This window comes from Pseudoalteromonas denitrificans DSM 6059 (assembly GCF_900112265.1).
GTDB classification, from domain to species: Bacteria; Pseudomonadota; Gammaproteobacteria; order Enterobacterales; family Alteromonadaceae; genus Pseudoalteromonas; species Pseudoalteromonas denitrificans.
Window position 1 is genome coordinate 1 of record NZ_FOLO01000034.1, and the last position, 57,671, is coordinate 57,671.

45 protein-coding genes and 2 pseudogenes (1 of these 47 running past the window's edge) are annotated in these 57,671 nt (G+C 34.7%); 22 read left to right on the forward strand and 25 right to left on the reverse strand.

Going from position 1 to position 57,671, the window contains the following annotated elements; genetic code table 11:
• Positions 1 to 249, reverse strand: a 249-nt coding sequence (locus tag BM088_RS17585; protein ID WP_143085108.1) for a transposase, incomplete at its 3' end; no start/stop codon positions are given.
• Positions 250 to 340: 91 nt separating this feature from the next.
• Between BM088_RS17585 and BM088_RS17590 the strand changes: the two genes are divergently transcribed.
• Together BM088_RS17590 and BM088_RS17595 are read left to right on the forward strand one after the other, a co-directional pair.
• Entirely contained in the window at positions 341 to 1,492 is a 1,152-nt protein-coding gene (locus BM088_RS17590; RefSeq protein ID WP_091987473.1) for an ATP-binding response regulator, read from the forward strand.
• Positions 1,489 to 2,574: an HD domain-containing phosphohydrolase gene (locus BM088_RS17595; RefSeq protein ID WP_245763854.1), complete on the forward strand. Its 1,086-nt coding sequence runs from the start codon at positions 1,489 to 1,491 to the stop codon at positions 2,572 to 2,574. Before BM088_RS17590 ends, BM088_RS17595 begins: the two co-directional genes overlap by 4 nt.
• Positions 2,575 to 2,588: 14 nt before the next feature.
• On the opposite strand, the gene BM088_RS17600 is transcribed toward BM088_RS17595, so the two are convergent.
• The 13 genes from BM088_RS17600 to yjjX all read right to left on the reverse strand — a co-directional run bounded on the left by BM088_RS17600 (position 2,589) and on the right by yjjX (position 20,155).
• Positions 2,589 to 2,969 carry a response regulator gene (locus BM088_RS17600; RefSeq protein WP_218156536.1) on the reverse strand — a complete coding sequence of 127 codons (381 nt, stop codon included), beginning with the start codon at positions 2,967 to 2,969 and terminating at the stop codon, positions 2,589 to 2,591.
• Positions 2,970 to 3,001: 32 nt separating this feature from the next.
• Positions 3,002 to 3,736 (reverse strand): sensor histidine kinase, encoded by a 735-nt coding sequence (locus tag BM088_RS17605; RefSeq protein WP_091987479.1) that lies wholly within the window; start codon positions 3,734 to 3,736, stop codon positions 3,002 to 3,004.
• Positions 3,726 to 5,147: a CHASE domain-containing protein gene (locus BM088_RS17610; protein ID WP_091987482.1), complete on the reverse strand. Its 1,422-nt coding sequence runs from the start codon at positions 5,145 to 5,147 to the stop codon at positions 3,726 to 3,728. The genes BM088_RS17605 and BM088_RS17610 overlap by 11 nt, the downstream gene beginning before the upstream one ends.
• Before the next feature lie 406 nt (positions 5,148 to 5,553).
• Positions 5,554 to 5,940 carry a cupin domain-containing protein gene (locus BM088_RS17615; protein ID WP_091987486.1) on the reverse strand — a complete coding sequence of 129 codons (387 nt, stop codon included), beginning with the start codon at positions 5,938 to 5,940 and terminating at the stop codon, positions 5,554 to 5,556.
• A 272-nt stretch (positions 5,941 to 6,212) separates the two neighbouring features.
• A complete protein-coding gene (locus BM088_RS17620; protein WP_091987490.1) occupies positions 6,213 to 7,778 on the reverse strand; it encodes a glycogen synthase in 1,566 nt (521 codons plus the stop codon).
• Positions 7,779 to 7,792: 14 nt separating this feature from the next.
• Positions 7,793 to 9,103 (reverse strand): glucose-1-phosphate adenylyltransferase, encoded by a 1,311-nt coding sequence (gene glgC / locus BM088_RS17625; protein ID WP_091987494.1) that lies wholly within the window; start codon positions 9,101 to 9,103, stop codon positions 7,793 to 7,795.
• A complete protein-coding gene (locus BM088_RS17630; protein ID WP_091987498.1) occupies positions 9,104 to 11,602 on the reverse strand; it encodes a glycogen/starch/alpha-glucan phosphorylase in 2,499 nt (832 codons plus the stop codon). It lies immediately after the preceding gene.
• Positions 11,595 to 13,709 (reverse strand): glycogen debranching protein GlgX, encoded by a 2,115-nt coding sequence (gene glgX, locus BM088_RS17635; RefSeq protein ID WP_091987502.1) that lies wholly within the window; start codon positions 13,707 to 13,709, stop codon positions 11,595 to 11,597. Before glgX ends, BM088_RS17630 begins: the two co-directional genes overlap by 8 nt.
• Positions 13,706 to 15,958 (reverse strand): 1,4-alpha-glucan branching protein GlgB, encoded by a 2,253-nt coding sequence (glgB, locus tag BM088_RS17640; RefSeq protein ID WP_091987505.1) that lies wholly within the window; start codon positions 15,956 to 15,958, stop codon positions 13,706 to 13,708. The genes glgX and glgB overlap by 4 nt, the downstream gene beginning before the upstream one ends.
• Complete coding sequence (gene malQ / locus BM088_RS17645) at positions 15,951 to 18,020, reverse strand: 4-alpha-glucanotransferase (RefSeq protein WP_091987508.1); 2,070 nt, start codon at positions 18,018 to 18,020, stop codon at positions 15,951 to 15,953. Before malQ ends, glgB begins: the two co-directional genes overlap by 8 nt.
• A gap of 12 nt (positions 18,021 to 18,032) precedes the next feature.
• Entirely contained in the window at positions 18,033 to 18,332 is a 300-nt protein-coding gene (locus tag BM088_RS17650) for an isoamylase early set domain-containing protein (protein WP_091987512.1), read from the reverse strand.
• Positions 18,333 to 18,901: 569 nt separating this feature from the next.
• A complete protein-coding gene (gene yjjG / locus BM088_RS17655; RefSeq protein WP_091987516.1) occupies positions 18,902 to 19,588 on the reverse strand; it encodes a pyrimidine 5'-nucleotidase in 687 nt (228 codons plus the stop codon).
• A 9-nt stretch (positions 19,589 to 19,597) separates the two neighbouring features.
• Positions 19,598 to 20,155 carry an inosine/xanthosine triphosphatase gene (yjjX, locus tag BM088_RS17660; RefSeq protein ID WP_091987520.1) on the reverse strand — a complete coding sequence of 186 codons (558 nt, stop codon included), beginning with the start codon at positions 20,153 to 20,155 and terminating at the stop codon, positions 19,598 to 19,600.
• A gap of 223 nt (positions 20,156 to 20,378) precedes the next feature.
• Here yjjX and nrdG point away from each other — a divergent pair, with 223 nt between their 5' ends.
• The 3 genes from nrdG to BM088_RS17675 all read left to right on the forward strand — a co-directional run bounded on the left by nrdG (position 20,379) and on the right by BM088_RS17675 (position 24,993).
• On the forward strand, positions 20,379 to 20,831 hold the full coding sequence (gene nrdG / locus BM088_RS17665) for an anaerobic ribonucleoside-triphosphate reductase activating protein (protein ID WP_091987524.1): 453 nt from the start codon (positions 20,379 to 20,381) through the stop codon (positions 20,829 to 20,831).
• Between the two features lies 1 nt (position 20,832).
• Positions 20,833 to 22,608 (forward strand): anaerobic ribonucleoside-triphosphate reductase, encoded by a 1,776-nt coding sequence (nrdD, locus tag BM088_RS17670; protein ID WP_091987528.1) that lies wholly within the window; start codon positions 20,833 to 20,835, stop codon positions 22,606 to 22,608.
• Positions 22,609 to 22,698: 90 nt separating this feature from the next.
• Positions 22,699 to 24,993 (forward strand): TonB-dependent receptor, encoded by a 2,295-nt coding sequence (locus BM088_RS17675; RefSeq protein WP_245763855.1) that lies wholly within the window; start codon positions 22,699 to 22,701, stop codon positions 24,991 to 24,993.
• A gap of 74 nt (positions 24,994 to 25,067) precedes the next feature.
• On the opposite strand, the gene BM088_RS17680 is transcribed toward BM088_RS17675, so the two are convergent.
• Positions 25,068 to 26,300, reverse strand: coding sequence for an esterase/lipase family protein (locus BM088_RS17680; protein ID WP_091987532.1), 1,233 nt, complete (start codon positions 26,298 to 26,300; stop codon positions 25,068 to 25,070).
• Between the two features lie 238 nt (positions 26,301 to 26,538).
• Here BM088_RS17680 and BM088_RS17685 point away from each other — a divergent pair, with 238 nt between their 5' ends.
• A complete protein-coding gene (locus BM088_RS17685) occupies positions 26,539 to 28,809 on the forward strand; it encodes a response regulator (RefSeq protein WP_091987536.1) in 2,271 nt (756 codons plus the stop codon).
• A 53-nt stretch (positions 28,810 to 28,862) separates the two neighbouring features.
• Positions 28,863 to 29,567 carry a substrate-binding periplasmic protein gene (locus BM088_RS17690; RefSeq protein ID WP_177208092.1) on the forward strand — a complete coding sequence of 235 codons (705 nt, stop codon included), beginning with the start codon at positions 28,863 to 28,865 and terminating at the stop codon, positions 29,565 to 29,567.
• Positions 29,568 to 29,594: 27 nt separating this feature from the next.
• On the opposite strand, the gene BM088_RS17695 is transcribed toward BM088_RS17690, so the two are convergent.
• From BM088_RS17695 to BM088_RS17705, 3 genes are read right to left on the reverse strand one after another with little or no spacing between them, the layout of a single operon-like run.
• Complete coding sequence (locus tag BM088_RS17695; RefSeq protein ID WP_091987543.1) at positions 29,595 to 30,050, reverse strand: redoxin domain-containing protein; 456 nt, start codon at positions 30,048 to 30,050, stop codon at positions 29,595 to 29,597.
• Positions 30,047 to 31,279, reverse strand: coding sequence for a hypothetical protein (locus BM088_RS17700; protein ID WP_091987547.1), 1,233 nt, complete (start codon positions 31,277 to 31,279; stop codon positions 30,047 to 30,049). Before BM088_RS17700 ends, BM088_RS17695 begins: the two co-directional genes overlap by 4 nt.
• Positions 31,273 to 33,390, reverse strand: coding sequence for a TonB-dependent receptor (locus BM088_RS17705; protein ID WP_091987550.1), 2,118 nt, complete (start codon positions 33,388 to 33,390; stop codon positions 31,273 to 31,275). The genes BM088_RS17700 and BM088_RS17705 overlap by 7 nt, the downstream gene beginning before the upstream one ends.
• Positions 33,391 to 33,566: 176 nt before the next feature.
• Here BM088_RS17705 and BM088_RS17710 point away from each other — a divergent pair, with 176 nt between their 5' ends.
• The 7 genes from BM088_RS17710 (at position 33,567) to BM088_RS17740 (ending at position 40,146) form a co-directional block, all read left to right on the forward strand.
• The gene (locus tag BM088_RS17710) at positions 33,567 to 34,934 is read left to right on the forward strand and encodes an alanine/glycine:cation symporter family protein (protein WP_091987554.1); all 1,368 of its coding nucleotides are present in this window, start codon (positions 33,567 to 33,569) and stop codon (positions 34,932 to 34,934) included.
• Between the two features lie 200 nt (positions 34,935 to 35,134).
• Positions 35,135 to 35,743 (forward strand): PepSY-associated TM helix domain-containing protein, encoded by a 609-nt coding sequence (locus tag BM088_RS17715; RefSeq protein ID WP_091987558.1) that lies wholly within the window; start codon positions 35,135 to 35,137, stop codon positions 35,741 to 35,743.
• A gap of 20 nt (positions 35,744 to 35,763) precedes the next feature.
• Positions 35,764 to 36,264, forward strand: a complete 501-nt coding sequence (locus BM088_RS17720) for a DUF2271 domain-containing protein (protein ID WP_091987561.1) — start codon at positions 35,764 to 35,766, stop codon at positions 36,262 to 36,264.
• 22 nt (positions 36,265 to 36,286) lie between these two features.
• On the forward strand, positions 36,287 to 37,120 hold the full coding sequence (locus BM088_RS17725) for a DUF4198 domain-containing protein (protein ID WP_091987564.1): 834 nt from the start codon (positions 36,287 to 36,289) through the stop codon (positions 37,118 to 37,120).
• Positions 37,121 to 37,400: 280 nt separating this feature from the next.
• Entirely contained in the window at positions 37,401 to 39,032 is a 1,632-nt protein-coding gene (locus BM088_RS17730) for a hybrid sensor histidine kinase/response regulator (protein ID WP_091987568.1), read from the forward strand.
• On the forward strand, positions 39,029 to 39,790 hold the full coding sequence (locus BM088_RS17735; protein ID WP_091987571.1) for a response regulator: 762 nt from the start codon (positions 39,029 to 39,031) through the stop codon (positions 39,788 to 39,790). Before BM088_RS17730 ends, BM088_RS17735 begins: the two co-directional genes overlap by 4 nt.
• 47 nt (positions 39,791 to 39,837) lie before the next feature.
• On the forward strand, positions 39,838 to 40,146 hold the full coding sequence (locus BM088_RS17740) for a hypothetical protein (RefSeq protein WP_091987575.1): 309 nt from the start codon (positions 39,838 to 39,840) through the stop codon (positions 40,144 to 40,146).
• Positions 40,147 to 40,237: 91 nt separating this feature from the next.
• On the opposite strand, the gene BM088_RS17745 is transcribed toward BM088_RS17740, so the two are convergent.
• Positions 40,238 to 42,424: a TonB-dependent hemoglobin/transferrin/lactoferrin family receptor gene (locus tag BM088_RS17745; RefSeq protein WP_091987579.1), complete on the reverse strand. Its 2,187-nt coding sequence runs from the start codon at positions 42,422 to 42,424 to the stop codon at positions 40,238 to 40,240.
• Positions 42,425 to 42,608: 184 nt separating this feature from the next.
• Between BM088_RS17745 and BM088_RS17750 the strand changes: the two genes are divergently transcribed.
• From BM088_RS17750 to BM088_RS17770, 5 genes are all read left to right on the forward strand, one after another.
• Complete coding sequence (locus BM088_RS17750; protein WP_091987582.1) at positions 42,609 to 43,136, forward strand: MotA/TolQ/ExbB proton channel family protein; 528 nt, start codon at positions 42,609 to 42,611, stop codon at positions 43,134 to 43,136.
• Positions 43,137 to 43,138: 2 nt separating this feature from the next.
• Positions 43,139 to 43,477: a DUF2149 domain-containing protein gene (locus BM088_RS17755; protein ID WP_091987587.1), complete on the forward strand. Its 339-nt coding sequence runs from the start codon at positions 43,139 to 43,141 to the stop codon at positions 43,475 to 43,477.
• A complete protein-coding gene (cobN, locus tag BM088_RS17760; RefSeq protein WP_091987590.1) occupies positions 43,477 to 47,433 on the forward strand; it encodes a cobaltochelatase subunit CobN in 3,957 nt (1,318 codons plus the stop codon). The genes BM088_RS17755 and cobN overlap by 1 nt, the downstream gene beginning before the upstream one ends.
• Positions 47,434 to 47,651: 218 nt before the next feature.
• A complete protein-coding gene (locus tag BM088_RS17765) occupies positions 47,652 to 48,686 on the forward strand; it encodes a tetratricopeptide repeat protein (RefSeq protein ID WP_091987594.1) in 1,035 nt (344 codons plus the stop codon).
• Positions 48,687 to 48,827: 141 nt separating this feature from the next.
• Complete coding sequence (locus BM088_RS17770) at positions 48,828 to 49,856, forward strand: tetratricopeptide repeat protein (protein WP_091987597.1); 1,029 nt, start codon at positions 48,828 to 48,830, stop codon at positions 49,854 to 49,856.
• Between the two features lie 115 nt (positions 49,857 to 49,971).
• Here the strand turns inward: BM088_RS17770 and BM088_RS17775 are convergent, their stop codons facing one another.
• A complete protein-coding gene (locus tag BM088_RS17775; RefSeq protein ID WP_091987600.1) occupies positions 49,972 to 50,871 on the reverse strand; it encodes a LysR family transcriptional regulator in 900 nt (299 codons plus the stop codon).
• A gap of 103 nt (positions 50,872 to 50,974) precedes the next feature.
• Here BM088_RS17775 and BM088_RS17780 point away from each other — a divergent pair, with 103 nt between their 5' ends.
• The gene (locus BM088_RS17780; RefSeq protein WP_091987604.1) at positions 50,975 to 52,099 is read left to right on the forward strand and encodes an FAD-dependent monooxygenase; all 1,125 of its coding nucleotides are present in this window, start codon (positions 50,975 to 50,977) and stop codon (positions 52,097 to 52,099) included.
• A 442-nt stretch (positions 52,100 to 52,541) separates the two neighbouring features.
• Here the strand turns inward: BM088_RS17780 and BM088_RS27595 are convergent, their stop codons facing one another.
• On the reverse strand, positions 52,542 to 53,948 hold the full coding sequence (locus tag BM088_RS27595; RefSeq protein ID WP_218156537.1) for a hypothetical protein: 1,407 nt from the start codon (positions 53,946 to 53,948) through the stop codon (positions 52,542 to 52,544).
• Between the two features lie 864 nt (positions 53,949 to 54,812).
• Here BM088_RS27595 and BM088_RS28130 point away from each other — a divergent pair.
• Positions 54,813 to 54,981: pseudogene (locus BM088_RS28130) on the forward strand (IS91 family transposase); the annotation flags it as partial.
• An 82-nt stretch (positions 54,982 to 55,063) separates the two neighbouring features.
• Here BM088_RS28130 and BM088_RS17790 read toward each other — a convergent pair.
• The 3 genes from BM088_RS17790 to BM088_RS17800 all read right to left on the reverse strand — a co-directional run bounded on the left by BM088_RS17790 (position 55,064) and on the right by BM088_RS17800 (position 56,522).
• A complete protein-coding gene (locus BM088_RS17790; RefSeq protein WP_091987607.1) occupies positions 55,064 to 55,474 on the reverse strand; it encodes a DUF6196 family protein in 411 nt (136 codons plus the stop codon).
• Between the two features lie 149 nt (positions 55,475 to 55,623).
• Positions 55,624 to 56,031: a VOC family protein gene (locus tag BM088_RS17795; RefSeq protein WP_091987611.1), complete on the reverse strand. Its 408-nt coding sequence runs from the start codon at positions 56,029 to 56,031 to the stop codon at positions 55,624 to 55,626.
• Positions 56,032 to 56,102: 71 nt separating this feature from the next.
• A complete protein-coding gene (locus tag BM088_RS17800; RefSeq protein WP_091987615.1) occupies positions 56,103 to 56,522 on the reverse strand; it encodes a helix-turn-helix domain-containing protein in 420 nt (139 codons plus the stop codon).
• A 197-nt stretch (positions 56,523 to 56,719) separates the two neighbouring features.
• Here BM088_RS17800 and BM088_RS17805 point away from each other — a divergent pair.
• Positions 56,720 to 57,034 (forward strand): annotated as a pseudogene (locus BM088_RS17805) (IS110 family transposase); the annotation flags it as partial.
• 492 nt (positions 57,035 to 57,526) lie between these two features.
• On the opposite strand, the gene BM088_RS27050 reads toward BM088_RS17805, so the two are convergent.
• On the reverse strand, positions 57,527 to 57,671 hold the 3' portion of the coding sequence (locus BM088_RS27050) for a hypothetical protein (RefSeq protein ID WP_143085109.1). 65 nt of this gene lie beyond the right edge of the window; 145 of the gene's 210 nt are visible here — the last part of the coding sequence; its start codon lies beyond the right edge, outside the window — the gene reads right to left on this strand; it ends in the stop codon at positions 57,527 to 57,529.

Here is a 57,671-nt window from a genome sequence, read left to right on the forward strand (position 1 = left end):
ACTATTTTTTGCTAAAGTTTTGAACAGTCTCATTAATATGCCTTTTCTTGACCAAAGAAGAAAACGACGATAAATGGTATTCCACAACCCAAAACATTCAGGTAAATCACGCCACGGACAGCCAACACGTAAGCGATAAAGTATTCCTTCTAGTGTTTGTCGATGTTCAAGCTTGTTATAAACTCTATCTTCAAGCAATATAGCTTTTAGTTTCGACCACAGCTCATCAGTGAGCATTAATCGGGGCATGACAATCTCGTTTAGTTTGGTTTTGGCGAAGTGAATTATACGAGATTGTCACTTACGCACAAAATTCAAACAAAGATCAACAGCCCCTAGTATGAGCCATGAGTTACGAACCCCCCTTAATGCAATCATTGGATTTAGTCAGTTAATGAAATTAGATATTACTGAACCCTTGAGCCTCTCTCAAACGGAAAATGTTGATGAAATTTTAAATGCTGGTAAACACTTATTAGAGCTCATTAATGATATTTTAGATCTCTCCAAAATAGAAGCTGGTCAAATAAACCTTTTCATTGAACCTATTGCGATTGAAAGTACACTTAATGATGCCTTGCAACTTATATTTCCTTTGGCACAAAAAAAAGACATCGCGATTGAATTACTGTTAAATAATAAAACTATCTCTTTTGAAGCATTATCGTCTCATCAAACTGTCGCTAACCTTGATAGCGTTCGACTTAAACAAATATTGTTAAACTTACTCAGTAATGCGATAAAATATAACTGTGACCAAGGTAAAGTAATTGTTCATTTATACGCTAAAACTCACAAAACAATTTGCATTAGCATATCGGATACAGGTAGGGGTTTAACAGCAGACCAGCAGCAGAAATTATTCAAACCATTTCAACGTCTAGGGCAAGAATTAAATAATGAAATTGAAGGCACTGGTATAGGTTTAGTGATCACAAAAAAAATTACAGAACTCATGAAAGGCGCAATTTATGTGAAAAGTAAGCTCGGAAAAGGAAGCTGTTTTACCGTGGAATTTCCAACCCATAATTTAGAATCTCATCAAGAACTCAAAAAAGTAACCAATGAATTAAGTACGTTACCCTGTGATATTGATTATTCAAAAGAACAATCTGTATTGTATATAGAAGATAACCCTGCGAACCTCAGACTCGTCACTGTTTTAATCAAACAGCTGCCCAATGTTAAATTATGGAGTTCACCGGATCCTAAGCTTGGAATTGAATTGGCTTTTGAGTATCAACCTGACTTAATCTTGTTAGATATTAATTTACCCGGTATGAATGGATATAAAGTATTAGAAAATATACGAAAAAATTCATCCATGAACAATACGCCAATTATCGCAATAACTGCTAATGCAATGGCATCAGATAAGCAAAAAGGGTTAGCTGCGGGTTTTGATAACTATATTACGAAACCTTTTGATATCAATGCGCTACTCCATACGATTAAACAAACGTTACTACTCAAGGATAGCAGTGGAATATGAATAACATTAACGAGATAATGGATTTAAATCCCAAAAAAGCAAGTATTTTAATCGTAGATGACGAATATGCTAATGTGAGAGTATTAGAAAAATTACTAACAAACCAAGGCTATATTAATGTCATTTCGACTCAAGATCCGACTCAAACGGTTAGCTTATATCAAGAATATAAAAGTGATCTTATTTTACTTGACTTAAATATGCCTACACTCGATGGCTATGGTGTAATGGAACAACTTAATCAAGTAACGGATAATAACCTGCCAGCAATTCTAATATTAACAGCGCAACATGAGCAAAACTTCCGACAAAAAGCACTTGATAATGGTGCCAGAGACTATGTAACAAAACCTTTTGATGCATGTGAATTATTATCTCGAGTCAGAAATCTTTTAGCAGTCCAAGTTGCTCAAAAATTTATGCGCTCACAAAACGAAATCCTTGAATATAAAGTGAAAGAACGTACTCAAGAGTTGATAGCCACTCGACTTCAAATAGTACATCATCTTGGGCGTGCAGCTGAATATAGAGATAACGAAACAGGTTTACATATTATTCGTATGAGTAAAATTGCTGTAGTACTTGCTCAAGCTTACGGGTTAAATGAACAAGAATGTGACCTTCTTTTAAACGCAGCCCCGATGCATGACATTGGAAAAATTGGTATTCCAGATCGCATATTATTAAAACAAGGCAAACTCAATGATGAAGAATGGCCCATTATGCAAACTCATGCTCAGATTGGAGCTGATGTACTAGGTGATGATGATTCTCAACTCATTGTTATGGCACAACAGATAGCCATTAGTCATCATGAAAAATGGGATGGCACAGGCTACCCTAAAGGATTAAAAGGAGATGAAATTCCTTTAATGGGCAGAATTTGTGCTTTAGCTGATGTATTTGATGCATTAAGTTCAAAACGACCCTATAAAGAAGCTTGGCCTTTAGATAAGAGCTTAAGTTTAATAAAACAAGAAAGCGGAAAGCACTTTGAGCCAAAACTAGTGGCGTTATTTTTGCAAAATTTAGATGAAATTTTAGAAATAAGACAGAAGTTTTCTGAGCCAGAATCAAAATAATATTCAAATATCGGTTACTGGCTATTATACAAGGCAATTATTTCATCAGCTAAGCTCATTGGATCAAAAGGTTTACTTATCACACCAATCGCTCCCATTTCTAAATACTCATTTAATTCGGAAGGTTGAATTTTAGCAGTCATAAAAATCACAGGTATATTTATTAGATGGGGATAATGCCTTAATTTTTTCAATGTTGACGGACCATCCAAATCAGGCATCATCACATCAAATAGAAATAAATCAGGCTTTAAACTTTGTGCTTCTAGTAAAGCCAACTTTCCTGACTCATACATAAGCAATTCGAAATTTTCATTGTCCAATGCAATTTGAGTTATAGTGCGTATATCTTGATCATCTTCAATATATAAAATTTTAATAGTATCACCCATCATAAAGCTCCAATCAATTGATTATACTTGATGTCTTATATTTCATGTTTATCAATAACCAACTCTGTTTTGATGTTTGTTAACATTGGCTTCGCTTCTAAATCAAAATAAAACACCGTCGCACCTTGAGGGGATGTCATATATCCTATAATTCCTTGATGAAGCTCAATGATGCTCTTGCTTATACTTAATCCAAGCCCAGTTCCCCCCTTTTTTCGAGTTGATGAGCTATCAGCCTGCGCAAATCGTTGAAATATTCTACGATTGAATTCTGTTGGCACACCTGATCCCAAATCATGTATCTCTGTACGATATTGATTATCATTTAATTCTAATGATATTTTTACTTGGGTATTAATAGGTGCAAATTTGCAAGCATTTGAAATCAAATTAGCAAAAACCTGCAATAACAATCGAGTATCTCCCAATATATAAGCACTTCTAAGCGTCGTCTCAAAAATGAGTTCAACGCTATATTGCTCAGAGAATGCTTCATTTTCTTCTAAAGCATTACGAGCAAGTATTACAAGATCTATTAATTGTGGTTTAAATTCATTTTTTTCTTTTTCTAATTTTTCAAAACTTAGTAAATCATTAATTAGCAAAGTCAGTCTTTGACTATTTCTATATGCAACCTCTAACAGTGTGCTTATTTTATTGGGTAACTGAGTAGTCGTCCCTTTACCGATTATTAAGCCTAATGCCCCTACAATAGATGTTAAGGGGGTTCTAAGCTCATGGCTCACTGTAGAAACAAATTCATTCTTCAATTGTTCGTTCGCTTATATCGCGAACTATCACAGTATATATTTCTTCATCACAATCTATTAACTCCCCTACAGATATCTCCATTGGAAACGAGATATTAGGTTTTTTATGACCTAATACTTCATGCTCTATTTTTAGATTAGAGTTTTGTTTTGGTAAAAACACTTTTAAATTATTTATTGGAACGTGTGAGTTTATTACGCAAATAAATAAGTTGATGTCTTTCCCTATGATATCTTCAGAATCAAGACCAAATATATTTTCAGCCATTTTATTAACACTTAAAATTATATTATTATTAGCTACAGTTAATAAACCATCCATCATACTATTAATTGTGAGATGTAATCTTTGTTCGCTTAACTTAAAATCTAATGACATTTGTTGTGCAAGTCGTATCGCCTGCTTATTTGAACGCGCTAAAACCAAGAATAACCCGAGTAACATAGAGTCTATGATCACGCCCCCTATTAATATTAAAATAGGTTGATTATTTTGATATTGCTCTCTAAATAATTGTGTTGTTTGGATCGTAAAAAGCCACTTTCTACCATACATATCCACAGAAGTTTGATTGCTAAATAATGGCTTCGCATCATATCCTTCAGAACCGAGATATAACTCATTGTAGAGTTCACTATTTTCATCACTAATTTTAAAGTTAACTAATCTATTTTGATTTAATAAAGTCCCTTCCATAAGTTTTTCCATAATAAATGGGGCGTAAACATTACCTATAAACTTATTTTTCCTAGCCAATACAGATTTTGGTACTAAAACTTCTTGATAATAAGGCGCATAAAATAAAAAGCCGGGCGTTCTTTTTTCATCCTGAACTAAAATAATCGGGGCTGTAATTTGTGTAGTGCCAGTGTCTCTTGCTTTTTTTGCAGCGGTTAATCGGTTATTTTCATGGGCCATATCTAAACCAACTGCTTTTTTATTTACCGAAACGGGCTCAATATAAGTAATAGGCCAGAATTCATTTTTATTATGAGCTGGGTGAATGTGATAATTAGGCCTATCAAGCTTTTCTTTTGTTAAATAGTCATCGAGTTTATCTGGTGCTACATAATGGATAACACCTATTCCATTAATACCTGGATACCTTTGTGCGATAGACAATGAACTACTGAAAATACGCCAATGATGTATATTAGTACCATTATCTAAACCGTGAATAGCCGCAACACCGCCTAATAATCCATCTTCATATTTAGCCATTCTTTCTTTAACTAACTGAATAATTTGTTTAGCTTCGGCGTTAAATTGTAACTGTGTTTTTTGTTTTATTTGAGCTGAAGTGACATACCAAGCAGTAATCGTTAACGCTAATGAAGCAATTACAATCAACCAGTGATACCAGTGAAGTCGCGTTAAACTATTAGTATTTGATTTTTGTTTTTCACCCATTATCCTTCCGTTAATATCTACTCATCAACACAGTACTCAGCCAAAAAACTATTTTAATCGTGTTTAATAAAGTGGCCTTTCTTTTAGGTTATGTGTATTAAATAAAAGATTAAAAATAAAACTGATTGTTTCCGTTCTATAAAAGTAGCAGAAAATGGAAGAAATGTATGATGAGCCATACGCATGAGTTTATTGTGTGGTTTAGCTTAGTGCATACGAAATAAGTTCTTTATATAAAATAACTGAATAACTTAAATCGCCAGTTTAAGCGAACGCCCCCCTATTTTCACCCACATAAAATAAAAGAAGCTAAATAGAGGTCATTAAAAATAGATTTTATGGAGGGATAAACAAAAACTGCCAACTGAAATGTTTGTATTATTAGACTTGTATACTACGTATTTCGTTAGACTGTTGGCTGCCATTTACCGCCCTCTACGTATGAGGCTTCAGAGTCATTTGGCCATGGTGGCATAGTAATGCATATAAACTTTAAATCATCACCTGATACATTACGATATTGAAAAGCCGTACCTTGAGGGATATCAATTGATGTACCAGGGACTAAGGTTGTTACTTTATTCTCTAAACCATTATCTCTCCAGATTTCACCATGACCTTCTAAAACGTACCAAAATTCACTGACCGTTGCATGAACAACAGGCTTATTTATTTGATATGGGGGAACTGTACTATGGATCATGCCACCAGTTGTTCCATCCATAATAAAACGGACATCAGCACCCGCAGGCGATTTTTTGTCGGGCATTTTAGGCAGAGTCGTCGTTTTCATTTTTATCCTTGATGGTGTGAAGATTTAACGCTGCGATTATAGCCTAATGCCCAAACAATAAGTTAACTAAGGGAATTAGTAATTTTTTTAGTTATTATGCCTATCGAGTTTCACACCATGCTTTTGCAACATGTTGTCATATGTACCTTAATATACAACTTTTGTTTTTTAGGAACAAGGTAATCTCTCAATACAAACGGGTAAAAATAGACTGATTTAAGCTTTAGTCCTTATCAAGAATTTAATTCAAACTAAAGCTCAAGTTACTCTAATTACTTCCTGTGCTGATATAGCTCACTAACATATAAGTTTGCACTTCTGTGCCAACTAAACCTCTCTTCTTTAGCCTGTTTGGTTAATTTACACCATTTATCTTCTTGGTTATTGAAAACATCTAACGCCACTTTAAGAACATGTATTAAATTGTATTGTTGCTCAGTTATTGACTCACCATCAAAACAAAAACCATTTTCTAAATGTTTTACCGTATCTTTCAATCCGCCAACAGAATGGACTAAACAAGGTTGCCCAGCTTTTAACGCAAGCATTTGACTTATGCCACAAGGTTCAAAAGAACTTGGCATTAAAAATAAATCCCCAAGATGATATAAATATTCACTTAATGCCTGATCATAGCCATTCAAAAACAAAAAGTTGTCATGTTTTGCCATGAGTTGCATAAACTCAAATTCTATTTGCACATCACCTGAGCCTAATAAAATCATTTTGCCACCCGCATTGGCTAAACTTTGAAGTAAATCTGAAAATACATCAGTGTCATTCATTTTTTTTCGTAGCAATAATACTTTCTGATCTGTTAATCTGCCTATGCTTGTAACAAGCGGACCTTTAAAATCACTCTTTTTTAACCAATTTTTAATTTGCTCACTCGCTAAATAATGAACCGTTTTAAGTTCACTACTTTGTGCCATCCAAGCTTTTACGGCTTGCTTAGATTGATTAAGCAGTGCACTTAATGTTATTGGGGCTACAGTTTCATCATCATAATCACAGCCATTTAAAATTCCACTAAGTTTGTTTTGCTCCTGAGCTTGTTTTAAATCTCGCTCAAGTCCTTCGCCACCAAAAAATCCATTTTCATGCTCACTTGTATGCAAGACCTCCAAAGCATATGTTGGCGATACTAAGTGAACTTTATCTGCTAAATTGATTGCTGCGCGCATCGGGTTTAAGCAATGAAAGTAACGCGGATCGCAAATAACCTGACCATCATAACTTAAGCTTGGAAACCAATGCTCTAAACTCGACTCATCATTATGAAATGGTCGAATGCCTTGCAAGGCTAGATTATGCACAGTATAAACCATATGTATCGTTTTTAATGATTCATAACGTCTAGAATACTCAGATAAAATAGTAATTAAAGCACTATGCCAATCATGCAAATGTAATACATCAGGGCGAATTAAATGTTTTGCTTGCAATGCTTCCGATACAGCAGCACAAAACAAAGCATATTTTGTTGCATCGGAGGCAAAGGGCCTGTCACTAGGATCATCTAAATACACACGCCCTATTCCACCGGAAGTAAACAAAGGGTGGCTTAAAACAAATTGCCTCACTTTTTGAGCGCCTGACTGAATAAAGAGTTGTGCTAAAACGACTTCCTCATGATGTCCACAAAAAGGCACCTGAAATGTTGCAATCACATTTGATTCGTAATTTTGTGCATAGTTACCGTAATCTGGGATGATCACATCCACATCATGACCTAATTGCGCCAATGCAGTGGGTACATCACGTACCACATCTGCCACGCCACCCACTTTTGCACCTTTAATCGCATCGTTTTCAGCTGCGACCATTAATATTTGCATAACTTCTTTAATCCTTAAGCAGGCTCTGCGATTTGATTCGTATCGAGTGTATTTTTTGATTGCTTTGCCTCAAGTGCTTCAAGCATAGATCGAGTCACTAAAACAATGCCCTTATTTGACACTCTAAAACCATTAGCAATATCTTGCTCTGTGTTATAACCAATTTCCAGGTTATCCGGAATAATGCAGGTGCGATCTATAATTGCTTTATTAATTTTGCAGTTACGACCAACAACAACGCCAGGTAATATGACACTTTGATCAATTTCACAATAGGAATGCACATGTACATTTGAAAATAATAAAGACTGCCTAACCGTTGAACCAGAAATAATGCAACCTCCTGATACAGTAGAATCAACCGCCATGCCACGGCGTTCATTATTATCAAATACAAATTTAGCAGGTGCTAACTGCTCCTGATAAGTCCAGATAGGCCAACTTGAGTCATATAAATCAAGTTGTGGCTCAGGCGATACCAACTCCATATTTGCTTCCCAGAATGAGTCTAAAGTACCTACGTCACGCCAATAAGGCTGTCCTTCAAAGCTAGGATCTCTAAAGGGATAAGCAAATACATTATGCTCTTCAATAATGGCAGGAATAATATCATGACCAAAATCACGACCAGACCCTTCACGTTCTGCATCTTTTTGTAATTGTTCGAATAAAAACTCGGTATTAAACACATAATTACCCATAGATGCTAAACAGGTTCCTTTTTTACCTGGAATTGAAGTCGGTTCCGCTGGCTTTTCATCAAAACGTTTTACACGGTTTTCATTATCAACTGTCATAACGCCAAACGTATTTGCAGCTTCCTCTACGTCAGTTTCAATACAACATACGGTCATATCTGCACCTGTTTCTAAATGTTTGGCAAGTAAGGCACCGTAGTCCATTCTATAAACATGATCACCGGACAAAATCATCACATATTTAGGTAATTCATGGCGTATAATATCCATGTTCTGAAATACCGCATCTGCCGTACCACAATACCATTCGTCACCATAGCGCTGAGACGCAGGTAAAATTTCAACTGACTCACCTAACTCTTTTTTAAAATGTCCCCAGGCACGGTTTACATGACGAATAAGAGAATGTGATTTGTATTGTGTTGCAATTCCTACACGACGAATACCTGAATTAATACAGTTCGACAATGGAAAATCTATGATCCTAAACTTACCACCAAAATAAACGGCAGGTTTTGCACGCCACTCAGTTAATTCATGCAATCGAGAACCACGCCCCCCCGCTAAAATTAATGCATAAGTTTCTCTGGTTAAATTACTAATATAACGATTTGCATAATTTGGCATCTAAACTTCTCCGTAAGTACTTTCATTTTGAGTCAACTGCCAGATATCCTGGCTATATTCGGTAATTGTTCTATCGCTTGAGAATGCGCCACTTGCAGCAGTATTTAATATACTGAGTCGTGTCCAATGTGTTTGATCGTGATAAGCAAGTGAAACACGGTTTTGTGCCTTGATATAACTTTCAAAATCATAAGCTATCAACCATTCATCGTTTTGACATTTGATTGAATCAAGTAAAGGTTGAAATAATCCCGGCTCAAATAAATTAAAGTGCCCTGATTCAATTAAGCTGATCACATCTTTTAATTCTTTATTATTTTCAATAATGCACAAGGGATCATAATGTGCTCGAATGTCATCTAATTGTTCAGATTTAGCGCCAAATAAGAAAAAGTTATCATCGCCAACTGCTTCTTTTATTTCAATATTGGCGCCATCTAAAGTACCTATTGTGATGGCGCCATTCATCATAAACTTCATATTGCCAGTACCAGAAGCCTCTTTACCTGTTGTTGAAATTTGTTCAGATAGATCTGTGGCTGGACATATGGTTTCCATTGCTGTGACATTATAATTTGGCAAAAATGCCACCCGTAAATAAGGCTTTGCTAAAGGATCTGCATTGATCGTCTGCGCGACATTATTGATAAGTTTAATAATTAACTTGGCAATAAAGTATCCAGGTGCTGCTTTTCCGCCAAATAAAACACACCTAGGTGTTAAATTTTTTGTATCTCCAGTGCGAATACGTTCGTATAAATGAATAACATGTAAAACATTTAATAATTGGCGTTTATACTCATGAATACGTTTAACTTGTACGTCAAACATCATATTAATATCAAATTCAATACCACAATCACGTTTTACGAGATCAACGAGTTTTTGCTTATTACAATTTTTGACCGCTTGCCACTGCTGTTGAAACTTTTTATCATCATAAAAACGGCGTATCTTACTGATTTTTGCAAAGTCAAATACCCAATCACGTCCGATTTTTTGTGAAATCAGATCAGCTAATTTAGGATTGCAATGAGATAACCAACGTCTGGGAGTAACACCATTGGTTTTGTTATTAAATTTATGCGGCCAAAGTTGGTAAAAGTCATTAAACAGCCCTTGAGTTAATAATTGAGTATGCAAAGCCGCAACACCATTAACTGAAAAGCTACCCACTATTGCTAAATATGCCATGCGCACTTGTGGCACATCTCCCTCTTCAATGAGTGACATATTACGTTGTTTTTCAACATTCCCGGGCCATTTACAAGCAACTTCAACTAAAAATCGCGCATTAATTTCATAAATAATTTCAAGTAATCTGGGCAGCAAATTCTCAAATAATGGTACTGACCACTTTTCAAGCGCTTCAGGTAATAAGGTATGATTGGTATAAGCCATCGTTTGAGTTGTAATTAACCAAGCAACTTGCCAATCTTGTTCATAATCGTCCATTAATAAACGCATTAGCTCAGCCACGGCAATACTCGGATGCGTATCATTTAATTGAAATACATTAAATTTGGCAAAATCAGTAAAATCTTCACCAAAGCGGGCAACCCAGTCAAATAAAATATCTTGCAAGCTGGCAGAAGTTAAAAAGTATTGCTGGCGTAATCTCAGTTCTTTACCATTTTCACTGGCATCATTAGGATAAAGCACCATCGTAATTTGTTCAGCTAAGTTTTTGCGAGCAACGGCTTCTGTATAGCTGCCGGCATTAAATTCATCTAAATCAAATTCATCTGTTGCTTCTGATTTCCATAGTCGTAATGTATTAACCACATCATTTTTATACCCTGGAATTGGCACATCATAAGGCACAGCTAAAACATCATGGGTATCCACCCATTGATGATGCTTTTTGCCTTTTTTATCTTGATAGACTTCAACTGAACCAAAGAACTTTATACGGCGACTATGCTCAGGCGCAGCGATTTCCCATGGGTGACCTTCACGCAACCAGTTATCAGGATGTTCAACTTGATGACCCTTTTCTATGCTTTGATTAAACATGCCATATTCATACCGAATACCGTAACCCGTTACAGGTAAGGCTAAACTGGCACAGCTATCTAAAAAGCAAGCCGCCAATCGCCCTAGGCCACCATTGCCTAATCCTGCATCATGCTCAGCCTGAGCGACCTCTTCGAAACGACTACAGTATTGCTCAAGTGCATTTTTAACACTTTTATCTAAGTCTAAATTTAAGACTGCATTACCTAGCGCACGACCCATTAAAAACTCAAGTGATAAATAAGCGACTTGACGTGTTGGTTTAGCAAGTAAACTTTGTCTTGTTGCCCGACATCTTGCAACCAATCTGTCGCGAATCGTTAAGGCTAATGCGTTGTATAAGTATAAATGTGACTCACCTACTCTATCTCTGCCTAAGGTGTAATAAAAATGACGCGTTAAATCATCTTGCAGTGTATTTTCATCTATCAAAGGCCCTTCTTGCCAACCAACCACTTTACACACTTCTTGTTTACTATCCATTAAATCTTCCCTCTTTTGCTCCAGACAATATCCAAGCACTTTGTGATGCAATTGCGATGCTCTGATCTGCCGCATAAAATTCATTTAAGTCTGGGTGTGCCAAAGTATTTAAACGTACATGCCAGCGGTAAACACTGCTCACTTTTGGTAATTTGAAAACGAAAGAGTCAGTTGATGCATTAAATAAAATGAGCAAAACATCATTATGATTTTTAGCATGCTTACTCACTAACAAATAACCTAGCATATGATTATGCGGTAGCTGCCAATCAAGTTCTGACATCAAAGTACTGTTTTGATTAAGCCAAATAAGCTCAAATTCACCGTCATTTTGATGAATAAAACGATTTTGCTTAAATATTTTAAATTGTTTTCGTAACAAACAAGCCTTGCTTATAAATCGATAAAGCGGTGATTTTGAGTAGACATTTTGATCTGCTAACCAATTAATATTATTATCTTGGCAATACGCATTATTATTTCCATCTTGGCTATGCTCGCTTTCTGTACCAGAGCAGATCATAGGTACGCCCTGTGAAAACAATAAGGTAAGTAAAATGTTCTTTTGTTGTTTAAGCCTCAATTGCGTCAAAGCAATATCATTACTTGGACCTTCAGTGCCATAATTAGCGGATAGGTTTTCACTATGACCATCGCGATTGTCTTCACCATTATCTTCATTATGTTTATCTTGATAACTGACCAAATCAGCTAACGTAAAACCATCATGGGCACTGATAAAGTTAATACTGGCACTGGGATCACGACCATTATGTTCAAACAAGTCATTTGAACCGTGAAATCTTTGTGCAAATTCAGGTAATAACCCAGTATCACCACGCCAAAAACGCCTTACTGTATCGCGGTATTTATCATTCCACTCTCGCCATGCAGCGGGAAAGTTTCCTAACTGGTAACCACCGGGCCCAATATCCCAAGGTTCAGCAATCAGTTTTACCTGATTTAAAATAGGGTCTTGGTTGATTGCTTGAAAAAAACTGTGATCTGATTTGAAACCTGTCGATTCTCGACCAAGTATGGGCGCTAAGTCGAACCTAAAACCATCAACCCCCATAATTTCAACCCAATATCGCAGACTATCCATCACAAGTTGTAATGTTCTTGGGTGACTTAAATTTAAAGTATTACCACATCCTGTATCATTGATATAATTACTCAGATCATTGGGGTCTAAACGATAATAACTGGCGTTATCTATCCCTCTAAAACATAAAGTAGGCCCTTGATTGTTTCCCTCTGCGGTATGATTAAATACCACATCTAGTACCACCTCAATTTTATGTTCATGTAATATCTTCACCATAGTTTGAAATTCACTAATTTCACCTTGGCTTAAATACTCCTTATGAGGCGTAAAAAAATTGAAAGTATTATATCCCCAATAATTTGTTAGATTTTTATCTGATAAAAAACGTTCACTAATATATTGCTGTACTGGTAAAAGTTCTAATGTTGTTATGCCTAAATTTTTTAAATGTGCAATAAAAGCAGGCTCAGCCAAACCCAAATACTTGCCTCTATTCTCCTGACTTATTAAGGTATTATTGATGGTGCCACCTTTAACGTGACACTCATAAATAACGGTATCAGACCAAGCAATATTAGGCTTTTCACCTTGATAAGGAGCCAAATATGACACTTTTGATTTAGGCATCGCACCAGCACTATCTAAATTGTTAATTTCCTCAAGTGCATTTTCATCATTAGAATTCAATATATAATCAAATGCTTTTGAATAGTTAAACTGGCCAAAAAAATCTTTACTATATGGGTCTACAAGCAGTTTATTTGGATTAAACCTTAACCCTAACTGAGGTTCAAACTCTCCTGAAATCCGGTAGCCATAAAGTTGGCCAATACCCATACCTATAATTTTTCCATGCCAAATATATGCGCTCCCTTTAAACAGACTAAAGCGTGCAACCTCTTGCTCACCCGTATCATCAAATAAACATAATTCGACTTTCTTTGCAGAACTAGAATAAATAGCAAAGTTAACTGTCGTCGTTTTTGAGTTGGCGCAATGCATCAAAGTTGCACCTAATGGGTAAGCTGCACCTTGTTCCAGTTCAAATGAATAACTCATAGAGCTGCTCTTTTTAAATACAAGGTTGCCAATGGAGGAATATCTAAATAAATACTTTGCTCAAATCCTTGCCAAGGAATATCCTGACATTTAAACAGCGTGTGAGTATTAAAGTCAGAACCACCAAATTGGCTATCATCACTATTAAATAACATCATATGATCTGTTTTTTCAGGTACGCCAATTCTAAAATCTCTGTGAATATTAGGTGTCATATTACTAATAGCCACAACATACTCAGCTTTGTTTTTAGCAAATCTTACAAAACTAAAAATACTCTGCTGTGCATTACCACCATCAATCCATTTAAACCCAAGTTCTTGATTATCCAGTTCATATAAAGCACTGGATTGACAATACACTTGATTGAGCTGTTTAATTAAATTTTGCATTCCTTTATGAGGTGCATATTCAAGTAAATGCCAATCTAGTGATTTATCGTGATCCCATTCATCATATTGCGCAAATTCCCCGCCCATAAATAATAACTTTTTACCTGGATGCGCCCACATAAATGCAAAATATGCCCGCAGATTCGCAAACTTTTGCCAATCATCTCCGGGCATTTTATTAATCAACGAGCCTTTACCATGTACAACTTCATCATGAGATAAGGGCAAAATATAGTTTTCACTAAAGGCATAAATTAAAGAAAAGGTCATTTCATTATGGTGATGTGCTCGGTAGAGTGGATCGCGTGACATGTAAGATAAACTGTCATTCATCCAACCCATATTCCATTTATAACCAAAACCTAACCCCCCATGCTCAACAAATTGTGTTACACCAGGCCAAGCTGTTGACTCTTCTGCTGCCATCATAATGCCTGGAAACTTACCATAACATCTTTGGTTTACTTGTTTTAAAAGTGAAATCGCACTGAGGTTTTCACGCCCACCATGTTCATTTGGGATCCACTGCCCTTCTTCTCGGCTGTAATCTAAATAAAGCATAGAAGCAACAGCATCAACTCTTAAACCATCTATGGCAAAATTATCAAACCAATACATGGCATTTGAAATTAAAAAGCTTTGTACTTCTGCACGACCATAATTATAAATATGTGTATTCCAGTCAGGATGAAAACCTTGACGTTTATCGGCATGTTCATATAAATGAGAGCCATCAAATTTAGCTAAACCATGTGGATCTGACGGAAAGTGTCCTGGTACCCAATCAATTAATAAACCGATATTTTCACTATGACAAGCATCCACTAGATACTGAAAGTCCGCTAAACTACCAAAACGACTTGTAGGTGCATACATGCCAACGGGTTGATAGCCCCAGGAGCCATCAAATGGAAACTCACTGATAGGCATTAATTGAATGTGTGTAAAGCCTAACGCTTTTACATAAGGTACTAATTTTTTAGATAACGCTTGATAACTTAAATATGCTTTTTGACCATTTTTTAATTTATCACTGTTATGCTGCCATGAACCTGCATGTACCTCATAAATACTAATAGGTTTATCAATTGCATTGCGTTTTATACGCGCCTGCGCTTGGTATTCTTTTTCTTGTATTGTTTTATTACATCCTAATAATGCGTCATGTGTGGGAATGATAGACGCCGTATCTGAGGGGATTTGCATCGAAAACGAAAAAGGGTCTGCTTTTTCAAGTCTCTGTCCTTCATGACTCAAAATACTGTATTTATAACTTTGCCCAGTTTTAACATCAGGTAGAAAAATTTCCCATACTCCTGAAGCTGGATGTTTACGCATAAAGTGACGTGTATTATTCCAATGATTAAAATCACCAATGATACTGATACATTGTGCATTAGGTGCCCAAACGGTAAAGCGCACTCCCAATTTATGTTTTTGTCTTTGCCAATGTGCGCCTAAATGTTGATAAGCTTGCTCTAGTGTGCCTTCACTTAATAAGTACATGGCATCTAAGTCTAAGCTAGATGCAAAGGCGTAAATATCACTTTGTAGCTCTGTTTTATAAGGGTAAGTAATACTTAAATTATAATTTTCATCAAAACTTTTTCTTGCCAGAACTAAAGTAAATAAATCTGTTTTTTTGTAACGTTTATAAGCTATCTTTTGATCTTCACTTTGATAATAAACATGCTCAGCACCCGGTAAATATGCCCGCAGCTCAAGTTTGCTTTTTGTCTTACAGTGCACGCCTAAAAAAGAGAAGGGATCTGAGAAATTGGCATTTTTAAATGCGGTTACCTGTGCATCATAGTCGGGGGTATATGCTTGTAATTCCATTAACGCTGTATCACTCATGATTATTCCTTGCCCGATTAATTTGATTAAAAAATTCATTTTCTGAAAAAAGTTTACTTGGACTATTACTTAAACGTCTTCGCCAATTAGGATACTGTTTATCTGTGCCAGGAATATTAACTGGTAACGCATTACCATCCAGGTCATCAAGTTGCACTGTCAGTAGTTTTATAGGAGAGTGAGCCAATACAATAAGTAAATTTTGATAAATGTATTTATAGTCACTTTGGTTATTAAAATTAGTCTGAACTTTTTGGTTAGAGTATTGATTTAGCCAGTTAATAAGTTTTGTTTTATCTGATACCCTTTCTCTTTTGGCATTTTCAAATAATTCTTTGCTTTCAAATAAATTTAAATTATTTCTAAGCATCAAGTCACTTTGTTGCCACCAAGCTTTAAAAGTAGGCACATCATGATTTGCAACCATCATTAAGGAATGAGGTGTAAACTCATGAGGTGCAATAAACTCCCCTAAATGATTTTTCTCAAAATAAAATAGTAAGTTAGAATAAATGTGTGAATCACTTAAAGCTGTTTTTACCTCAACAGGCACGACACCTAAGTCTTCACCTATTACAGTGCATTGGTTTAATTGGCTTTCTAGCTTTAATAATGCCAACATTTTTTCAAATGGGTAATAAACATAACAACCTAAGTTATTACTAGATTCATGTAAGATACACCACCATAAACGCATTAATGCCATAACATGATCAATTCTAAGTGCACCGCAATGCATCATATTGGCACGCAATATTCCAATAAAGTGTTTGAAATTTGTTTGTGTTAATTTTACGGGATCCATTGGCGGTAGCCCCCAATTTTGACCTGCTGTAGACCAAGGGTCTGGAGGTGCGCCAATGCTTGCATCCGCAATAAACAATGATTCATTTTCATTAAATTCATTGCCATCTTGTGCACAACCTACCGCTAAATCACGTATTAAGCCTAATTTCATTTTGCAATTTTTTGCATGAGACTGGCACTGCTCAAGTTGCACCTGAGCTTGCCATTGCAAATAGGCTATAAAATTAGGGTTCTGATATGCCCCTTTTAAATTTTCTTGCTGAGTAAACCAAATGCAATAATTAGAAAGTTGCGCGCCCTTTTGACTTTTAAATGCTTCAAACTCTTGATATCTTAGTGTGTTTTCTTTTTGTTCCGTTTCTAAAAAAGTATTAAACAATGCAATGAATACTTTAAATTTATAATCCCAGATCAGAGCATAATTAATATAAGTTTCATTTTTCTCTGCAATAAATAACCGACATTTAAAATGTTGATCAACCAATATTTTTGCGATTGAACTGTATTTAAATTCAGCTACATTTTGGATATGAATATAAAGTGGATTTAAAAATAAGCGGTCGCTTGGACTATAAGGGCTGGCCCTATCCGGCTGAGTATCAAATAAAGCATGTAAAGGGTTTAATAAAATATAATCAGCCCCCATTTCAGCTGAACTTGAAATAAGACTTTTAAGATCGTTAAAATCACCAATACCATAATTATCTTGAGTTTTTAAACTATATAATTGAACAGATACCCCCCAACATTTATCATGCAAAGGTTGAAATACCTGACATGGATAAATAATAAGTTCACCAGAACATACAGCGCTGTCAATTGATACCTCAATATCATAATAACCTATGGGTAAAACAGCTAATTCTAAACCTAACTCACTATAATATTGATCTTCAAATGTATAGTTACCTACTTCATTTAATTGCGAAATATCAGTCGAACCAGAAGATACCAACTGGTTATTTTGTGATATTGTCCACAATATTTGAGACTGACTTTGCATCTCACTGACTTTTATTTTCAAGATATTGTTTGAAGCAGATACAAAGTTACAAGAATGAATAATTTTAAACCAAGGAGCAATATCTAAATTAAAATTAGTCTGAGACAATGAGGCATTATCAGTAAGATCATAACCACAAGCCTTTAAAATTGAATACCTTGCATTTTCACTAATAGTGACATGCTCACCATTATAACTGGTGTAATCCGCTCCTACGCCTTGTAAATATAAAAGCTGTTCTACAGTGTGCATAAAACCTCTATCTTATAATTGAGACGTGCTCACAACACTGTTATCACTGCCAAAGCTATTTTTAATATAAGCATCTGCGTGATGATCGTTTTCCCATTTATTTTCATTAACTAAATAACGAAAATGAAAATCTTTATTTTTAGGAAGTCTTATTTTGGTACGATATACTTTATCTTTTTTATTGAATTTCATATCAATAGGTTGCCAATCGTTAAACTCAGCAACAAGCTGTACTTTTTTTACATTTGAGATATTAAATTCGAAGGTCACTTCAGCTTCTTGCTTTGTTTTGAAAAATTTTTTAGTTAACATTTTTGGCTCCTTACAAGTTTTCTTGCCACATCATTTGTGGTAATTAAAAAATCCACATACTTATGAATATTTTTAAACAGCATTTTGCATCTGTAATTAGGCTGACTAAAAAAACGTCAAGTTTTATAAAATTTAAACACATGTATATTTATTTTGTATGACAGCCAGTAAAATATTTTTATTCATAAAAACAAGATATAAAAAACTTTAGTTGTATGACAATCAAACTGGAACTGGTCAAAAAATAATATAAATTTAGTTTTATAAATACAAATGAAACTTGTACATATTTGATGAAAGTTTTTCACTTTTAGGAACTATTTTAAGACTTTAAAATAGTAATATGAAAATAAGTAATTTAAAACAGTGATATATAGCGATTAGTTAGTAGGCGGTATATTTTTCAACTTAAGGGTGAGTTCATAAAACAAACTGCTTCTTACACGAGTATCTTTATTAATCTGTTTAAAAGAAAGGTGGATAAACCAAGTTAAAAAGACAGTGCCTTTACAAACAAATGAATATTTATTCAAAACCACCATCTTAAGTTTAATTATTGGTTAAATTTTTTATCGTGTAGAAATACTTGCTAATAATGTTTTTAATTGTGTTAAAGAACTCACTTCATGTGTTGGTTCTATGCCATCTGGCTTAGTGTGATTATTGGTATTTAACCAACAAGTATCAATACCCGCATTCATGCCACCCTGAATATCTGAATGTGGGTTATCACCCACCATAAGTATTTCATGTTTTGGTGGGTGCTTCATAGTTTCAAAAGCATGTTCGAATATACCAATATCTGGCTTCGCTACACCAACCTGTTCTGATATAACTAAAGTTGAAAAAGCATCTTTAAAACCGGTTCGCTCTAATCGAATGGTCTGCAATTGCGTAAAACCATTGGTTATTATGCCCATACTTACTTTATCTGATAAAAAGTCTATTAGTTCTTTTGCACCAGCTAATGGTTTACAAATTTCGGCCATAGCATGTAAAAACTCGCTATTAAGCTTTTGAGTTGATACTTTTAATTTTTCAGACCATGACTCAAATCGTTTATTTTGTAATTGTTTAGCACTGATATCCCCATTTTGGTAATCAACCCAAAGCGGTTGGTTCACACTTTGATAATGTTCAAAATCACAAGGCGTAAAATCAACATCAAAACGCGAAAACATGAGTTTCAACCCTTGATATGAATCAAAGTGAAACAAAGTTTCATCGGCATCAAATAATATCCATTTATATTTCATCGAACTCTCTTATTGGGTAAATAGTTTTTCATTTAAAAAAGGGGCTAACGCTAATATTAATGCTTGGGTATAAATACTTTCCCTCGTTGCCGCACCGTGTGTTAATAAGCCTATGGCACCGCCTTTTTGTTTAACATTATGTGTATTAAATACAGTATCCATTACATCACCTAGCTCCTGACCTTTCTTTAAGGCTTGATAAATGTAATCAGGTATTGGCAGACTTGCACTGCGACCAATTGACTGTTGTTGTTCATTTAGAATTGCAAAATAAGCAAATGTCATAGGACCATCCAGAGTAAGATCTATCCCCCCTTCAAGGGCAATATAAAAGTCTGGCTTTTTAATGTCATTTATAAATTGTTTTTTACAATACTGAGCACGGTTTATTGCGCCATTTCGTGTTTCAGCAGCCGACATAGGTTGATCAGCAACACCTGAAGGCGCGTGAATACCTTCACATAAAACTTCTGTGTTAGGGAAAATACTCGATATCGCATTTTTTGTTGCATTGATTTTGACTGGATTGTTAGAACCGACAATAACTTTGATGATTTTAGCTGACATAAATAGACTCATTTTCTAATACAAGGCGATGTTACCACAGCTGCTAAGTAGGTAAAAACATCAAATGTAAGTAGCTGTGTTAATTTATGGATCATTTAAGGCTAATTATTTATTGAAAAATAATTTGATCTAGCGCAATTAATAAAACTTATGCTACTAGCAGGTTCCTATCTTGATCTATATATTGTGTTTTAAATAAATAAAAACACTACATATGGTAATCATGTTTAATAGTTTTGCACCTCGCGTTGTTTTTCAAGAAGTCCCTAATGAAGTTTCATTGGCATTTTTAATCACAGGTTGCCCATTCAAATGTGAAGGTTGTCACAGTGAAGACAGCTGGTCTAACACTGCAGGAAGCGCGCTTTGCCATACAAAATTTAAAAATTATATCAATCAATATCAAGGGCTAATCACATGCGTACTTTTTTTTGGCGGTGAATGGCAATCAGAGCAACTCATTGATCACCTAAAATTTGCAAAACAACAAGGTCTAAAAACTTGTCTTTATAGTGGCGCAGACAAAGTCAGTCAAAAAATAAGTAAGCATCTCACTTTTTTAAAAACTGGGCGCTGGAATAAACAACTTGGCGGTCTCAAAAATAAAAACACCAACCAAAGATTCATTAATGTTAAAACAAAAATCACACTAAACCATCAATTTTTAGGGAATTAATATGGCTTTACTTAATGCAAAACAAATATCTAAAAAACTCAATTTTGTTGAAGATTACATCAATGCAAACAATGCAGCTGATGGCTCTAAATTAGATGCAAACGCCAATGTCACACATAAAAATATTGCTACTTTAGAAGCTGAGATCTGTAAAGATTTTTTATTAGATATTAATCGCGCTTTGGTTAAACAAAAAATAACAAAACTTTTTGATGACGCACTTGCTAATGAGTACGAAAGACAAATTACAGATCATGAAATTTATGTGCATGATGAAACAAGTTTAAAACCATATTGCACTTCTATCACCATGTACCCTTTTTTATTAGATGGTTTAACTAAATTAGGCGGAGAATCTAAAGCTCCACAACATTTAGAGTCTTTTTGTGGCTCATTTGTAAATCTAGTTTTTGCTATCAGTTCACAATTTGCAGGTGCCATAGCAACAGTGGAATTTTTAACATATTTTGATTATTTTGCAAAAAAAGAATATGGTGAAAACTATTTAAATACCCATAAAAAACAAATATCAAATCACTTGCAACATGTTGTATATGCAATAAACCAACCTGCAGCCGCAAGAGGTTACCAAAGTGTATTTTGGAATATTTCTTTATATGACGAACATTATTTTTCATCTATATTTGAACACTTTGTTTTTCCTGATAGCACAGTCCCCCAATGGCATTCAGTCAATTCATTACAAAGCTATTTTATGGATTGGTTTGCGATAGAACGTGAAAAAGCGGTATTGACCTTTCCTGTGATCACCGCAGCGATGCTTACACAAAATGGCAAAGTAAAAGATAAACAGTTTAAAAGCTTTTGTGCTAATCAACTGGCTAATGGCAATACTTTTTTCATTTATCAATCAGATAACGCAGATTCATTGGCATCGTGTTGCAGATTACGTAATGAAATCTCAGATAATACATTTTCATATACCTTAGGTGCCGGTGGAGTTGCCACAGGTTCTATTAATGTGATCACAATTAATATGAATCGATTACAACAAGATGGTAGAGATTTAACAACTGAGATAGAGAAAATTCATAAATATCAGGTCGCTTATCGAGAAATTATGAATGACTATTTAGAACAAGGCATGTTGACAGTATATGATGCGGGCTTTATTACGTTAGACAAACAATTTTTAACCATAGGTATAAATGGTATGAGTGAAGCAGCTGAATCATTAGGTATTAAAGTGGGTAATAATGATGCTTATAAAGCATATGTTTCTAGACAGTTAAAATATATTTATGACGCAAATAAACGAGCTTATAAAAAATATAAGTATCGTTTTAATACCGAATTTGTACCTGCTGAAAATTTAGGGGTTAAAAATGCAAAATGGGATAGTCGCGATGGCTATAAGGTACCAAGAGACTGTTATAACTCATATTTTTATATTGTAGAAGACGAGGATATTAACCATTTAGATAAGTTTATTCTACATGGTAAAGACATGATTCAATATTTAGATGGTGGCTCAGCGCTACACCTTAATTTAGAAGAATCACTGACTCAAATCAATTATGAAAATTTACTCGATATAGCAGCAAAAACTGGCTGTAACTATTTTTGTATAAACATAAAATGTACAATTTGCAATGACTGCGAACACATAGATAAACGCACTCAATTAGCATGTAATCATTGTGGTTCAACAGATATTGATTATGGTACTCGCGTTATTGGGTATTTAAAGCGTATCACAGCATTTAGCCAGGCCCGACGAGAAGAACATGGCAGGCGTCATTATCATGTAAATTAATTTTAACAAATTTTGTTTTATTTTTGCCTATTTATCAATCAACTCTATACTTTATGGCGTAATGCATAAACTAAAAGGATTTAGATTGATATGGCAAAAATATCACAATCTACACAAATACCAGTCAATACTAACACTCCTAATGCCGACTTATTCGTTAATAAAAAATTTGCATTTAATTATTTTATTATTTGCATGGCAATGTTTATATTACCGCCATATATTTATGCTAAAAATTCAAATGAATTAGAGCATATTGAAGTTACTGCACGTAAAACAGTTGAAAACATACAAAAAGTCCCCTTATCTGTTACTTCAATCTCAGATTCAAAACTGTCTATCAATAATTTTGAATCGCTCACTGAAATTCAACAGTTCTCACCTAATACCAGCTTACAAAGCAGCAGAACAACAAACTCAACTTTGAGTATTTTTATGCGTGGCGTTGGTCAAGAAGATCCGCTTTGGGGTTATGAACCTGGAGTGGGTTTATATATAGATGATGTTTATATAGCAAGGCCTCAAGGTGCCGTTTTAGAATTGTTAGATATGGAGCGAATAGAAATACTCAGAGGTCCACAGGGTACTTTATACGGTAAAAACACCTTAGGTGGCGCAGTGAAATATATAACAAAAAAAATGACGGGCGAGAATGAGTTTAACATTAGCACCACCTTAGGGAGCTATCAGCAAAAAGATCTAAAAATATCGGGGCAATATGAACTATTAAAAGACTCACTCTATATCGGTTTTGCCGCAGCCAGTTTAAATAGAGATGGTTATGGCACTTTTTTAACCACATCAATACCAGGTCAAGATAAAGAGAATTACAACAAAGACATATTCAGTAATAGGGTATCATTAGAATATACGCCTACAGATAACTTATTTATACGATTAAATTATGACAAAACTTCTGATGATTCTAACTCACGTGGAGGGCACAGGTTTATACCCAGCATTCAAACTAAAGAAGCCGTTCCTGAAGATGTTTATGATTCAAATATCAGTTTACCAACTTGGAATACGGTAGTAACACAAGGCAGTAGTTTAACGTTTAGTTATACAGTGAGCCCAAGCTGGCTATTTAAATCTGTCACTGCACATAGAGATAATTACTCCAAGGTTAATATAGATTTTGATAATACGAGTAGCCGAATTTTTGATGTACCAGCAATATATGATGATAAACAGTTTACCCAAGAATTTCAGTTAAACTACACCTCTGATACGTTCAGTTTAGTCACCGGGCTTTATTATTATGATGCTGAGTCTTGTGGTCAGTTTGATGCTATTTTGGATACTTTAGGCATAAGTTTAGAGGTCAGAGGTTGTAACAATAGTAAAAGCATGGCAGCTTATGGACAAAGTTCTTATCATTTTAATTCAAAGCTATCTATGACATTAGGCGCCCGCTTTACTAAAGAAGAAAAAGATGCCCAAGTTTATAATGGGTTTGTAATTGGTGCGCTTTATCCTGAGTCTTCATGGGTCCCAGGCTATACACGAGACCAAAATCAGGTTGATGCAAGTATTTTAAAAGTACTAGACGATAGTAAAAAATGGAGCCGAGTAACACCTAGGTTCGGATTTGAGTATCAACAAAATGATACTCTAATGTGGTATACCAGTTATGCGCAAGGGTTTAAATCAGGCATGTTTAATCCAAGAGCTTTAAAAGCAGAACCTGCCGTTTCCCCTGAAATTGTTGACTCTTATGAAATCGGATTTAAAAGCCAATGGGCTGATTTTATGCGCTTAAATACAAGTGTATTTATGTTAGAGCATCAAGACCGTCAATTTGTCACAGTTTTAGAAGGTGCTCATCCAGGGGAACTTGATCAGCGCCTAGGAAATATAGGTAAATCAGATGCTAAAGGGGCTGAAATTGAATTAAGCATTGCAGCAACAAATGCATTATCTTTTGATATTAACCTAGGTTTAATTGATTCAGAGTTTACGCAAGCTTTGGCTTTTAATGGTACAAGCTACGACAATATTTCAGATCGTTTTTCCATAACACAAACTTCAGATATCACTTCGAACATTAGTTTTAATTATGATTTTGATAGTTTCACATTAAATGGTAATTATTATTATCGCAGTGATTATCAGCTTACAGTGCTAGATCAGTTAATGAGTCAATCAGGATATGGTCTCTTAAATTTGAATTTAAACTGGTTCAGTGATCAAGGTAATTGGCACGCCAGTTTATATATTAAAAACTTAACTGATAAACAATACCTCACTGGTAGCTTTGGCTTTGTTACTAAAGATAAAGATACAGGTGAATATATTCCTGGATTTTCAGGGGATAAACTTCTTATGGGTTATTATGGTGCGCCAAGAACTCTTGGGATTACGCTTAACTATAGATTTAATTAAAACATATTCAAATTTGCCAGGCTAACCTGGCAAAGTTTTACGGTGTAAAAAAAACGAAAATCTAGTAAGTCATTTTATAATGCATTTAACCAAGTTTTAATTTGACTAACACCAGGTGTATCCCAGCCGAGCTCTAAATGATTAACTGATATAACCGCAGATCCGCCATGATTATTAATACCTGTTGCGTCATTACAACTATCAACAAATACAACCCCATCTGATGGACCCGTATGTTCATTATGTAACAAAGCGATATCGGCCTGATCACCACATAAATTATGAACCCTGACGCCTGACGATGTACCTGCTGAGCGTAAAGTATCAACAATTGAACCACTTAAGTAATGATCAATGCCTTTAGAGTGAGTGAAAACCCCCCAACCACCATGATATGTGGTGTACCAATCTTGCTCTAATGTTGCCAAACTATAAGTCGAATCCCAACGTTTTAACATTTGAGATGCACCGGGGAAATATGCAGATGTATATGTCCACTCATTGCCACTTCGCCACCAACCAAAACAGATTATTTTATCATTTGCTACAGGACCATTGATAGCACCTCCACAAGCAGGAAATACCGTAAAGGTATAAGTCCAGCCATGGCGAAATGAACCATCAACACCATTATTTGGCCCACCTAACATAATTAATCGACGAACATCGCCACGATAGCTGACTCCCCAAGCCTCTTTTACCGATGAGACATACATGCGCCCATTAAATGCACTTTTTGACCAAGTTATCACATCCACTTCACTGGCTCCGGTTTCATTTTTTACAACTTCAACCGCATCGGCTATTTGATGTGACCAAAAGTAACCATTACCATTTTTATGAGCGAATGATAATGCAAAAACTTTAAAATCATCATCCACTAACTCTTGCATCAAGCCTGTACTAGGGCAAGTTGCCCTACCACATCCATAAGCTCCGGCTTCATTTGGATTTGCCCAAGCAATATCAGCATCTTGATTTGCACCATGAACTAATAAAACGGGCGTAGCTTTAGTATTTGTGTCCCAGTCAGGGGCATAATATAAAAGAAATTGAGCTGAATGCGGGGTAGAGTCTCCATTAAAAAAAGTCACTCTTTGACCCGTTTGATCTCCTCGACCATCTGTTGGAAATGATTCTTGAGTCAGGTTTACATTATTACTATCCCAGCGATCTACTTTCACCCACCCGTTTCCAATGCCGCTAGTATAGCTTGAATCTAAAGTAGGCGAAGATACTGCTGAATTAAAACATGTTAATGCAAATAGATATAAAAAACCGCTCAATTTAATATTTGAAATATTCATTTTTAGATCCCTTCAATATAATTAATTTATAAAAATCCAATTACATTTCTTTTCATCTAATAGAACTTCCTCTTCAAATTTTGGGTTATTAAATACTAGTACATTTTTTGTACAGTGCTTTTATTCTATAAACACCTATTTATTTGCATATGCGTTTGTAATATTGTGTTTTTTGACTAAATTTAAAGCACTTCTCCCTTTTTAATAAAATGTTTTGGGGTCAAGGACGAGGTTATAGATGAAGTTTAAAAAACCACTTGCAAGACAATTGCTATTTTGGATTTTATTATCAAGTTCAATTATTACTTTATGTATTACCTGCTTACATTTTTATGTTGATTATAAAAATGATATGTCAGCCATTGATGCACGCTTACAACAAGTAAAAACCAGTTATTTGCCAACAATCTCAAGCGCACTTTGGACTGAAGATGACGAGCAAATTCAGGTGCAAATAAATGGCATAAGTAACTTACCCGAAATATTATTAGTGCAATTAAAACAGCAAAATATTGTTAAATTCAGCCAAGGAGATAATACCTCACATTATACTCAAGTTGGCACTTGGCCAATTTTGTATAACTTTGATGGTCATATTGAAAGTTTAGGTGAATTAACCGTTATTACAGATTTAGTACCTGTATACGAACGATTAGCTGAAAAAGCCTTATTAACTTTAATTACGCAAGGTACTAAAACCTTTATTATTTCATTCATTATTTTTTTTATTGTCTATATTTTTGTCGGCAGACATATTTCAAACATTGCCAATTCCATGTCTGAATTTTCATTGTTAACTTTAAAAGTAAATAATTTAAAACTAAACCGTAAAAAAAATATCGACGATGAATTATCTTACTTAGTAAATGAATATAATAATTTGCAAATCAATATTCAAAAATCATTTGAAGAATTAACAATACAAAAACAAAAAGCAGAAGCAGTAAACCAGCTTAAAAGTGAGTTTTTAGCAAATATTAGCCATGAAGTAAAAACCCCCATGAATGGCGTTTTTGGTATGACACACTTATTGTTAAGTACTTCCCTTAACGATAAACAACAAGAATATGTCGAGGTGATAAAAAGCAGTGCTGTTCATATGATTGATTTATTAAATTCAATTTTAGACTTTTCAAAAATTGAGGCCAATAAACTGGAAATAAACGTGCAAGCTTTTGACTTACCTAAATTAATAAATGAAACAGCTTCACTGATCAAGCCCAATATACTTAAAAATAACTTAGAGTTTGAGGTGATCACCGATCCCTGCTTATTGCATTTAATAGAAGGAGACGAAACTCGTTTACGTCAAGTACTCATAAACTTATTAAATAATGCAGCTAAATTTACAACAACAGGTAAAGTGACACTGATCACTGAGGTCAAAGAAAATGGGTTAGAAAAATGTAAAATTAAATTTTCGGTACTCGATACTGGTATTGGGATCCCTGAAGATAAATTAGATGTTATTTTTGATAAATTCAGACAAGCAGACAACTCTACCACCCGAAATTTTGGTGGAACAGGGTTAGGCTTATCAATTTGCCAGAATTTAGTTGATAAAATGGGGGGGATTCTAAAAGTACAAAGCACTGAAAAATTAGGCAGTTACTTTTACTTTACGTTAACCTTTACGGTTACAAATATACCACTTGCACACGTTAAACATAATTTACCTAGCTTAAGTGGTTTGAAAGTACTAATAGTTGATGATTATGAATTTAATACCCGTGTAATGGATGAACTGCTTTCTAGCTGGCATATGCGCACAACAACCCTTAATAAACCTAAACTTGCGATCCGGGAAATTCAGATCCAGGACAGCTTAAATGATAGTTATGACTTTATTTTTATAGATAAATGCATGCCCGAAATTGACGGCTATCAAGTCTACGATGAAATACGCAATGCAAATTTAAAAAATATACCCAAAGTATTACTTACCTCGACTAATTCACAAGATGATGATAAAGATAAGTGCCATCAACTTGGGATAGATGCATTTATCACTTTACCTACAAATCATGCTAAAATTCAGCAAGTTTTATTAGATCTTTTATACAAAAGTAAACCTACTGTAAAAGACAAATCAAAAATCACAACATTACATTCTCAACATGAACTCACCATTTTATTAGTTGAAGACTCTTTGGTTAATCAAAAAGTATGCATTGCCATTCTTGAGTCTATTTGCAGTAATATACTCATTGCCAATAATGGTAAAGAAGGCATAGATCTTTTTAAAAAAAATAACATAGATATCATACTAATGGACTGTTATATGCCTCTGATGGATGGTTTTGAAGCCGCCATTATGATCAGAAAACTAGAATCCCCTAATATAAAACCAATACCAATTTTAGCAATCACTGCATGCAATGAATCTGACAGGTTAAAGTGTTTGGAAGTTGGTATAAACGAAGTCATTGAAAAACCTTATATTCCAGATGATTTACTGAAAAAAATACAATCATATTTGCCTAAACATAAACAAGTTTTATTTTCATAAGAGAGAATTTATTGAAAAGCCATCAACTAACGAATTACTTGTTTTTTCTTGTAATGATATCTTTATTATTTGTATCTGACGTTTCAATTGCCTCACAAGGCGCTCAAAATAAGCTTAATATTGGCTATATCAATTTTGAGCCTTTATATTCAACAATCAATAACACGCCTCAGGGAAGCTTAGTTACTAAAACCCATAAGGTGTATGATGTTTTAAATTTAAAATATAATGAACGGGCTTTGCCTACAAAAAGACTTTTCTCACGACTTAAAAGTGGTTTGACTCATATATGGTGTGGTATTAAAGTTGATTCCTTACAAAACGATGTCATTAGTGGCTCTCAAGCACTTCATTACTTATCTTTAAATATCTATGCCATAGATCAGCAAATAAATATCCAAAAAAAAACTGATTTGTACGGAAAAAAACTGATCATATTATTTGGTTATAGCTATGATGGCTGGGCACAATATATAAAAAATCCAGATAACAACATAACCTATGTTGAAGTCAAAAAGCATAGTGCGGCACTGAAGTTACTCAAAAGTGGCCGATTTGATTATTTACTCAACTATCAATCACCCATGGAGGTAGCCCTTAAGCAGAACCCAATAGATAGTTTAAGCATTAAAAACATCAGTAAACTACCGATTGTATTTAATGTTTCAAATAAACTGAATAATGCGCAAAATTTGTTAAATGACTTAGACCAAGCACTTGCGGATTTAATACAGCAAGGAAAGATTATTGTTAACTGAATATCTCGTATTACCGGTGAAATCTGTTTACTTTAACCACTTATTAAGTGTATTTTTATTTATTAACCCACTGCGCCCTACTGCAGTACCTCCTGATGAAAAGAAATAACTTCGAGGCAATTCGCCATACCAAGTTGGATCAATCATAAACCGACTTTGCGCTGCTTGTTCATCAGCAAAATAAAAGTTCGTTAACTTATTAAGTTGATATTGTGCTAAAACGTCCTGTATTTGTTCTAACAAATCATCGCTGGCATCTGTATTAATAAGGGTAACTTTCAGGTTAGGCTCTTTTGATACCATCTTTGAAATCAAAGATAACTCCTTAAAACATGGAGGACATTCTAAAGACCACAAAACCGTTAGCCATTGGCTGTTTAAGTTTGAGCTTTTCACCTTGTTCCAATTATTTTTTGTTAATTCAATTGGCTGAGCAAACACTAAATTTGAAAACAACATACATAAAATACAATATTTCATCATAATTTCTCTATCCAATGTCCAGTTTTAGGCCGCTGCCAACTAACATAATGATTACCTAAGCCATCACTGATTATGAAAGGACGGTCAGCACCTGTTTTTGAACGGGCCATTATTTTAGGTTTTAAAAAACTTGCACCACTGTTGATAGATTTTTGATGCCATAACTCATGTGCTTTACCATTAAATTCAATCCACACTAAATTAACGTTTTTGCCATTAGTCTTTACATTTGCATGCATAGCTTGCTGGCTTAAATTACCAATCGATACAGGGTGTGATCTCGTTTGGCCTAAGTTATCAGAGTAAGCATAAAAAAGACCCTTGCCTTTTTGTCCCTGATTAAACCATGTTAAATGCAACCTTTGTTGATCATCAATATCAATGGCCGCACCTTGATGTGGACAGCCATTGATATACCAGTCATCAAATGTCACCCGATTTTGATTTATTATGTTTTTATCTTTAAAGTCATAAGTTAATAAAGAAAAGTCTCTGATATTATCACCAAATATATGCCGCCACATAATTGATACTTTGTCTTTTCCCGTTTGTACCATAGCAATGCGACAGCAAACACAAGTACCATTAGCAAGTTGTCTATTGGTAAAATGCATGCTTCCATCTGCATTTAATGCGCCTTTTGCCAGATATAACGCTGAGCCATTCGTTTTCTCACCAGCGAGTGTGGCTTTAAATTTATCTCGACCATCAAGCCAAGTTATTATTGGCTGGTTATTTTCAGTGACCAAAATTTCATTAAAGCTATGCCCAGTTAATAACCCATCATTATTGACTGTTATTGGCTTACTAAAGTGGAGGCCATTATTTTTTGAATAGCTAAAACGTATATCTGCAGTATATTTTTTCTCTTTGGGCATAGCCCATGACAAATACACAAAACCATTTTGACCAAAAGCAATTTTAGGCCTATTTTCACCTCTTGAAGAAATAGGTTCATCAATCCCTTTTATTTTGACCCTTTTATTAAACTGCGCTCCCTGATTATGGGATACAGCATAAAACATGTGATTTTTGTGCGTCCAAACACGCCAAAGATCTCCATTTGGATGAGCTGAAACTGTCACTGTTTTTGCACATGCAATCTTTTGAATATTGCATAATGTATCAAGATTTCTTTCTTTTTTTATGGGTGCATGCTGATGCGCACTTAATTGAGAACACCAACACATAAACACAATAAAAAAAGTGCTAAATAAAATATTTACCATTGATATTTCAACCCTAGATAAGCAGTGCGTGGTGCTGCCGGTTGATAAGTTTCTTTGCCATAACGTACTTGTGCTTCTTGCGCATAAAATTTATCGGTTAAGTTCAGTACTCTGGCATTTAAACTCAATTTAGGTGTAACATCAAAATTGAGTTTAATATTTGCAATTGTGTAGCCTTTATAACTTTTCTCATTACTTTCATCCATCCAATATTCACCAATAGATTGTATTTCAATCATAGATGAAAGGCCTGGAAAATACTCAGGTTGATATCTAAGCCTTAGATTAGCTAGGTATTCAGGAGCCATGACCATTTCGTTTCCGGATAAGTTTTTTTCTACTAATTTGCCACGCTTTATGCGTCCTTCATCAATAATAAATTTATCGTATTCATGTTTGGCCTGACTATATGCACCAGAGATATCAAAGTGCTCGGTGACTTGCCAGTTAACAGCGACTTCTACCCCTTTATGAATGACACGCCCTGCATTTGTTAAAAACCTTTGGCCATTATCGTCATACGCACGTACGATTGCATCATCAACATCCATATAAAATAATGCAATATCAATGAATAGCGCATCTAAATTATTTTTATATCCAAGTTCAAATGTATCTGATACTTCAGCTTCAATGGTTGCAATATTATCCGCTGTATCACTTGACTTAATATGATAAAGGCTGCCAGCTGTTGGTAATCTAAAGCTGTTTGCATAACGTAAATACGTGCTAGAGTTATCGGTTAAATGATAGTTTAAACTCGCCTTTGGACTTAAATGGCTAAAGTGATCGCTTCGGTTTTCTAAACTTTGTAATCCATGACCAATATCGCCATAAATTGGCATATTATTATCAAAATCAAATTTTGCGTAATCAAAACGCGCCCCAACAGTGATCTCTAATAGTGCAGAAATTGCTCTTTGATGTTGAAAATAAGGAGAGAGACTCGTGTAATCAGTTGTATCATCATAATACACCTCCCCTTTATTATAAGTATCGGCACCATAACCGGTTGTTGTTATATCAATTGGTTGATTTGAAAGCTGGTTTCCTTGCGTAAACTCAAAATCAATACCTAAGATAGAATTAGCATCACTTTGGTGTTGCCAATTAGCCAATGCCAGCAAACCATAAGAATTAACTTGGGATTCATTCTTTGGCATATTTGCATTCCAAGTAGCAGTATAATCATTTGTTCTGTGGCGAATATACCCAATTACGGAGTAGAAATCTTCATCACTAAATAAATCCCATTGTGTCGACAGTTTAATATATTGGCTTTTTCTTAAAGGATCATTTTGAAGTACATTTTCTTGCAAACCAGAATTAGCGGGATCTGCTGCAAATAATTCTTTTGATAAACCTGCAGCCATTTCTTGTTCTAAATCACTCATTACAAGAGAAGTTGTTAATGTTTGTGAATCATTTATTTTATATTCATATCTCGATGTTATTTCACTACGTTGAGAGCCCGTATGGTCACGCCAACCAGTATTTGATACATGAGAGGCTGAGACTCTTATTCCATTATTATCATTTATGTTTTGGCTATGACTTGCAGATATTCGATTATAACTAGCCTGACCTAAAGTCATACTTAAATCAGTTTGAGCCATGTCACTAATCGGTTTCGATAAAACATTAATGGTTGCGGCAACGGCCCCTGAGCCATAAAGTGCAGTTCCCGCCCCTTTTAATACTTCAATACGTGAAGCATTTGAATTAAAACTTGACCACCATAATGCATTATGATTAAAAAATGCAGCCGATTGAATAGGCACGTTATCTTGTAAAAACAAATAATAACCACTTGTATTCATTGGCATTCTAATAGCTGTTTTATGGCCTTGTCCACCGGATAGCTGATCAATCAATACGCCCGAAACACTATTGAGAGACTCAGCGATATGCTGTGCATTATCTAACTTAAGCTCATCTGCATTTATACTATGAACTGACATAGCAAGATCAGTATCAAGTGACGCCTGGCGGTTTGCAGTGATAGAGATGCGTTCTATGTGTTCAAGTGTCGTTTTATTATTTTGTGCGAATGAATAAAAAGAGGTTGAAAGTGCAAAAGAAATTAAAGACAGTTTTAACTTAGTGTTCATTTAGGACTAACTCAAATCAATAATGAAACGTAATTGTAAAAAAGTTAACTGTATTTTAAGTGTGACATAATGTCGCAATTTTATAACTTTCTTTATAAAATTATGATATAGATCAGCTCTGTGAATAAACTTTTATATTTATAAAATACTCTACCAACTTTATGAGCTTAAATAATATGGAAAAATTAGAAATATATTTAGGCAATATTGCCGCTTTTATGTGGGGCTTGCCATTAGTCATTTTATTAGTTGGCGGCGGATTATTTTTTGTTATTTATTCTCGATTTCAAGCTTACTTTCATCTCAAACACGCAGTACAGATCACCTTAGGTAAATATGATAGTGATAAAAAAGCAAAAGGTGAGTTAAGCCACTTTAAAGCATTAATGATGGCATTATCTGGCACATTAGGTTTAGGCAACATTAGTGGTGTTGCAGTTGCAATTACACTAGGTGGCGCAGGCGCTATTTTTTGGATGTGGGTTACGGCAGTTGTGGGTATTTCCACAAAATTTTATACAGCGACTTTATCTGTAAAGTATCGGGGGTTAGATAGACAAGGTGAGTTACAAGGGGGGCCTATGTATGTAATACGTGAAGGTCTAGGAAATAAATGGCTGCCACTGGCCTGGCTATTTTGTATTGCATGTATGTTTGGCTCACTCCCTATTTTTCAAATAAATCAATTAGTACAAATATTAAGAGACTTTATAGCCATACCTCAAGGACTTGCAACAAGTGAGCAACACTTTAGCTTTGATCTGATCTGCGGCATATTATTATGTATTTTAATTAGTACAATTGTAATGGGTAAATTAGCCCGTATAGCAAAGGTAACAAGCAAAGTTGTTCCCTTTATTGTATGTGTTTATTTGTTAATGACATTTTCAGTTTTGATCATTAATTATGAGAAAGTATTCCCAGCTTTTACTTCTATTTTTATTAATGCCTTTGATGCAAGCTCTGTTGCGGGCGGATTTATCGGCACTATTATCATGATAGGTGTGCAACGAGGTGCTTTTTCTAATGAAGCAGGCATAGGCACTGAATCAATGGCTCATGGGGCCGCTAAAACGAATGAACCAATCAGAGAAGGTTTGGTGGCCACATTGGGGCCTATTATTGATACTTTATTAGTCTGTACATGTACTGCGTTAGTTATTTTAGTAACAGGTGTGATAGACACTGGTTTCACCGGAGTTACCTTAACAGCAAAAGCATTTGAGTTGGCCTTTCCAGGAATAGGCGGCTATTTATTAATCATGATTGTATTCTTTTTAAGTACCAGTACCGTGCTCAGTTTTTGGTATTACGGCTCAAAATGCGCTGAATTTTTATTAGGTGCAGTATTTCAAAAAGTATATATCTATATATACCTGGCTTTAATCATTCTTGGTGCCGTGGCCTCTCTTACACTCGTCATAACGTTCATAGATATTATGTATGCTTTAATGGCGATCCCAACTATGATATCCACAATATTATTAGCAAACAAAGTTAATATTGAAGCTAAAAAATATTTTAAGCAGTTACCTTCGAAGTAAAATAAATGGATAAAAATATGGTTGCTTATCTGTTTATTGATTTTATTTGAATATAAAACAAACAAAACATTTCATTTTCATAGTAAACCTATAAAAACGCTGTATTTTATAAAAAACCACAAGTAGAATAGGAATCACTCTCATTAACAAAATCATTATTGCAGTGATGATTTGCATTTTATATCAAAAAGAAGATTTCATTGAACGCAACATCAAAAAAACGCATTAATAAAAAATCATTAAGCCTAGCAAGAACAATACATATTTATGTCTCTATGGCACTTTTTTTGTTTATGCTATTTTTTGCTATTACGGGCATTACACTCAATCACCCTCAGTGGTTTGATAATCAAATTGATAATGTACAATTTATAGAGCAGCCCATTCCAGATTATTTATTACCCAGTAAACCACAAGATACAAATTGGCAGCAAGCGACTGGTCACTGGCTAAAAAGTCAATGGCATATTGAGTTTGAGCAAATAGAGTTTAGCGAAGATGAAGTGATTATTGTACATAAAGGCCCCGGTACTTATCAAAATATTACTTTAGATTTACTCGATAATATCGCCATTATTGAGTCTAAAAATTATGGCGTTATTTCAATTTTAAATGACTTACACAAAGGTCGAAATACTGGGCTAGCATGGCGTTTAATTTTGGATATAAGCTCAGGACTTATAATCTTGTTTTCGCTTACGGGTGCATATTTATTATTGCCTCAAACCCGAAAATTGAAAAAATCAATTTTGTATATGGCACTTGTCAGTTCTGGCTGCATTGTCGTTTATATCACATTAGTGCCGTAAAACTTTAAGAAGAGATTAAAATGAAAAAAAGCACATCCATTGCATGCAGTTTGCTGTTTTGTTCTGCCTTACCCGTTTTTGCACAATCGAATTTATCAGTCTCACTGACTTTACCTGAAATAAAAACAGGGCAATATCACCGTCCTTATACCGCCGTTTGGATTGAAAATAATAAAGGCCAACATGTTAAAACTTTAGCGCTTTGGACAGAACCAGAGGGTCAGAAATGGCTCAAAGATATAAGACGTTGGTGGCGTAAAATTGGTCGCTCTGATAAACAATTAGTTGATGGTATTTCATCAGCAACAAGACCAGCAGGAACTTATTCTCTTAACTGGGATTTAACCGATGAAAAAAATAATCCTGTAAAAAAAGGAGATTATAAAGTTTTTTTTGAAGTTGTTAGAGAGCATGGTGGTAGAAACCTTTTAAAACATTCATTTAAGCTAAATGGCACGTCTTTCGAGGAAAAACTTGCTGAGACCCAGGAAACGGGCCCAATCAAAATCAAATTAAATTAGTTAATAAACAAAGGAATATTGAATGAAAACGCCAAAATTGATCACCCTAGCCTCTTGCCTTATTGCCTCGTCTATATTTTCTACTTGTGCGATTGCACATGACCGATGGATTTTACCAAATGAATTTAATATATCCAATGATGGCGCTAAAGGAGTTTGGATCACATCTGATGTTACCGCTGGCAACCAAGTTTTTGTATTTGATAAGCCATTTGGTTCCGAAGATATTGAAATAATCACACCTGAAGGTAAACTTGAATACCCATCATCCAGTTATCGTGGTGGAAGAAAGTCTGTATTTGACTACCTATTAACGCAGCCTGGCACATATCGCTTTCAAAAAGAGGCAAAAGGTAAATATTATTCCCAATATAAAATACCTACCTCTGAAAAACCTATCCGCACTAAATTAGATAAGCTCGCAACCAAGGCTAATATGCCAAAGGACGCTTCTGATTTAAAAGGTGCACTTTATTTTTCACGTATTGAGACTTATGTCACACTTAATAAGCCAAATAATACTGCATTTGAATCAACTGGTGAGTTTTTAGAACTAATCCCAACGACACATCCTTCTGATATTATCGAAAATAATGAAACTAAGTTTAAATTTTTATTTAATGGCAAAGAAGTTAAAGGCGTCGAAGTTTCGATTGTAAGAGAAGGTACCTTATATAGAAATCAAATAGAAGAAATTGAAGTTAATTCTGATGCCAAAGGTAATATTGAGTTTACTCCCCCTAAAGCGGGTCGATATTTATTACATGCAAATTATGAAACTAAACTTAATGATACCAAACTCGCAGATAAAATGGTTAATACGATATTTTTGACTTTTGAAGCCGGTTTAGAATAAATCATTATTTATTAAAAGCGTTCAGGACTGAACGCTTTTAATAAAGTCATGAACATCTCAAAACATATTAAGCAAAACCTTACACATTCAATTCCCACATTTTAGTACTACCTCGTTAATATTGTTCAAATAACAAGTATTTATTAGTAACGGCATGTAAAAAAGTACGCTAACGGTTTAAAAATTAAAATAGCTTAAATATTATACATTTTTAAACTATCTTCATTATAAAGCATTATTTTATTGATTATTTTACTTTATTCATGAGTGGAGTTTAGCAATGTTTTCTACATCTACAGAGTATAAAAAAAATATAACTGTTACTGTTGTGGAAGACTCTAAAGCCGTTCGTTCATTAATAGTCCATTTATTAGTACTCAAAGATTTTCCTGTTACTGAGTTTGAGTTTCCACAACAGGCCTTTGAACACTTAGTGCAACACCCACCTAGGATCTTAATTACAGATTTTAATATGCCTGTTATTAATGGCTTAGAGCTCGTACGTATGTGCCAAGAAAAACAGATAGAAATGCGCACTATTTTAGTCACAAGTTTTGGTGACAAAGATACATTATTAAACGCAATTCACGCTCAAATCGACTATTTTGTAGAAAAACCGTTTGATTCAAATAGTTTTTATTTAGCGTTAGATAAAGTTGTTGAGCTTGTTCAGGTTGAGTTAGACAATGAATCTTTAATAGAGGAGTTGTCATTCAAAAATCGAGAACTTAAAGAGCAGATGCTGAGATTAAAGTCAATATTTAGCGGTCTTAATGAAGCAATTCTTTTATTAAACAAAAACGGCACAATAGAATATTTAAATGAAATGTGTTGTATTTATTTTGATAAAAATACGAGTGACTTGATTAATCTAGATATAAATCAAATTTTACCTATCTCTAATGTCCATGAAGCTTTTAGCAATGAACAAGGTGAAATAGAACTCAATTATACTAAAAAAGATAACCTTACTTTAATTTTAAGCTGTAAATATTCAAAATTCACTATACTTGGAAAAGTTAAATACCTTGTATCTCTTTCTGATATAAGCAATATCAGACAAAGGCAAGAATTTTTAGAAGAGAAAAGTGATATTTTAGAAGCTGAAATTAATCAAAGAACCAAAGATTTAACTTTTGCAAAAGAAGAAGCCGAACGCGCAAACGCAAGTAAATCTGAATTTTTAGCGAACATGTCCCATGAATTAAGAACCCCCATGCATGCCATGATTTCTTTTACACATTTAATTTTAAAAAGATGCCATTTGATCAGAGAAACTGATGTGAGAGATAAAATAAAAGACTTTGCTTCAAGTTTAGAACTCAGTGGAGAAAGGTTATTAGTATTGCTTAATAATTTACTGGATATGGCTAAGCTAGAAAGTGGACAATCAAATTTCAATCCTAAAAACCAAACAATTATAAAACTAATTGATCAAGGGATCGCAGAATTATCTATGCTAGGGAGTGAGAAAAATATTCGTATAAAACGTATTTCTGATGATGATATTTCACCTTGGTATGATTTTCCTTTAGTTTTACAAGTCTTAATCAACTTATTATCAAACGCGATTAAATTCAGCCCTGAAGATTCTGAGATCCAAGTGGGTTTTCATAAAAGTTTCGAAAAAATAGGAAAAAGAGATGCAGATAGCAAATATGAAGTATTAAATATAGATGTTATCGACTCAGGTATTGGCATTCCTGAAAGTGAATTAAGATTAGTATTCGATAAATTCACCCAATCAACAGCAACAAAAACAGGAGCTGGGGGTACAGGATTAGGTCTCTCAATTTGTAAAGAGCTGATCACACTTCATTACGGTAAAATTTTCGCAAAAAACAATCCAAAACATGGTACTACATTTACGTTTTATATACCCATTCATAAACCACATTGGTGCAAACTATGAAAGATAGCCAAACAAAATTATTAGTTGTAGATGATGAGCCCTTAAATATCACTATCATGCGTGAATACCTTGAAGAAGTTTATGAAAATATTGAATATGTCACCAATGGTTTTGAATGTTTTGAAAAATTAAAAACATTCAAACCGGACATTATTTTACTCGATGTAAGCATGCCCAAAATGGATGGATATGAAGTCTGTGCTAAATTAAAGCAAGACCCCAACTTATGTAATATCACAGTTATATTCGTATCGGCCAGAGGCACATCTGAAGAGCGCATGTCTGGATTTAAAGCAGGAGGAGAAGATTACATTGTAAAACCCTATAAGGAAGATGAATTACTATTAAAAATATCAAAAACAATTACCTATCATAACCAAATATTAGGTTTAAAAGATCAACTTGAGGATGCAAACAGTGTTGCCTTTGAAGCCATGACAGGCAGCTCTGAAATGGGCTACGTCGCACAATATTTGGATCAGTTATTTCAGTTAGACAGTGCTACAAATATCATGGATGCAACCTTAAAGTTTATGAATATTTTTGGTTTAGCCGCTTGTCTTAGAACCTTGTATGAAAATGATTATGCCTTTGGCTCTCATCAAGGCTGCATCACGCCCCTAGAAAAAGAAGTCATAGATTTATTAAATAACTCAGGAAGAATTTACAAATTTGATACTAGAATTCAATTTAATTTTAGTCACATTAATGTATTAGTTAAAAGCCTATTGAAGATGAAAACAAATATGGTCGTTTAACCGATATTATTCCCATTGCACTTAGCGGTGCTAATAATGCGCTTAAAATGCTCAATTATAAAGAATGTGCAAAAAACAAAGATGAAATTAGAAAAGCGGTTTGTGATATCAATCTGATTACAAATAATGTAGTCGATAATATTATTATGGTAAAACATGATGTCAATATCGCATTAGAGCTTCTTAATGATACATTAGAAAAAAACTTACCCTTTATGGGGTTAGAAGATGATCAGGAGGCACTCATTGCACAAACAACCGATACTGTGATGGTGTCCGTAAAAAAAGCTTTAGGTTCCTTAAATACCATTAGCATCGATATGGATAAAATAAAGTCTCAAAGCAATAAGTTTTAAGCAGCCAGAATTGTATTATAACTGTGCTTTTAGATAAAAAATGACGATATCACTATCGCCATTTCATTTATCAAATAAGTTTATTCAGTTGTTAAAATTGATAACTCATACTCATCGCAAAATGACGACCCGGCTCTGCAATATTACTGATGTCTGTATCAACCGCATGCCCATTAATTTTACTATAACGCGCATACTCTGAATCAAATACATTATTTATAGATGCATTCATTTTAATTTCATCTGTTAGCTGGTAATTAACTAACCAATCAAGGGAACCATACCCTGGTGACTGTGCTTGCCCTTCGTTTACCTTAGTCATACGTTTAGCCCAATTGAGCACTAAATCACTACTAAAGTTATTTACTTCAAAAGTTACCCCCAACGTACCTGAAAGAGGATTTATCGATGAAAGATATAAATCAGTTTCGTTATCTTTACCATCTTGATAGGCTGCATTGGCAAATACCGATACATAATCGTTAGCATAATACGTAATGCCAAATTCAGCGCCTTTTATCGTAACTGACTTTAAATTTCTATATTGAAACTTATCATGAATATGAGAAAAACTGCCATCTTGGTTATTTACGGTTTCATGACTCATTAATTCTGTCGATAAAAAGTCTGTAAATTTATTATAAAAAATTGCTGATGTGAAAGCTAAGTTTTCTATACGCCCTCTTAATCCTAACTCATAAGTATCACTTTTCTCAGGCGCTAAGTCTTCACTTGGGATCACCTCATATATATATTCAGAAGTTGGCTGGTTATAGTGTTCTACATACGCTAAATCATACGCTGGTACTTTAAATCCTTGGCCATATTGCGAGTATATATCAAGCACATCGTTTATATGAAAAAGTGCACCTAAATTGAATGTTGTATCTTGGTCATCAACTTTTAAAAACGTTTCTCCAGTCGATTTTAAGGCACCATTTGGATCCATTTCATACTTATCAAACCGCATTCCTGCTGTGACAATCAACTGGTTATCTATAAGTTTAATTTCATCGTTAATATATATGCCCGTTCTTAAAACATCATTCTTGGGAAACTTTTGTGTTGTAACATCTTTAGTCGTATCGCCTGCGACTTCACGATACTCTATTACATCTCTAGAGCTCTGAGTTGTTTCAATATCTAAACCAAAACCTAATGTATGGTTTTCGTATATTTCTTTACTCGCATGAGATATAAACCCTAATGTTTTTTGATTGTAACCACCCGTTTTCCACATATCACGAATTTCAATAACACCAAACATAGGTGCATTAATATCTAACTGGCTATACTCTACATCATCTTGTTGGGTCTCATTGTGATAAATACTTACATTCAAAAAGTCATACCATGTAGTAGGTGTGGCGCTTTGATATCTAAGTTGAAACGAGTCAACACCTTTTGTTGATTTAGCGTTTTCATCCACTATTTGGTACCCAAAAGTGGCTAAAGGTCTAAAATACGTGAGCAAGCCATCAGCACTATCACCTTTAGATTCTTGTTGCCAGATATCAGCTGTGAAACTAATAAAGTCTGTTTCGTTTAAATTATATTTTCCCTTATAAAAGAAGCTATTTGAGTCGATATCGAATGGACTTTTTGTTTCATTATAATTTTGCTCTTCTTCCCCTGAGCGCGTACTAACATTAAATAAATGTTCAAAATCGCCATTTCTTAAAGCAAAAGTACCTGCAATACTTGACTGCGAACTTAAATCAAAATATCCCGCTTTTAATTTTCCTGAAATTGTCTCACCTTCAGCTAGATAATCACTGGCATCTTTTGTAGTGAATACAACAATCCCCCCTAACGCGTCAGCACCATATAAGGAGGAATAAGCACCTTTAGCAACTTCAACTTGTTTTAATATATCTGTTTCAATAAACCCACGACCTACAATGTCGTTTAAACCATTGGCACCATAACCTTCATTCATACGCATGCCATCTTTGATCATTAAAATACGATCACTGCCCATCCCCCGTACAACAATGTTTTGTGCACCACCTACATCCCCTGTAACTTGAACACTTGGGTCATATTTAAATAATTGGCTCATATCATTAACGGCTTGATTTTCAATATCATCACTTGTGATCACCGAAATACTGCCTGCAACATCCTTTAACAGTTTTTCAGTACGCGAAGCACTGACAACTATGGTCTCTAAATCATTTAAGGTATCAGTTATTTTTTGCTCTTTTGCATTATTATGAGCTGAAAATAATGCGGCTGATACGGCCAACGCGATGACTGCAGGGTTTGGATTAAACATAATTTTTGTATTCCTTAACTTCAAGTTGATACAGATTTTGGCTGTTGTCTGAATTTAACGACACAAATCATACTTAAAAAACGCACCATTGCAATACAAATAACAATTATTATCATTCGCGCTATTGATAAGTTTAAGCAAATACTTTAAATTTCACACACTTTTAAAAAAGAGATGTAGCAGTGTGAATATTCAAATAATTGAATCCCTAATGGCCAATGTATCTGAAATCTTGATGACACCCGTCTTAGTGTCTATTTTGGTACTTTTTATATATGCGATTTATACTTTAGGCAGGTTTGTATCCCAATATTTAATACGAAAAAAAAACGGTTTAGCCTACTTTAAAAATATTAAAAACAAAACAGCTCAACAACTTACAGGTTATCCAATTCATAACTATTTTGTTAAAAATCCCAATGCCTCAGAAGATGAAATAGAAGTTTATGCACTTAAAAAGTTAGAAACGCTTCGCATAGTGACAAGAGTCGCACCTATGCTAGGTTTGATTGCCACCATGATCCCTATGGGGCCTGCTTTAAAGTCGCTTGCCGATGGTAATATTCAAGGCATTAGTGAAAATTTAATTATTGCTTTTGCAGCCGTTATTTGGGGATTAGTTATTTCAACCATCACTTTTTGGCCTGCTTCGGTAAAAAAGCGGTGGTTTGCTGACGAGATCATTAACATCCGTAAATTCAAAGGTGAATAATAATGCGCTTTTTAGATGAAGATGAAGAGCTAAACCCTATTGTCAGTGCCGTAAATTTAATTGATGTATTTTTAGTGATCATTGCAGCATTGTTAATTGCGATAGCTCAAAACCCACTTAGTACCTTTTCTGCCGATAATGTCACTGTGGTTAAAAATGCAGGAAAACCCAACATGGAAATCATTGTTAAGGAAGGTAAGGAAATTAAACAATATAAATCAAATGACACTATCGGTTCAGGTGAAGGTCTACGTGCAGGCATTGCCTATAAAATGGCTGACGGTAGCTTTGTATATGTGCCAGAAGATAATAAAGCACCTCAAACGGGAGGCAAATTATAATGCGTTTTTTAATCTCATTTTCAATAATGATTTTTTCGTTATTTATTTTTACACAGGCTGCATATGCCCAATCAAAACCAGATGTTCTTCTAATGATGTCGGGTCATGCAGCCAAAGCCAAAGGTGAATTACTTGTTTCATTATCAAAAAATCAGCCTTTCAATTTTATAAATTTTTCAACTAAAGGCAAATCAGAACAAGACATTAAAAATGCCTGGCAAAATGCACAACTTATATTATTAGATGGTATTAACCCTGCACTATCTAAATATATGTTTGCCAAATATCAAGGCTATTTAGCGCAATTTAAAGATGTTGCTGTTGTATCACTCGGTGATTTAGCTAATGAGAATATGAATCAAGGTTTATCTGAAATACAGCAAAAAAATATTGGTGCTTATTACAATAATGCAGGACGACAAAACTATACAAACTTGATGCAATATTTAGCCACAGATATTTTTAAGCTAAGTTCACACTCTGTATCAAATCCGATTATTGTGCCTAATGTTGGCCTGTACCACCCTAAATTTAAAGGTTTAGTAACCACGAGTGAAACGCAATTTTATACGTGGTTAAAACCTAATGTAAATAAACCAGTAGTAGCCATTGCGATGCACCGTTCAGTGATAGATTATGAGCAGCAACAAATTGTAGACCAAATTATCAATCAATTAGAACTTAAAGGGGCTAAAGCATTTGGTGTATTTTTTGAAGGTAACGATGAAAATTTAACTTACCCTGAATTATTATTAGACGAAAATAAAACAGCAAGAATTGATTTGTTGATTAATTACCGTTCATTACATTATGTTGAAAAGCGTAAGTCCGAATTTATACAAATTGGTGTGCCCGTTATTCATGCGCTTAATTACACACAAGGTAATGAAGCTGAGTTTAATGCCGACAATGCCGGCGTTTCTCCCTCATTAACACCTTTCTTTTTAGTCATGCCAGAAGATACTGGCAGCACCGACCCCACAATTATTGCAGCAAACGATAATGGCATCAAAAAAGCCATGCCTGAACAACTCAAGGCTTTAGTAGAACGTGCTTATAATCATGCAAATTTAGCGCATATAAAAAATTCAGACAAAAAAATTGCAACATTTATCTGGAATTATCCACCGGGTGAAAAAAATATAGGTGCCGCATTTTTAGATGTACCTTCTTCAATTAATGAAATTGCCAAAGAAATGCAAAAACAAGGATACCAAGTCAATCCACAAACAGCCGAAACTTTAATTGATAATGCAGGAAAGTTATTACGCCCATATTATAGAAATGAAGATACCCTAGGTTTAATAGCCCAAGGTTTAGCTGATTGGTTACCCCTTTCCACCTATTTAAACTGGTTCAATGCATTACCAAAAGAGGTATCACAACCTATTGTTGAACGCTGGGGGAAACCACAAGACAATGGCATGTTAGCCAACCATAATGGTGAGCAAGCCTTTGTGATCCCAAGAATGAAACTAGGAAACTTAATTGTTTTACCCCAAGGTGTGCGTGGTCAAAATGCCAAAGAACATTCATCTTTATATCACAGTACTAAAACGCCCATTAATCATAGTTATTTAGCCATTTATTTATATACCCGAAAAGTCTTTGGTGCCGATGCTTATATTCATTTAGGCACGCATGGCTCACAAGAATGGTTAACAGGTAAGGAACGTGGTTTATCTGTATTTGATGCACCGAGTTTAGCGATTGGAAATTTACCCGTATTTTATCCCTATATTATTGATAACGTCGGTGAAGCCATGCAAGCAAAGCGCCGTGGTCGTGCCACTATGATCAGCCATTTAACACCCGGATTTGCCAAGGCAGGATTATATACGCAAGTTGCCAAACTTAATGAGTTACTCGGTAACTATATTATGCTTGAGCAAGGACAAACGAAAGAAAATACAAAAAATCAAATTATCAAAACGTCGGATGAGTTAAATATTTTAAAAGATCTCAGCCTAACTAAGGATGAATTAATAAGAAATTTCGCAATAAATGTTAGTAGGATACAAGATCATTTAAATGAACTGGCCCAACAAAGCCAACCTTTAGGTGTGCATATTTTTGGTTTATTACCTGAAGAAGCGCATTTATACAGTACGATGATCCAAATGTTAGGTGAAGATTTTGCAAAACTTGCTGCACATTATGAACAAGAGTCAGGTTTAGCCATTACTGACAGGCTAAAAAGAGATGAACGTGACGTCGTAAAACTTAACGCTTTAGATGGATTTCAATTATTGCATGCCTTTATTAACAACAAACCTTTAAAAAATCTACCTAATACCTTAACGCCCTATTTAACAGAGGCAAAAACATATTGGGAAAATTTTGCAAACATTGCAGAAATTAAAAACTTATTAGGCGCACTATCGGCAAACTATATTCCTGTTAGTTACGGTGGCGACCCAATTAGAAACCCACAAGCGGCACCCACAGGTCGTAACTTAATTGGTTTTAACCCTGCAAAAGTACCTTCAAAAGAAGCCTATGCTGCGGGTGTAAAATTAATGAACCAGACCATAGATGATTATTATGCTAAAAATGGCCGTTATCCAGAAAAATTAGCTTTTTCCCTCTGGTCATTAGAAACAATGCGACATCAAGGTGCGCTAGAAGCACAAATACTCCATGCTTTAGGTTTAAAGCCTAAATGGGATCGTCAAGGCAATGTTTCTGGTACTGAAGTGATACCTTATAGTGAACTTAAACGCCCTCGCATTGACGTTGTAATATCTGCAACGGGTCTTTATCGTGACGCATTTCCTAATGTCATGCTTTGGTTAGCAAAAGCAATCGATAAAATAGCCAAACTTAAAGAAGATAATAACTTTGTTTATCGCCACGCAAATGCGCTGAAACAAAACCTGTTAAAACAAGGGAAAAATGAGGCTGATGCAGATTATTTATCTTCAATTCGTATATTTTCAAATGAAACTGGTAATTACGGTACAGGTTTAGCTGCGACTAGTTTAGCATCAGATACCTGGGAAGATGATAGTAAATTAGCCAACTTGTATTTAGACAGAATGGGCTATGCTTTTGGTAAAGATGAGAGTCGTTGGAGTGAAAATGTATCAGATACTAAACTCTATAATCAGGTTTTATCTGGCACTGATGGCGTCATATTTTCACGTTCCACTAATTTATATGCCCTGATGACCAATGATGACCCTTTCCAATATTTTGGCGGAATTGGTTTAGCTGTTAGGCATTTAGATGGTAAAACACCAAAAATGTATGTCTCTAATTTACGTCGTAAAGACAATGTAAAAGTGCAAACCATGAAAGATTTTTTAAATCAGGAAATGCGCAGCCGATATTTTCATCCTCGTTGGATCCAAGCTATGCAAGACTCAGGTTATGCTGGTGCGACAGCCATTTTAGATCGCATGAATAATATGTGGGGCTGGGAAGTAATGACCCCTGAAGCCGTACGAGATGACCAATGGCAAGAGTTCTTTGAGGTTTATGTGAATGATAAATATGACCTACAGATGCGTGAGTTTTTTGAAAAACATAATGCAGAAGCACTTGCACAAATAATAGAACGTATGCTTGAAGCCGTTCGAAAAGGCTATTGGCAGGCTGATGCTGAAACTATCAAAAAAATGTTAGAAACCTATACCGAAATTGCCAATCAGCATGATGTTGTAACTGATAATCAAAAGTTCACTGATTATGTACAAAATCAAAATGCCGGATTTGGTTTAGCAGCTCTGGCTTTGGCTAACATGCAACCGCAAGCATTACCTGAACATGCAAAGCCTAATGAACAACTAAAAGTTGAGCAAGTATCCGGTCAAAAACTTGAAGAAGTAAAAGATGAAGCTAAAGAAATTGAGCAAGATTATACCTTATGGTATTTGCTAGGGTTAATTTTTATAATCGGTTTTTTAAGTAATTTTGTTTCATTATTTAGACAACAGAAACTGCAAGTTACATAAGTCATTATGTAACTTTTAGGAATTTAAAAAGTGCGTTAAATTTACGTACTTTTTAAATTAACACTGAATGAGGCTGCAACTAAATTATGACAAACAAACTTTAATTATCAGTTATGATTAACATCAAAGGAAAATGATTATCTCACTGAAAACTTTTGAACCTTTGACAAACACCATGTACACTTAAAAAAGTTTATAATCTAAATGGGTCTGTATCCTTGATAAAAATTATTCATATACTGCTAATTTTTATCACATCATCATTCACCAGTCAGGCAAGTCCTTCACATAATAAAGCGATTGAATTACTACAAGAAGCTGAAGACTACCTAAGAGTTAAACCATCGCATACTCTCAAACTACTAAAGCAAATCAAAAACCTATCAAAACAACCTGACAAAGTCATTATTCGCTGGCATATCATTCGTGCTCGCGCTTCTATTTCAACTAATAATTTATCAATTATTGAAGCATCTCTAGAGCAGGTCATGATGTTTCAGAATCACCCTTATTTTATTCAGCAATTACCCACTATTTTAAGAACATCAGGTATTTGGCTGAGAAAATCTGGTTATTTTGAACAAGCAGACTCCTTATTTAATTGCGCATTACAGTTAACTAAAAATCTTCAAATACGCTTATATATTAAAAATAGTCAAGGTCTCGTTGCTCGTCATCTTGGTCATTATGTCAAAGCAAAACACCTTTTTTTAGAAGCTAAAAGGCTATCAACAAAATTAGGTTCACAAAAGTTCTCAGCTACTGCTGAAAATAACCTAGGTTCTGTGGCCATTGATTTAGGCAAACTAGCCGAAGCTGAACAGCACTATCGTACCGCACTGGTTGGTTATCAAAAAACAGCAAAACGTTCAGGAAATGTTACCGCCGGTATTAATTTGTTATTTGTTTTTTTATTGCAAGATCAATTATTAAATTATCAGCGATTATATCCACCAATTAAAACACTTTCAGAAGCCTTCCCAAATAAATCTAAACAAGCATTTTTATTTTGGATTAATTGGGCTTTTAAGGCAAAAATGGGTGAAAAAATAAATGAAGAAACACGTGAAAAATTACAAGATTCATTTATTAAACTTGAAAGTAGACAAGTACAATCTCTTATCAAAAAATATTTAGCTCAACCATTATCTATCAACCTTGTATTACCCCCACAACCTCCTCTTAAACAACTTAATTTTCCTTGGTTATCCGACATACAAAAATGTAAGTGGAAACCTAAAAAAGACAAATAATAAAAAAGTTATCTTAAAGTCATTATCAGAAAAATGATTTTAAAATTACTTTTTATATTTAAACTGAATGAGTCTATTATTGAATTATGGCAAACACCATATACACTTTAAAAAGTTTATAGTTAAAATGAGCTTACTGCCTTGATAAATATTAATTATGTATTACTAATTTTTATCATACTGCCATTCACTTCTAATACCTCCACTTCACATAATGGCACCATTGAAATTTTACAAGAGGCTGAAGATTACCTAAAGATAAAATCATCTCATTCACTCAAGTTACTAGAACAAATTAAAAACCTGCCACAACAATCTGACAAAGTCATTATTCGTTGGCATATTATTCGTGCTCGCGCCTCGGTTGCAACGAATGACCTCTCTATTATTGAGGAATCAATAAAACGAATTTTAACATTTCAAGAACATCCTTATTTTATTCAGAGATTACCCACGATATTATGGACCATAGGCATTTATCTGAGAAAATCAGGATATTTCAACCAAGCTGATGCCAGTTTTAGCTGTGCATTACAATTTACAGATAATGATAGGCTGCGTTTATTTATAACAAATAGTCAGGGACTTTCTGCTCGCCATAGTGGCCAATATGCTAGAGCAAAAAAACTTTATATGGAAGCAATACAATTAGCTAAAAAGTTACGCTTTGAAAGAATGATTGCAAATATTGAGAATAACTTAGGTTCTGTGGCTGTTGATTCAGGCCAGTTTGTACAAGCAGAACAACATTACCGAAAAGCATACGCTGGTTTTCAAAAGTCAGGAAGGCGCTCAAGTCATATTACAGCAGGAATAAACTTATTATTTGTATTCTTATTGCAAAAACAAGAGTTGAATTATCAACGGTTATATTCACCTATAGCAGCACTCACAGAGACTTCTCCGGACAAATCTAAGCACGCATTTTTATTTTGGATCAATTGGGCTTTTAAGGCAAAAATGGGTGAAAAAATAGATGACAAAACACGTGAGCAATTACAGGACTCATTTATTAAACTCGAAAGTAGAAAATTACAATACCTTATAAAAAAACATTTAGCACAAAGGTTATCTATTAGCCTAACACTCGCAGCAGAAACAGCACTTAAGCCAATTGATTTACCTTGGTTACCCGACATTCTAAAATGTAAGTGGAAACCTAAAAACTGAACTCAAAATATTTATAATTTAAAAGTAACGTATAAAGCAGTCATTAACATCAAAAGGTATTGGCTGTTTAACAATATTAAAATAAGCACTCACTTGTATATCAATACCAAAAGCTTTAATTTACATCTTGCTCCAGTCCTATAAGCCCCAGTCGTAAATGTTCCAAAAATACTTTCACTTTCTCAAGTGGATATTTTCTGCCTGAGTAAAATGCATATAATACAAGATCTTCTGGTTCGTAGTCCAAATCAATTTTGATAAGAGATCCCTTGTCTATGTCTAACTGACATGCATGAATCGGTAAAATAGCAAAGCCAAGTCCTTTGAGCGCTGCGGCTTTGGCGATGTTGCCGCTATTGACCTTGTAGCTGGATTGAACTTGAATCGTTTGCTTGGGTTTAAATCGCCATGGCATGCCTTGTAGTACTGAAAGACTGGTAATACAGGGGACTGTACTGAGTTCATCGAGTGACCGTGGCAAAGGGTAATTTTTAAGAAGTTGTGGTGCGCCAACCACGCAACTTGGCCAACGTAGAATTTCCTTAGCAACCCAACCTGAATCTTCCAATGGCCCACGACCAAAATTCAATACCAAATCGAACCCATCTAACAACCCCGCGGTTGGGTTTAACTGAGTGTCGCAACTCAGCTGTATTTTAGGATACTGGAGACAAAAATCTGCGATAATTTCTGCCATAAAAGGGAGATCAGGTAAGATGATCTTAAGGTGACCTGAGAGTGAATCACCATACAAAGAAACTTCTTCAAGTGTGTCATTCATCGCTTGTATGAGCGGTGTTATGGACTGATAAAGTTGCTTTCCTGCAGTCGTTGGCATCATCTTGCGTGTCGTTCGCTCCAATAACCGTAAATTAACTTGTTTCTCCAATAAAGCAACATGACGACTCACATTCGATGTTGGCAATTGAAGTTTTTCAGCTGCCTGCTTGAAGCTCAGTTGTTCATATACAGCTTGAAAGCTAAGTAGCCACTGAAGTTCAGTTTTTTCAATCATTATTTTCTCATAAAATGGGATTAACAACGCAAGAATAGCATGTTTATCCTGAATTATGGTTTTGAAATAATATCTACCGTATTATATTATCGAGGTAGAGTAGATGAAAAATAACAATAGAATTGCGATTGTCGGTGCAGGCATTGCTGGAATAGCGCTGGCGATACTCGCTACAAAGCAAGGTTATCAGGTGAGTCTGTATGAGCGGGATAGTAAGGTCTCATCCATTGGTGCTGGTGTAACCTTATGGCCAAACGCAATTTTTGTTTTACAACAGTTGGGTTTGGAAAAAGAGATAAAACGCATTGGTGGAGTGCCTAGTTATATGCGCCAATTTGACCAATATGGTATCCAACAAGGTGAGTTTAATATTCAAGAAGTGAACATATTAAGTGGCTTTGCGAGTGTGACTATATTGCGTTGTGATCTTATGAATATACTCGCTGAGGCTTTGGCTGATTTGGGCGTAAAAATTTTTTTTAATTGCTCAATAACAGCAGAGGATATTGATGGATTAAAGCAAGAATTTGATCTGGTGGTAGGAGCCGATGGACGAATGAACTCAGTAGTACGTCAGACATTATACCCAAAAAAAGTGCAACCTTGTTATCAGGGGTTTATTAATATTGTTGGAATTAGTCAATTGAAAGGGGATGTTTTAGATAACGTTATTCATGATTTTCGCGGTCAGGGTGAGCGTTTTGGAATTGTGCCGGTTAAAGCTGGCTTATGTTTTTGGGCAGGGGGATGGAGTACTCATATTGATAAAGCGCGGCCTTTATCCACTTGGTACGATGAGATGCATCAGCGTTTTATGAACTGGCCGGATCCCGTACAAAATGTACTTAAGTCTTATGAAAAATCCTCGCTCAATCGGATTTTTGTTCATGATCTTGACCCGCTCCCCTATTGGCATCAAGACAATGTTTTAATTATTGGAGATGCTGCCCATGCATCTTTGCCAACTTCTGGGCAAGGCGCGTGTCAGGCGCTGGAAGATGCTTGGGATCTTGCCCAAAAACTAGAAAAGAAAGATGATCTTGACAACATTCTGACAGATTTTTATCAACAGCGTATCGTTAAGACTTCTGCGGCTCAAGCCAGTGGAAGACAGTTAGCACAGAGGATTTTCACAGACTGTTGTAAACCTCAGCCTTCTGTTTTAAGCATTTCAGCTGAGCAATTAAGCGCGTTTTGGATGCAGGGGCTAGAAATGAAATCACCATAAATTCAATCCCCTATATTCCGTCGAATGTTAATGTACTTAACCAAAATGCTGTATATCAGGCTCATTTAAAAACAGTATTACTCCTAAATACGAATAGACACAAACAAAATCAGCGGATATGCCGCTGTTTTAAATGTTATTCTACAGTTGGCTTGTGTATAAAACATTCATCTGAGTAAAACCTGCTTATGAGCACTTTAATCTCAAAAGTTTAAAACTAAGATTTATGAAAAGAGTTGGTTTCTTCGGTAATATGGTCTTTTAGTCCTTAACTAAACAATGCTTAACCAATCCAATTTATGAACTGTAAAATTAAATTTTTAATTAATCTACGGACACAACGCCCGCTTCATCAGCCGTAGGTCAATTGCGACTTTTGTGCATTTCTTTGCACATAAGGTGACAATGGCCGAAGGTAAAATTGCAGGCGTTTGTTATTTTTTTAACTTAATATTACGCGTTTGACCCAATTAATAAGAGCTACTCGGATATAATTTGAGAAATTGACGTAATCCTCTGTCTTTTCTTTAAATGTGAAAGAAATTTCTCTTTGCATATTCATAGCAAACTCATCAAAGTGAAATCGCCCAGCATGAAAATGGCTAGATCTGACAGTATAAAAATAATCAGATATTTTTTTATCAAAATCATCATTACTATACTTGATCATGAACTCTGAAAAACTCAAACCTTCGTAGCTAGCAAGAGCTTCTATTGCACAGATTTTATAAGATTTTTCAAGTGTTGGCTGAGTTTTACCTAGTGTCAATGAAATATTGTACATTCGACAACAAGAGGAGAAGGCTTCTTTAGCTTTCTTTTCTAGTACAGAAATATTTTTAAAATATTTTCTAATTTCACTAGGCAATTTAATCTCATTAACTGGATAATGTGGCAACTCACTTATGGGTATAAACTCTGGCTTAGACCTATTATTGCTCTTTATTTTTTTAATTTTATGGTTAAAGAACAAATTTTCTAAAAAGTCATTATTTGATACAGTCTCATAAATATGAGAATCAATAAATTCACAACCGCCATCACTCTTTTCAACAGCAAAATTTAATGCAGTTTTACCAGAACTAAACGAATTAACATGATCTAAATCATTAACATCCTTTAATCCATAGTGGTTATCTTTAACAATAACACCAAGCTCATCATCTATAAATCCAGTTCTATGCCTCGCTAGAAAAAATTGATCCTCTTGTTTTATAGTAAACACCCTGAATTCAGAATTTATCATTTCAAATCCTACATCAAGCAATAACGCTAAATATGTATTTACATTCAAAGAATGGTTATATGCTAAACTCCTTGCGTGCTCAACATTAACCGCATTCACTTCGATATCAAACATAATGATTTGTTCAGTCAAGGGCTCCTGTTTGCTTGTCCAAGGAAAGGGCTTTATTAGAAATTTATAGTCTGAGTTAATTAACAACTCTTTTCGTATTGGATGAGAATTAAATATTTTCGAGTAAGTTCTAACGGTATAACCCTTTAAGTCTCCATTGTGTTCGCCACCAATTATTTCATCTAATAAATCAAGTACATGATACTTCAAATGAATTTCATTAAGACAATCAGGCCCATCAAGCAGTACTAAAGTAATTTCGGTAATTTCATTTTCACTCAGCTCAAACATTAACTCCAGATCAACATCATTACCATGAATATTATTTTTAGTTGTAAAAGTTACGCTTTTTAACTCAGTTTTGCTTGAATCTTTGAGTGAAGAAATTACAATTTCATCACTCAAAGACAAAACTACAGATTGAATCCTATTTAAGGTTTCAGAGTTTAACTTGTATTTCTTTTTATGCTTATAAACGACATTTCTAGCCATTGACATACACTTCTTTAATTTAACTCAAAAATATAACGCCTATCTTTGGGATTTTAATTACCACTAAGCGACTATTAAAATGATCTTCCCTCGATAGCATTGACTTATTAGATTTCTTCTACGATGCATGCTAGGTAAATTATTGCTAAATACTCTGCAACATATGAAGAAGAAAATGTAACTTGTTTAAACTGAAGTCACTGTAACCTCTAGAGTTACCACCAACATCAAGTATTCTAGATTTTACAATTTCAATTTTATCCGACGCAGAAGACAAAAGCGTACCGTGAGTATCTATACCAAGTTCAAACAGTTCTAGATATGCGGCATCTTCAAATTTAAGTTTGAATAGCTGACCATCTCACTGTCTAAGTGTACGTAAAAGTATGGAAGTTCTAACCCAACAGACTCAATTTTTCCCATCTGAAAAAAAATGTTCAATATTCATGCTTTAATCTAACTAGCCTGTAAAATTACTCGTTTTATTTATATCTTTTAATCGGGACACTCTAACCCCATTGATTTCTTTTAACAATCAAAAATGTTTACGTTTTTGCTAAATTTTTATTGTTACAACTAGAACCAAGATAATGATGGAATTTATTAATAAAAAACTATATTTAAGTAATACTTAGGGGATTTTCGTGGGTGTCTCTTTTAATGCAGGCTATCTTTAAGCTTTTCTATGTTATGAACTAAACAAATATATTTACCATTGTATATTCACTTTCTTTAGTCCTCACAAGGTGAACTTATTTATGCCTGAATGACTGTGATATTGCCACTTTTTATTACAAAATGAGGTTCTATTGCCCCTATATATTCATCCCATGTGGTTCTTATAATGATAATGAAAACCAATGATATAAAGGTAATAAGCTATTCCTATTTAATGCATTTACACTGGCAAAAGTGTGGCGAGGTCGAGTTTGATGAATAGGCGTATCAATACCTCTCTCGCTATTTATATCACGGTGTCTTATCTGATAATGACATCATCGATTATGATGACAACACTGCCACTTTTCAATACCACAACCATCATTATTTACTATAAATAAGTCAAACTGTTCAACACCTAGATAAGGTGCCGGCTTCGTAACACCTCCCCTTATTTATACGATGCTTGCTAACATTGCCACTTCTCTTTTTACAGCAACAATATGCTCTATTGGAACACCATAATAATCATATACACCATTTTTTAAACTATTGGACCCGACAAAAACAATCAAGCCAATTCCTAACTTTACTTTAAGGTAGCTTGCAAACCAGCCGACAAAACCATTCACATTATCGATTCCGTTAAAGTGAATCGAAAACGCAACAAAAGCCCCTGATTCTTTTTTAACGAGTTGGCTCCAACGATCTCCATCTCTTATTAGCGCAAGAGCTTCAGGGTTTAATTTTAAGTTTAACTCTTCTGAATCAAATTCTTCATAGTCATATGAGTCGGGTAAAAAGTTAACGTCACTATGAGAGAAAGCTTTCGTCAGTCTTATATTTTGATATTCAACAGTTTCCATTGGTACTCGATAAATGGCTAAGCGGGTAACACCCTACTTAATTTATATTACAATAAATATTTTTTAATTAATTTAAAAATTGACTGCTGATGCAGTCAAATAAAACAGTATTACCTATTGACTGTGATCCGGCTCATATGTGCTATATTTTACCGTTGAACCAAACTAAACCAGTTCCCAGAGTTGTCTATGCCCATTGCTTCGACGCCATAAAGCTGCTCTGTAGGTGGCTGGATAAATTCCACTCCTTTAGCCACAAGCTCTTCGTACGTTTTTTGGCAATTTTCAGTTTCGAAAACGCCCGCACCAAATGCGCCTTCTTCGATTAAACTTCGTATTTTTTCGGCAGAGTCTTTGGTGAACATTGGTTCCTCTTTTGGCTCTGCCAATACCAACTGAAGTTGTGATTTAGATTTCGGATATACAGTTAACCATCTAAAATCACCTTCCACTTTCATGTCATCACCGACCTCAAAACCGAGCTTGTTTTTGTAAAAATCAAGCGCTTCGTCCTGATTAAGTACATATATTGTTGTATGCGCTATGGATGTGATCATCTATATATTCCCAGTTATTTATTTATCTTTAGTTTATAGAAATAATCAAAATGATATTTCTCCAATATTGCTCACTTAGGCAATTTTCCTAAAAAATTGTACGCATAACATGCCGGTATAGCCTGCGAGGGAAAGCGGTATACTTCAGTAGACAAAGCCCAAAGCCTACGACGATATAAAGTAGGTGCCACACCAACTTGTTTTAAAAACAATGAAGAAAAGCTACCAAGACTTGTGTAACCCACTTTCTCGCAAATTTCTGAGACACTAAAATTTTCCGTAATAAGCATTTTCTTAGCTTGTTCAACTCTAAGCCGAATCAAGAATTCGTTAGGCGTTTCTCCATAAGTATCCTTGAAAACACGCAAAAAATGATAAGGGGACATATATGAACACTTTGCTATACCAGATAAGCTGAGCGGTGCTTGATAATTATCAGCAATATGATCCCTGCCAGCATTCAATCTTTTAAGTTTACAGTTCGTAGCCATAAAATATACTTCTTAATCCACGTAAAATATAACGCCTAAATAGCAGACTGAGTAATGGTTGGCTAACGTTGTGTTGCGAAGCAAAATGTAGTCAACTGTTACGTGTCCTAGTTTATTTTCTTGAAAATCATTGAGCCCCCTCCAAGTATCGTGTCTTTGCGTCATACTTTAGTGACCAAACAAAAGGAGTAAACTCGATGAACTTTTATAATAGCTCACATTCATATTACTGTGGAATAGATTTACATGCACGCCTTTTATATGTCTGTATCATTGATTTACAAGGTTAAATTATTATTCATAGCAAAATTAAAGCTGATAAGTCCCAACTTCTTTCATTACTTTAACCTTATATTGGTAATATCGTTGTTGGTGTAGAGTGCATGCATTTCTGGTATTGGGTATCTGATTGGGGTGAACAACAAAGTATCGATTTTGTTTTAGGCCATGCCTTATACATGAAAGCGATTTATAGTGGGAAAGCTAAAAATGATAAAATTGATTCTGTTAAAAAAAGATTATTTTTTAATTACATTAATGGTAATTAAAATACCAAAAGCTGTAAGCTAATTCGCCTATTTTTTATTTATTTGATTGACTCCTTATTGTTGTGCACTAATACAATTGAAAAAGCCACTTACACCTTGCCTGAGTCGTTCTTTACAAAGAAAATAGTTGTGTACAAAGCACCTATGACTTAAATAGTGCCTGTTGAGGTTAATCAATAGATGCCACGATTCTGGCTTCATTCTAAATCCATTTAACAGTAGCTCCCCTGTTTTATAAAAAACTTAAAGTTGTTAAAAAACAACAATATATATTGGAGTTTAATAAGAGAGCCTCTATATGTGTATGCTGTAAACTATGCTTAAAAACCACATGACAGTCGCTTAATTTATATAACAATAAAGGTTTTTTAATTGATTTAAAAATTGACTGCTGATGCAATCAAATAAAACCGTATTACCTATTAATTGTGGTCCGGCTCATATATATCAGGTTAATTATTCACCACCGCCTCCACACCCCCCATCACCTCCGCCGTCTCCGCCACTAGATGATTTTATAGATAATAATTTTATTAAAGTTGGTAAGACAAGTAAGAACCCTATAAATAAACAGAACATATCACCTTGGTCAAAGTAGCCT

Excerpts from the sequence above, each read along its gene's own strand:
- BM088_RS17740 (WP_091987575.1), top strand. The coding sequence starts at position 39,838 with ATGCTCAATTATAAAGAATGTGCAAAAAACAAAGATGAAATTAGAAAA.
- BM088_RS27595 (WP_218156537.1), bottom strand. The coding sequence starts at position 53,948 with ATGGCTAGAAATGTCGTTTATAAGCATAAAAAGAAATACAAGTTAAAC.
- yjjX (WP_091987520.1), bottom strand. The coding sequence starts at position 20,155 with ATGTCAGCTAAAATCATCAAAGTTATTGTCGGTTCTAACAATCCAGTC.
- BM088_RS17745 (WP_091987579.1), bottom strand. The coding sequence starts at position 42,424 with ATGTTTAATCCAAACCCTGCAGTCATCGCGTTGGCCGTATCAGCCGCA.
- BM088_RS17710 (WP_091987554.1), top strand. The coding sequence starts at position 33,567 with ATGGAAAAATTAGAAATATATTTAGGCAATATTGCCGCTTTTATGTGG.
- BM088_RS17695 (WP_091987543.1), bottom strand. The coding sequence starts at position 30,050 with ATGATGAAATATTGTATTTTATGTATGTTGTTTTCAAATTTAGTGTTT.
- BM088_RS17620 (WP_091987490.1), bottom strand. The coding sequence starts at position 7,778 with ATGCAAATATTAATGGTCGCAGCTGAAAACGATGCGATTAAAGGTGCA.
- BM088_RS17675 (WP_245763855.1), top strand. The coding sequence starts at position 22,699 with ATGGCAAAAATATCACAATCTACACAAATACCAGTCAATACTAACACT.
- nrdG (WP_091987524.1), top strand. The coding sequence starts at position 20,379 with ATGTTTAATAGTTTTGCACCTCGCGTTGTTTTTCAAGAAGTCCCTAAT.
- glgC (WP_091987494.1), bottom strand. The coding sequence starts at position 9,103 with ATGCCAAATTATGCAAATCGTTATATTAGTAATTTAACCAGAGAAACT.
- BM088_RS17630 (WP_091987498.1), bottom strand. The coding sequence starts at position 11,602 with ATGGATAGTAAACAAGAAGTGTGTAAAGTGGTTGGTTGGCAAGAAGGG.
- BM088_RS17650 (WP_091987512.1), bottom strand. The coding sequence starts at position 18,332 with ATGTTAACTAAAAAATTTTTCAAAACAAAGCAAGAAGCTGAAGTGACC.
- BM088_RS17690 (WP_177208092.1), top strand. The coding sequence starts at position 28,863 with ATGATATCTTTATTATTTGTATCTGACGTTTCAATTGCCTCACAAGGC.
- glgB (WP_091987505.1), bottom strand. The coding sequence starts at position 15,958 with ATGAGTGATACAGCGTTAATGGAATTACAAGCATATACCCCCGACTAT.
- BM088_RS17590 (WP_091987473.1), top strand. The coding sequence starts at position 341 with ATGAGCCATGAGTTACGAACCCCCCTTAATGCAATCATTGGATTTAGT.
- BM088_RS17775 (WP_091987600.1), bottom strand. The coding sequence starts at position 50,871 with ATGATTGAAAAAACTGAACTTCAGTGGCTACTTAGCTTTCAAGCTGTA.
- BM088_RS17705 (WP_091987550.1), bottom strand. The coding sequence starts at position 33,390 with ATGAACACTAAGTTAAAACTGTCTTTAATTTCTTTTGCACTTTCAACC.
- BM088_RS17615 (WP_091987486.1), bottom strand. The coding sequence starts at position 5,940 with ATGAAAACGACGACTCTGCCTAAAATGCCCGACAAAAAATCGCCTGCG.
- BM088_RS17595 (WP_245763854.1), top strand. The coding sequence starts at position 1,489 with ATGAATAACATTAACGAGATAATGGATTTAAATCCCAAAAAAGCAAGT.
- BM088_RS17700 (WP_091987547.1), bottom strand. The coding sequence starts at position 31,279 with ATGGTAAATATTTTATTTAGCACTTTTTTTATTGTGTTTATGTGTTGG.
- BM088_RS17725 (WP_091987564.1), top strand. The coding sequence starts at position 36,287 with ATGAAAACGCCAAAATTGATCACCCTAGCCTCTTGCCTTATTGCCTCG.
- glgX (WP_091987502.1), bottom strand. The coding sequence starts at position 13,709 with ATGAGTTATTCATTTGAACTGGAACAAGGTGCAGCTTACCCATTAGGT.
- BM088_RS17730 (WP_091987568.1), top strand. The coding sequence starts at position 37,401 with ATGTTTTCTACATCTACAGAGTATAAAAAAAATATAACTGTTACTGTT.
- BM088_RS17600 (WP_218156536.1), bottom strand. The coding sequence starts at position 2,969 with ATGATGGGTGATACTATTAAAATTTTATATATTGAAGATGATCAAGAT.
- BM088_RS17735 (WP_091987571.1), top strand. The coding sequence starts at position 39,029 with ATGAAAGATAGCCAAACAAAATTATTAGTTGTAGATGATGAGCCCTTA.
- BM088_RS17610 (WP_091987482.1), bottom strand. The coding sequence starts at position 5,147 with ATGGGTGAAAAACAAAAATCAAATACTAATAGTTTAACGCGACTTCAC.
- cobN (WP_091987590.1), top strand. The coding sequence starts at position 43,477 with ATGCGTTTTTTAATCTCATTTTCAATAATGATTTTTTCGTTATTTATT.
- BM088_RS17790 (WP_091987607.1), bottom strand. The coding sequence starts at position 55,474 with ATGGAAACTGTTGAATATCAAAATATAAGACTGACGAAAGCTTTCTCT.
- malQ (WP_091987508.1), bottom strand. The coding sequence starts at position 18,020 with ATGCACACTGTAGAACAGCTTTTATATTTACAAGGCGTAGGAGCGGAT.
- BM088_RS17685 (WP_091987536.1), top strand. The coding sequence starts at position 26,539 with ATGAAGTTTAAAAAACCACTTGCAAGACAATTGCTATTTTGGATTTTA.
- BM088_RS17720 (WP_091987561.1), top strand. The coding sequence starts at position 35,764 with ATGAAAAAAAGCACATCCATTGCATGCAGTTTGCTGTTTTGTTCTGCC.
- BM088_RS17680 (WP_091987532.1), bottom strand. The coding sequence starts at position 26,300 with ATGAATATTTCAAATATTAAATTGAGCGGTTTTTTATATCTATTTGCA.
- BM088_RS17795 (WP_091987611.1), bottom strand. The coding sequence starts at position 56,031 with ATGATCACATCCATAGCGCATACAACAATATATGTACTTAATCAGGAC.
- yjjG (WP_091987516.1), bottom strand. The coding sequence starts at position 19,588 with ATGAAATATAAATGGATATTATTTGATGCCGATGAAACTTTGTTTCAC.
- BM088_RS17755 (WP_091987587.1), top strand. The coding sequence starts at position 43,139 with ATGCGCTTTTTAGATGAAGATGAAGAGCTAAACCCTATTGTCAGTGCC.
- nrdD (WP_091987528.1), top strand. The coding sequence starts at position 20,833 with ATGGCTTTACTTAATGCAAAACAAATATCTAAAAAACTCAATTTTGTT.
- BM088_RS17800 (WP_091987615.1), bottom strand. The coding sequence starts at position 56,522 with ATGGCTACGAACTGTAAACTTAAAAGATTGAATGCTGGCAGGGATCAT.
- BM088_RS17780 (WP_091987604.1), top strand. The coding sequence starts at position 50,975 with ATGAAAAATAACAATAGAATTGCGATTGTCGGTGCAGGCATTGCTGGA.